Origin of the sequence: Streptomyces sp. NPDC089799 (assembly GCF_040684755.1) — a bacterium.
Lineage (GTDB): Bacteria > Actinomycetota > Actinomycetes > Streptomycetales > Streptomycetaceae > Streptomyces.
Map to the genome: position 1 here is coordinate 114800 of NZ_JBFBGR010000015.1, position 57671 is coordinate 172470.

General features: G+C 73.8%; 47 protein-coding genes (1 of these 47 cut by a window edge). 20 read left to right on the plus strand and 27 right to left on the minus strand.

The window, feature by feature from the left end:
* Positions 1–1125, minus strand: the 5' portion of a protein-coding gene (locus AB0O36_RS18760) for a penicillin-binding transpeptidase domain-containing protein (protein WP_365111290.1). The gene continues 447 nt to the left of window position 1, outside the view; 1125 of the gene's 1572 nt are visible here — the first part of the coding sequence; the start codon lies at positions 1123–1125; its stop codon lies beyond the left edge, outside the window.
* Positions 1122–2528, minus strand: coding sequence for an FtsW/RodA/SpoVE family cell cycle protein (locus AB0O36_RS18765; protein ID WP_365111292.1), 1407 nt, complete (start codon positions 2526–2528; stop codon positions 1122–1124). The genes AB0O36_RS18760 and AB0O36_RS18765 overlap by 4 nt, the downstream gene beginning before the upstream one ends.
* Before the next feature lie 99 nt (positions 2529–2627).
* Between AB0O36_RS18765 and AB0O36_RS18770 the strand changes: the two genes are divergently transcribed.
* Both AB0O36_RS18770 and AB0O36_RS18775 read left to right on the plus strand, forming a co-directional pair.
* Positions 2628–3026, plus strand: a complete 399-nt coding sequence (locus AB0O36_RS18770; protein WP_365111295.1) for a DUF6325 family protein — start codon at positions 2628–2630, stop codon at positions 3024–3026.
* 736 nt (positions 3027–3762) lie between these two features.
* Positions 3763–5079, plus strand: coding sequence for an NlpC/P60 family protein (locus tag AB0O36_RS18775; RefSeq protein ID WP_365111296.1), 1317 nt, complete (start codon positions 3763–3765; stop codon positions 5077–5079).
* Here AB0O36_RS18775 and AB0O36_RS18780 read toward each other — a convergent pair.
* From AB0O36_RS18780 to AB0O36_RS18800, 5 genes are read right to left on the minus strand one after another with little or no spacing between them, the layout of a single operon-like run.
* Positions 5031–6290 carry a styrene monooxygenase/indole monooxygenase family protein gene (locus AB0O36_RS18780; protein WP_365111299.1) on the minus strand — a complete coding sequence of 420 codons (1260 nt, stop codon included), beginning with the start codon at positions 6288–6290 and terminating at the stop codon, positions 5031–5033. The two genes, AB0O36_RS18775 and AB0O36_RS18780, sit on opposite strands and share 49 nt — an antisense overlap.
* A gap of 35 nt (positions 6291–6325) precedes the next feature.
* Entirely contained in the window at positions 6326–6964 is a 639-nt protein-coding gene (locus AB0O36_RS18785) for an ATP/GTP-binding protein (protein ID WP_365111302.1), read from the minus strand.
* Positions 6945–7349, minus strand: a complete 405-nt coding sequence (locus tag AB0O36_RS18790; protein WP_365111304.1) for a DUF742 domain-containing protein — start codon at positions 7347–7349, stop codon at positions 6945–6947. The genes AB0O36_RS18785 and AB0O36_RS18790 overlap by 20 nt, the downstream gene beginning before the upstream one ends.
* Entirely contained in the window at positions 7346–7855 is a 510-nt protein-coding gene (locus tag AB0O36_RS18795) for a roadblock/LC7 domain-containing protein (RefSeq protein WP_365111306.1), read from the minus strand. The genes AB0O36_RS18790 and AB0O36_RS18795 overlap by 4 nt, the downstream gene beginning before the upstream one ends.
* Positions 7852–11178 (minus strand): nitrate- and nitrite sensing domain-containing protein, encoded by a 3327-nt coding sequence (locus tag AB0O36_RS18800; RefSeq protein ID WP_365111309.1) that lies wholly within the window; start codon positions 11176–11178, stop codon positions 7852–7854. The genes AB0O36_RS18795 and AB0O36_RS18800 overlap by 4 nt, the downstream gene beginning before the upstream one ends.
* A gap of 433 nt (positions 11179–11611) precedes the next feature.
* Between AB0O36_RS18800 and AB0O36_RS18805 the strand changes: the two genes are divergently transcribed.
* The gene (locus AB0O36_RS18805; RefSeq protein ID WP_365111311.1) at positions 11612–12400 is read left to right on the plus strand and encodes a hypothetical protein; all 789 of its coding nucleotides are present in this window, start codon (positions 11612–11614) and stop codon (positions 12398–12400) included.
* Between the two features lie 179 nt (positions 12401–12579).
* On the opposite strand, the gene AB0O36_RS18810 is transcribed toward AB0O36_RS18805, so the two are convergent.
* Positions 12580–13206, minus strand: a complete 627-nt coding sequence (locus AB0O36_RS18810) for an ABATE domain-containing protein (RefSeq protein ID WP_365111314.1) — start codon at positions 13204–13206, stop codon at positions 12580–12582.
* A 109-nt stretch (positions 13207–13315) separates the two neighbouring features.
* On the opposite strand from AB0O36_RS18810, the gene AB0O36_RS18815 reads away from it, so the two are divergent.
* Both AB0O36_RS18815 and AB0O36_RS18820 read left to right on the plus strand, forming a co-directional pair.
* The gene (locus AB0O36_RS18815) at positions 13316–14068 is read left to right on the plus strand and encodes a phosphodiesterase (RefSeq protein WP_365111317.1); all 753 of its coding nucleotides are present in this window, start codon (positions 13316–13318) and stop codon (positions 14066–14068) included.
* A 38-nt stretch (positions 14069–14106) separates the two neighbouring features.
* Complete coding sequence (locus AB0O36_RS18820; RefSeq protein WP_365111320.1) at positions 14107–14742, plus strand: LysE family translocator; 636 nt, start codon at positions 14107–14109, stop codon at positions 14740–14742.
* A gap of 31 nt (positions 14743–14773) precedes the next feature.
* On the opposite strand, the gene AB0O36_RS18825 is transcribed toward AB0O36_RS18820, so the two are convergent.
* Both AB0O36_RS18825 and lon read right to left on the minus strand, forming a co-directional pair.
* The gene (locus tag AB0O36_RS18825) at positions 14774–15214 is read right to left on the minus strand and encodes a MarR family transcriptional regulator (protein ID WP_365111322.1); all 441 of its coding nucleotides are present in this window, start codon (positions 15212–15214) and stop codon (positions 14774–14776) included.
* Between the two features lie 176 nt (positions 15215–15390).
* Positions 15391–17787 (minus strand): endopeptidase La, encoded by a 2397-nt coding sequence (lon, locus tag AB0O36_RS18830; protein ID WP_365111325.1) that lies wholly within the window; start codon positions 17785–17787, stop codon positions 15391–15393.
* A 160-nt stretch (positions 17788–17947) separates the two neighbouring features.
* Here lon and AB0O36_RS18835 point away from each other — a divergent pair, with 160 nt between their 5' ends.
* Positions 17948–18874 carry an immunity 49 family protein gene (locus AB0O36_RS18835; RefSeq protein WP_365111327.1) on the plus strand — a complete coding sequence of 309 codons (927 nt, stop codon included), beginning with the start codon at positions 17948–17950 and terminating at the stop codon, positions 18872–18874.
* A gap of 22 nt (positions 18875–18896) precedes the next feature.
* On the opposite strand, the gene AB0O36_RS18840 is transcribed toward AB0O36_RS18835, so the two are convergent.
* The 4 genes from AB0O36_RS18840 to AB0O36_RS18855 all read right to left on the minus strand — a co-directional run bounded on the left by AB0O36_RS18840 (position 18897) and on the right by AB0O36_RS18855 (position 22686).
* Complete coding sequence (locus AB0O36_RS18840) at positions 18897–19439, minus strand: hypothetical protein (RefSeq protein WP_365111330.1); 543 nt, start codon at positions 19437–19439, stop codon at positions 18897–18899.
* Between the two features lie 73 nt (positions 19440–19512).
* Positions 19513–20388, minus strand: a complete 876-nt coding sequence (locus tag AB0O36_RS18845; protein WP_365111332.1) for a sulfurtransferase — start codon at positions 20386–20388, stop codon at positions 19513–19515.
* 107 nt (positions 20389–20495) lie between these two features.
* A complete protein-coding gene (locus AB0O36_RS18850) occupies positions 20496–21224 on the minus strand; it encodes a hypothetical protein (RefSeq protein WP_365111335.1) in 729 nt (242 codons plus the stop codon).
* A 73-nt stretch (positions 21225–21297) separates the two neighbouring features.
* A complete protein-coding gene (locus AB0O36_RS18855; protein ID WP_365111337.1) occupies positions 21298–22686 on the minus strand; it encodes a glycosyltransferase family 39 protein in 1389 nt (462 codons plus the stop codon).
* A gap of 315 nt (positions 22687–23001) precedes the next feature.
* On the opposite strand from AB0O36_RS18855, the gene AB0O36_RS18860 reads away from it, so the two are divergent.
* The 5 genes from AB0O36_RS18860 (at position 23002) to AB0O36_RS18880 (ending at position 30508) form a co-directional block, all read left to right on the plus strand.
* The gene (locus tag AB0O36_RS18860) at positions 23002–23484 is read left to right on the plus strand and encodes a hypothetical protein (protein ID WP_365111340.1); all 483 of its coding nucleotides are present in this window, start codon (positions 23002–23004) and stop codon (positions 23482–23484) included.
* Between the two features lie 88 nt (positions 23485–23572).
* Positions 23573–24373, plus strand: coding sequence for a spermidine synthase (locus AB0O36_RS18865; RefSeq protein ID WP_365111342.1), 801 nt, complete (start codon positions 23573–23575; stop codon positions 24371–24373).
* Positions 24374–24442: 69 nt separating this feature from the next.
* Positions 24443–25183, plus strand: coding sequence for a response regulator transcription factor (locus AB0O36_RS18870; RefSeq protein ID WP_365111344.1), 741 nt, complete (start codon positions 24443–24445; stop codon positions 25181–25183).
* A gap of 83 nt (positions 25184–25266) precedes the next feature.
* A complete protein-coding gene (locus AB0O36_RS18875) occupies positions 25267–26349 on the plus strand; it encodes a HAMP domain-containing sensor histidine kinase (RefSeq protein ID WP_365111346.1) in 1083 nt (360 codons plus the stop codon).
* 259 nt (positions 26350–26608) lie between these two features.
* Complete coding sequence (locus AB0O36_RS18880; protein WP_365111348.1) at positions 26609–30508, plus strand: multifunctional oxoglutarate decarboxylase/oxoglutarate dehydrogenase thiamine pyrophosphate-binding subunit/dihydrolipoyllysine-residue succinyltransferase subunit; 3900 nt, start codon at positions 26609–26611, stop codon at positions 30506–30508.
* 87 nt (positions 30509–30595) lie between these two features.
* Here AB0O36_RS18880 and AB0O36_RS18885 read toward each other — a convergent pair whose 3' ends face one another.
* The 8 genes from AB0O36_RS18885 to AB0O36_RS18920 form a co-directional block, all read right to left on the minus strand.
* Positions 30596–32224 (minus strand): alpha/beta hydrolase, encoded by a 1629-nt coding sequence (locus AB0O36_RS18885; RefSeq protein ID WP_365111351.1) that lies wholly within the window; start codon positions 32222–32224, stop codon positions 30596–30598.
* A 164-nt stretch (positions 32225–32388) separates the two neighbouring features.
* Positions 32389–35367, minus strand: coding sequence for an FxSxx-COOH system tetratricopeptide repeat protein (gene fxsT / locus AB0O36_RS18890; protein WP_365111354.1), 2979 nt, complete (start codon positions 35365–35367; stop codon positions 32389–32391).
* Positions 35368–35432: 65 nt separating this feature from the next.
* Positions 35433–36866, minus strand: a complete 1434-nt coding sequence (locus AB0O36_RS18895; protein WP_365111357.1) for an HEXXH motif domain-containing protein — start codon at positions 36864–36866, stop codon at positions 35433–35435.
* Positions 36863–38353, minus strand: coding sequence for an FxsB family cyclophane-forming radical SAM/SPASM peptide maturase (locus AB0O36_RS18900; protein ID WP_365111359.1), 1491 nt, complete (start codon positions 38351–38353; stop codon positions 36863–36865). The genes AB0O36_RS18895 and AB0O36_RS18900 overlap by 4 nt, the downstream gene beginning before the upstream one ends.
* A 314-nt stretch (positions 38354–38667) precedes the next feature.
* Entirely contained in the window at positions 38668–38868 is a 201-nt protein-coding gene (fxsA, locus tag AB0O36_RS18905; RefSeq protein ID WP_365111362.1) for an FxSxx-COOH cyclophane-containing RiPP peptide, read from the minus strand.
* A 95-nt stretch (positions 38869–38963) separates the two neighbouring features.
* Positions 38964–43010 carry an SAV_2336 N-terminal domain-related protein gene (locus tag AB0O36_RS18910; protein WP_365111365.1) on the minus strand — a complete coding sequence of 1349 codons (4047 nt, stop codon included), beginning with the start codon at positions 43008–43010 and terminating at the stop codon, positions 38964–38966.
* 6 nt (positions 43011–43016) lie between these two features.
* Complete coding sequence (locus tag AB0O36_RS18915) at positions 43017–44021, minus strand: MoxR family ATPase (protein WP_365111368.1); 1005 nt, start codon at positions 44019–44021, stop codon at positions 43017–43019.
* 114 nt (positions 44022–44135) lie between these two features.
* A complete protein-coding gene (locus tag AB0O36_RS18920) occupies positions 44136–46181 on the minus strand; it encodes a trypsin-like peptidase domain-containing protein (protein ID WP_365111371.1) in 2046 nt (681 codons plus the stop codon).
* 200 nt (positions 46182–46381) lie between these two features.
* Between AB0O36_RS18920 and AB0O36_RS18925 the strand changes: the two genes are divergently transcribed.
* Both AB0O36_RS18925 and AB0O36_RS18930 read left to right on the plus strand, forming a co-directional pair.
* Positions 46382–46567, plus strand: coding sequence for a DUF6104 family protein (locus tag AB0O36_RS18925; RefSeq protein ID WP_010061466.1), 186 nt, complete (start codon positions 46382–46384; stop codon positions 46565–46567).
* A gap of 567 nt (positions 46568–47134) precedes the next feature.
* Entirely contained in the window at positions 47135–47761 is a 627-nt protein-coding gene (locus AB0O36_RS18930) for a hypothetical protein (RefSeq protein ID WP_365111373.1), read from the plus strand.
* On the opposite strand, the gene AB0O36_RS18935 is transcribed toward AB0O36_RS18930, so the two are convergent.
* Positions 47662–48867: an NADP-dependent malic enzyme gene (locus AB0O36_RS18935; RefSeq protein WP_365111376.1), complete on the minus strand. Its 1206-nt coding sequence runs from the start codon at positions 48865–48867 to the stop codon at positions 47662–47664. The genes AB0O36_RS18930 and AB0O36_RS18935 overlap by 100 nt on opposite strands.
* Positions 48868–49392: 525 nt before the next feature.
* Here AB0O36_RS18935 and AB0O36_RS18940 point away from each other — a divergent pair.
* The 3 genes from AB0O36_RS18940 (at position 49393) to AB0O36_RS18950 (ending at position 52121) form a co-directional block, all read left to right on the plus strand.
* A complete protein-coding gene (locus tag AB0O36_RS18940; protein ID WP_365111379.1) occupies positions 49393–50355 on the plus strand; it encodes an ABC transporter substrate-binding protein in 963 nt (320 codons plus the stop codon).
* A gap of 132 nt (positions 50356–50487) precedes the next feature.
* Entirely contained in the window at positions 50488–51360 is an 873-nt protein-coding gene (locus AB0O36_RS18945; protein ID WP_365111438.1) for an amino acid ABC transporter permease, read from the plus strand.
* A complete protein-coding gene (locus AB0O36_RS18950) occupies positions 51360–52121 on the plus strand; it encodes an amino acid ABC transporter ATP-binding protein (RefSeq protein WP_365111382.1) in 762 nt (253 codons plus the stop codon). The genes AB0O36_RS18945 and AB0O36_RS18950 overlap by 1 nt, the downstream gene beginning before the upstream one ends.
* Positions 52122–52207: 86 nt before the next feature.
* Here the strand turns inward: AB0O36_RS18950 and AB0O36_RS18955 are convergent, their stop codons facing one another.
* Together AB0O36_RS18955 and AB0O36_RS18960 are read right to left on the minus strand one after the other, a co-directional pair.
* The gene (locus AB0O36_RS18955; protein ID WP_365111385.1) at positions 52208–52543 is read right to left on the minus strand and encodes a hypothetical protein; all 336 of its coding nucleotides are present in this window, start codon (positions 52541–52543) and stop codon (positions 52208–52210) included.
* 130 nt (positions 52544–52673) lie between these two features.
* On the minus strand, positions 52674–53426 hold the full coding sequence (locus AB0O36_RS18960) for a class I SAM-dependent methyltransferase (RefSeq protein ID WP_365111388.1): 753 nt from the start codon (positions 53424–53426) through the stop codon (positions 52674–52676).
* 206 nt (positions 53427–53632) lie between these two features.
* Here AB0O36_RS18960 and AB0O36_RS18965 point away from each other — a divergent pair, with 206 nt between their 5' ends.
* Positions 53633–54262, plus strand: a complete 630-nt coding sequence (locus tag AB0O36_RS18965) for a CGNR zinc finger domain-containing protein (protein WP_365111390.1) — start codon at positions 53633–53635, stop codon at positions 54260–54262.
* On the opposite strand, the gene sodX is transcribed toward AB0O36_RS18965, so the two are convergent.
* Positions 54166–54588: a nickel-type superoxide dismutase maturation protease gene (gene sodX / locus AB0O36_RS18970; RefSeq protein WP_365111393.1), complete on the minus strand. Its 423-nt coding sequence runs from the start codon at positions 54586–54588 to the stop codon at positions 54166–54168. The genes AB0O36_RS18965 and sodX overlap by 97 nt on opposite strands.
* 173 nt (positions 54589–54761) lie before the next feature.
* Here sodX and sodN point away from each other — a divergent pair, with 173 nt between their 5' ends.
* From sodN to AB0O36_RS18985, 3 genes are all read left to right on the plus strand, one after another.
* Positions 54762–55157, plus strand: a complete 396-nt coding sequence (sodN, locus tag AB0O36_RS18975) for a superoxide dismutase, Ni (protein WP_365111395.1) — start codon at positions 54762–54764, stop codon at positions 55155–55157.
* 191 nt (positions 55158–55348) lie between these two features.
* Positions 55349–56314: a zinc-binding dehydrogenase gene (locus tag AB0O36_RS18980; protein ID WP_365111398.1), complete on the plus strand. Its 966-nt coding sequence runs from the start codon at positions 55349–55351 to the stop codon at positions 56312–56314.
* Positions 56315–56369: 55 nt separating this feature from the next.
* Positions 56370–56579 carry a helix-turn-helix domain-containing protein gene (locus AB0O36_RS18985; protein WP_365111401.1) on the plus strand — a complete coding sequence of 70 codons (210 nt, stop codon included), beginning with the start codon at positions 56370–56372 and terminating at the stop codon, positions 56577–56579.
* Between the two features lie 400 nt (positions 56580–56979).
* Here AB0O36_RS18985 and AB0O36_RS18990 read toward each other — a convergent pair whose 3' ends face one another.
* Positions 56980–57534: a hypothetical protein gene (locus AB0O36_RS18990; protein WP_365111403.1), complete on the minus strand. Its 555-nt coding sequence runs from the start codon at positions 57532–57534 to the stop codon at positions 56980–56982.
* Positions 57535–57671: the final 137 nt, after the last annotated feature.

Consider the following 57671-nt stretch of genomic DNA (forward strand, 5'->3'; position numbering starts at 1 on the left):
GACGGTCCGCCGGACCTGGTCGCCGTCGGCCTGGGTGGCGGCCTCCAGCAGGTACGGGCTCTTGAGCTCCCCGCCGTTGGCCACGGCCGCCGCGACCATCGCCATCTGCAGCGGTGTCGCCTTGGTGTTGAACTGGCCGATGGCGGACAGCGCCAGCTGGTCCCGGCTCATGTCGGTGTCGAAGTCCGACCGCGAGACCCAGGCCGGGACCCGCAGCCCGCCGTCGTTGAAGCCGAAGCGCCGCGCCGCGTCCACCATCCCGCGCAGTCCGACCCGTACGCCGATCTTCGCCATGACCGTGTTGCAGGACCAGCGCACCGCCTCCGCCATGGACGCGTCCTCGCAGCCCTTCGAGGCGTTCGGCAGCAGGGTGTGCGTGCCCGGCAGCGGGTAGGGGTCCGGGGTGTCGGTCGGCGCGTCCACGTCCGTGACCACGCCCGCGTCCAGCGCCGCCGCGGCCGTCACGATCTTGAAGGTGGAGCCCGGCGGGTACGTCTCCCGCAGGGCGCGGTTGAGCATCGGCCGGGTCGGGTCCCCGTTCAGCCGGGCCCACGCCTCCTTGACCCGCGGGCCGGTGCCGGAGAGCACGCCCGGGTCGTACGAGGGGCTGCTGACCAGGGCCAGGATGCGCCCGGTGGCGGGTTCCAGCGCCACCACCGCGCCCCGCTTGCCCGCCAGGCCGGCGTACGCGGCCCGCTGCATCCGGGCCCTGACGGTGGTGACGGCGTGGCCGCCGTCCGGGCGGCTGCGGGTGAGGTCGTGCCAGAGCGGCAGGAAGGCGAGGCCCGGGTCGGTGCCGGCGAGGATCCGGTCCTCGGCCCGCTCCAGGAGGCTGGTGCCGTAGGTCTGCGAGGAGAAGCCGGTGACCGGCGCGTAGAGCGGGCCGTCGGTGTAGGTCCTTTCCCAGCGCAGCAGTTGGCCGCTGTCGCGGTTGCCGGTGACCGGCCGGCCGTCGACCAGGATGGCGCCGCGCGGCTGGGCGTAACGGGTGATGGCGTTCCGCTTGTTGGCGGGGTTCGCGGACAGGGCGCCGGCGTCGGCCAGCTGCACCCGGGCGGCGTTGACCAGCAGGGCGACGAGCAGCAGGGCACAGAAGTACGCGCACCAGCGGATGTAGCGGATCATGCGGCGGCTCCGTTCCCGCCGGGGCCGTCCCGGTCGCCGGCGGGGCGGGGTCTGCGGGCGCAGTCGCTGAGGCGGACCAGGAGCGCGACGATGATCCAGTTGGTGACCACCGAGGAGCCGCCCTGCGCGAGGAAGGGCATGGCCATGCCGGTGAGCGGGATCAGGCCGGTCACTCCCCCGGCGATCACGAAGACCTGGAGGGCGATGATCGAGGCCAGGCCGGTGGCGAGGAGCCGGCCGAAGGGGTCGCGGAGCGCCAGCCCGGCCTCGAAGCCGCGGGCGACGAGCAGCCCGTAGAGGAGGAGCAGGGCGACGAGACCGGTCAGGCCGAGCTCCTCGCCGACGGTGGCGAGGATGAAGTCGGACTTCGCCGCGAAGCCGATGAGGAAGGACTCGCCCCGGCCGAGTCCGGCGCCGAGGAGTCCGCCCGCACCGAACGCGAACAGGGACTGGGCGAGCTGGCCGGGGCCCTCGCCGCGCTCGATGGAGGCGAACGGGTCGCGCCAGTCCTCGACCCGGCCGTGGACGTGCGGCTCGAAGGTGCCCACGGCGTACGCCCCGAGCGCGGCCAGCGCCAGGCCCACGGCGATCCAGCCGAGCCGGCCGGTGGCCGTGAACAGCATGATCACGAAGAGACCGAAGAAGAGCAGCGAGGTGCCGAGGTCCCGTTCCAGGACCAGCAGGCCGACGCTGAGCAGCCAGATGGCGAGGATCGGGCCGAGGACGCGCATCGGGAGCAGGCGGAACAGCCAGATGCGGCGGCCCGTGAGGGCGAGGGCGGTGCGGTTCGCCGCGAGGTACGCGGCGAAGAAGACGGCGAGCAGGATCTTGGCGAACTCGCCGGGCTGGAAGGAGAGTCCGGCGAACCGGATCCAGATGTGGGCGCCGTTGACGGGCGGGAAGAAGACCGGGACCAGCATCAGCACCAGGGCGGTGGCGACGGCGAGGTAGGTGTAGCGCTGGAGCACCCGGTGGTCCCGGAGCAGGGCCAGGACGAGGACGAAGAGGCCCACCCCGAGCGCGGACCAGAGGAGCTGGTCGCCGGCGTCTCCGGGGCGGGTGGGGGTGGTGAGGTCCAGGCGCTGGATGAGGACGAGGCCGAGGCCGTTGAGCAGGACGGCGATCGGGAGCAGGACCGGGTCGGCGTAGGGGGCGGCGAAACGGACCGCGAGGTGGGCCAGGAGGGCGGCGAGGGCGAGGCCGGCGGCGTAGCGGGAGGCCTGGGGCGGGAGGTGGCCGAGGGTGGCCAAGCCGACGTGGAGGTGGCCGAGGACGGAGATGCCGACGGCACCGGCGAGCAGCGCCAGCTCGACGCCGCGGCGCTTGGCGGGGGGTCCCCCGGGGAGCGGTGGGGGGCCGTCCGGGTCGGCCGGGTCCGCCACCTTTGCCGTCAATGCGGTCATATGGGAAACGTAGCAAGCGGTCTGAGCTTATGTCCGGCTATGTCATAGTGTGCCGAAGAGTCACCGAAACCTTCTGCAACCTTCTGCGTGGTGGTGGTCATGGGGCCTGTTGAGTTCCTTGTGCTCGCGTTTCCCGAGGAGCAGCTCCGGGTGCCCGCGGTGGAGGCGGTGCTGGGGCTGCGCAAGACCGGGAACGTCCGGCTGATCGACGGACTGGTCGCGACGAGGACGGCGTCCGGGGAGGTGCTGGCGGCGGAGTTCGACGAGTTCGTCGAACTGCACGGGCTGCTGGCGGGGCGTGAGGTGGCCCGGCTGATCGGGCCGGAGGACGTACGGGAGGCGGCGGACCTGCTGCAGCGGGGCAGCTGTGCGCTGCTGCTGCTCGTGGAGCACGTGTGGGCCGCGGACGCGGCGGTCGCGGTGCGGGCGGCGGGCGGGCGGATCGCGGGCTCGGTCCGGGTGCCGGTGGAACGGCTGGCCGAGCTGGGGGTGTCCTGATGTTCATCCGGCCCGTGGGTGCGGTGGTGCATCCGGCGGAGCGGGAGCCCGGGCGGCCGTTGCTGCGGGGGCTGCTGGCCCGGGGGGCGTATGTGTGGGACGGCGGGGCGGTGGTGCCTTCGGCGGTCGGTGCGGGGGCTGGGGCGGGGCCTGCGGTGCCACCTCTGGCTTGGGCTGCTGCCGATGCAGAGGCCGAGGCCGAGGTTGAGGCCGCCCCCGCCCCCGCCCCCGCCTCACCGGAGCCTGCCGGAGCGGGCGCGGGCGCGGGCCCTGTGCCCGGTCAGCATGATCTGACCGACCAGCTTCACCGCTTGGCGGAGCTGGCGCGGGAAGGGCTTCTCACTCCGGAGGAGTTCGGCTTGGCGAAGTCGCGCTTGTTGAAGCCGTAGCGGACTCGGAGGTCCGCTGCGCGGCGCCGTTGCCCCTCCCCGCCCTCCCCCGGACTCCGTCCGGGGGACCCCCATCCCGAAACCGGGCTCCGCCCCGGATCCCCGTGCTTCACCTGCGGGCCGGTGGGGGCTGGTCGCGCAGTTCCCCGCGCCCCTGGCCGGACATGGCACGCGGCCGACACGGGTGGGTGGGACGTACCCGACAGGGCTTCGCCCCGGTCGTCGGTTCGTCGCGCGGTTGCCCGCGCCCCTGGTGGGGCGAATGGGTGAGGGGGGTGACCCGGCCGATGGTGGTGGGCGATTTGTCATACCGCGCGTGGCACGATCGGCGCCTCGGAGGTGATCCCATGTCACGTCGGTTGCTGCGTAGCGCATGTGTTGCCGCGGTGGCCGCGGCCTTCGGCGTCGGCCTGCCCGGCGGGGTGGTGCCGCCTCCGGTTGCGAGGGCCGTGGCCGCCCTGCCGGGGGCGCCCGGCGCGCCCGTACCCGACGGGGAGTCGACAGCCGATGAGCCGGGTGGGGCCGGGGCGGCGGGTGTCGTCGGGGCGGCCGGGCCCGCCGGGGTGGCGGTGGAGGGGGCGGGTGGGGTCGGGGCGCTGCTCGTGCGGTTGCAGGGGCTGTACCAGAGCGCCGAGGAGGCGTCCGAGGCGTACAACGCCACCGAGGCCGCGCTCAAGGGGCGGCAGGAGCAGGAGCAGCGGCTCAGTACGCAACTGGGCACGGCGCGCGGCGAGCTCGACAAGGAGCGGGCCGAGGCCGGCCGGCTGGCGCGGGCGCAGTACCAGGAGGCCAGCGGCGGCCTGTCGCCGTACGCCCGGATGATGCTGTCCGGGGACCCGCAGCGCGCCCTGGAGGAGCGGCTGATGGCCGGCCGCGAGGCGCGCGCCCAGGCCGCCCTGGTGAACCGGCTGACCGGCGCCGAGAAGCGCGCCTCCACCCTGGCCACCGCCGCCCGCAAGGCCCTGGACACCCAGCAGGCCCTCGCCGCCGAGCAGAAGAAGCGCCGGGACGAGGTCACCGGGCGGCTGAAGGAGGTCGAGCGGCTGCTCTCCTCGCTCACCCGGGAACAGCTGGCCGAGCTCGCCGACCGGGAGCGGGCCGGGACGGCACGGTCCCAGCGCGCCCTGATGGGCTCCGGACGGCTGCCCGCCCGGAACAACCAGCCGACCGCGGCCGGCGGGGCCGCGCTCGGCTACGCCACCGCGCAGCTGGGCAAACCGTACGTGTGGGGTGCCGAGGGCCCGGGCTCCTTCGACTGTTCGGGGCTGACCTCGCAGGCGTGGGCGCACGCGGGCCGGACCATCCCCCGGACCAGCCAGGAGCAGTGGGCGCAGCTGCCCCGGGTGCCCCTGGACCGGCTGCGGCCCGGGGACCTGGTGATCTACTTCCCCAAGGCCACCCACGTGGCGATCTACGCCGGGAACGGCAAGGTCATCCAGGCGCCCCGGCCGGGCACGAGCGTCAAGGTCTCGCCGATCGCGGCCAATCCGCTGCTCGGCGCGGTCCGCCCGGACCCGGCCGGCATCCCGCTCGCCGAGGGGGAGTACACCGCCCCCGCCGCGCTGGACGCCGTGCCGGACGGCGATTTCGCGGATTCCTCCGACGACGACAGCGGCTACTCCGCCGAGGAGGCGCCCACCGAGGCGGAGACCTCCGCCAGGTAGTCCGCCGCGTCCTCGGGGTCGTAGAAGTACGCGTTGAAGTCGGACGGGTTGTCGAAGCCGTTGGCGAACCGGTCCGCCACCGGCTGCAGCTGCCCGGCCGCGCCGATCAGGCCGAGCACGTGCTCCGGCGGCACGCCGAGCATGGCGTTGGACCAGTCGGTGACCGGCTTGCCGGTGGTGTACCAGTACTTGTCGAAGGTGGCCTTCATCCACGCCTCGTCGAACGGCTCGTCCCCGTGCATCAGGATCGACGACAGGTACGAGGCCGCGCACTTGGCCGCCGAGTTGGCGCCCTGCCCGGTGATCGGGTCGTTGGCGACGACCACGTCGGCGACGCCCAGCACCAGCCCGCCGCCGGGCAGCCGCCCGATCGGGTTGCGGACCACCGGCGCGTACCGGCCGGCCAGCGTGCCGCCGGCATCGGTCAGCTCGGCCTTCACGGCCCGCGCGTGCTCCCACGGCACGTACTTCTCCATGAGGGCGAGCGTCAGGTCCAGGTGCTCCTCGGGGTCGTTGACGCCGGTGAACACGTCGAGCGGGCCGCCCGGGAGGCCCTCCCAGAAGAGGATGTCCGCCCGGCCGGAGGTGGTCAGGGTCGGCATGACGAAGAGCTCGCCGACGCCCGGCACCAGGTTGCAGCGGACGGCCTCGGTCTCCGGGTGCTCGGGGCGCGGCCCGAGCCCGTGGACGTACGAGACGGCCAGCGCGCGCTGCGGGCGGTCGTACGGGGAGCGCGCCGCGTTCCGGCCGAACAGGGAGACCAGTTCGCCCTTGCCGGCCGCGACCAGCACCAGGTCGTACGTACGGGAGAAGTAGTCCAGGTCGGACACGGTCGCGCTGTGGATGACCAGCTGTCCGCCGCGCTGCACGAAGGTGTCCAGCCAGCCGGCCATCTTCACGCGCTGGTCGACGGACTGGGCGTGGCCCTTCAGCCGGCCCAGCCAGTCGACGGCGCGGCCGCCGCCGGGGGCGGCGACGGAGACGCCGAGGCCCTCGATGCGCGGGGCCTGCTGCTCCCAGAAGTCGATCCCGAGGTCGCGTTCGTGCCGCAGGGCCGTGTCGAAGAGGACCTGGGTGGACATGACCCGGCCGGTGCGGATCTCGTCCGGGGTCCGGTTCGACAGCAGGGTGACCTCGTACTCCCTGGCCTGGAGTCCGAGGGCGAGCTGGAGGCCGGACTGGCCGGCCCCCACGACGAGTATCTTGCGCATGGCGTCTTGGTGTCCCTGTCGTTCCGTTGGTGCGGCTATTCCGGGGTGCTGTCCAGGGCGTGGCGCACCAGGGTCAGCAGCGATGCGACGACGTCGTCGCGACGCCGCGCGTCCATGATCACGACGGGTACCCGTGACGGGATGGTCAGCGCCTCCCGTACGTCCTCCTCCTCGTAGGAGGTGGAGCCCTCGAAGTGGTTGACGGCGACGGCGTACGGCAGTCCGCAGCTCTCGAAGTAGTCGAGGGCCGGGAAGCAGTCGCGCAGCCGGCGGGTGTCCGCCAGGACGATGCCGCCGACGGCGCCGCGCACCAGGTCGTCCCACATGAACCAGAAACGTTCCTGGCCGGGGGTGCCGTAGACGTAGAGGACCAGGTCGTCGTCGAGGGTGACGCGGCCGAAGTCCATGGCGACGGTGGTGGTGTGCTTGTCCGGGGTGCCGGACAGGTCGTCGGTGGCCGCCGCGGCCTGGGTCATCACCGCTTCGGTGCGCAGCGGGGTGATCTCGGAGACGGCGGAGACGAAGGTGGTCTTGCCGACGCCGAAGCCGCCCGCGACCAGCACCTTGACGGCGACGGGGGCGCGGGAGCGGTCGTACTGCCAGGGCTGGACGGGCTCGTCCTCGACGAGGAGCGGTGTGGTGAGGACGGCTGGTTCAGAGACGGCTGAGCCCACTGAGCACCCTTTCGAGCAGTGCGCGTTCGGGCCGGCCGGTGCCGTGTCCGGTGCCGTAGACGCGGATCCTTCCCTGGTCGGCGAGGTCGCTGACGAGCACGCGGACGACGCCCATGGGCAGCTTGAGCAGCGCGGAGATCTCGGCGATGGTCCGCATGCGGCGGCACACCTCGACGATGGCGCGCATCTCGGGCATGCGGTCGCCGCTCCTGGGCGTGGTGTCCAGGGCGGCGACGAACGTCTCGACCTGCAGGACCTGGGTGAAGCGGGTACGGCCACCGGTCAGCGAGTACGGGCGGACGCGCGCGGGACGGCGGTCCGCCCCGCGTATCGGCAGGCGGGACGGGTGCGCCGGGGCTGGCGCGGAGGCCGGCGGGGCTGTCACGTGACGTTCTCCGGGTTTTCCATGGACTGGCGCAGCTCGCTGCGGACTTCGGGGGTGAGGACGTGACCGGCCCGGCCCACGAAGAGCGCCATGTGATAGGCGACGACGCCCATGTCGCAGTCGGGGGTGGCGTGCACGCCCAGCAGCGAACCGTCGCTGATGGCCATGACGAACACGGAACCGTGCTCCATGTGGACCATGGTCTGCTTGACCGACCCGCCGTCCATCAGCTCGGCGGCGCCCGTGGTGAGGCTGCCGAGCCCGGACACGATGGTGGCCAGGTCGGCGGCGGCGCCGCGCGGGCCCTTGGACCGCTGTTCCAGCTGCCGGTCGCGCTGCCCCCGCTGCTCGCCCGCGGTCTCCGGGTCGGAGGAGAGGAGCAGCAGGCCGTCGGAGGACACCACGGCCACCGAGACGATGCCGGGCACCTCCTCGACCAGGTCGGTCAGCAGCCACTGCAGATTGCGGGCCTGGGTGCTCAGTCCGTACGTACTGGGCGCGGTCATGTGCGTGCCTCCTGTGCGGTGTCCCCCTGATCGTCCCGCCCCTCGGCGAGTTCGGCCGCCACGACGCGGCGGCCGTCCAGGGCCCCCTGGTAGAAACCGCCGAGGCGCCGGCGCAGGTCCGCGGCGTCGACCTTCTTCGGTTCCGGCCTGGGCTCCGCGGTCCGGGGGGTGGTGACCACGCGCGGGGTCCGCTTGGGCAGGCCCTTGTCGGTGACGGGGCCCTCGGGGCCCTCGGGGCCCTCGGGGCCGGCGGGCTGGGCCGGCACGGGGGCGTGCGACGGCCCGGGCTGTCGGCCGTCCTGCGGGTCCGGCTGCGGACGGCGGCGCTGGGGCAGCGGTGCCTGCGGCTGCTGCTGGTGCTCGCGCTGCTGGGGTGCCGGGACCGTGAAGACCTGGCCCTGCGGAGGCAGCTGCTCGCCGGCCTCGGGCGCGGTCCCGGGGGCGGGCGCGGCCTCCGGCTCCGGGGCGGGCACCGTGAAGACCTGGCCCTGCGGGGGCAGGTCCATCTCGGGCGCGTCCACGTGGAACACCTGGCTCACGGGCGGCAGGACCGCACCGGGGTCCGCGACCGGCGGCTCGGGCAGTACGTAGTCCGGCGCGGGCGCGGCCTGCTCCGGCGCGGGCTCGGGGGCCAGGTCGGCGATCCCGGGCTCGGCGAGCTCCGACTCGGCGCGCTCCGACTCGGCGCGCTCCGACTCGGCGCGCTCCGGCTCCGCGGCGGCCTGCTCCCGGCGGATCTGCTCCTGGCGGGCCTGCTCCTGGAGGGTCGAGACCGTGAACACCTGCTCGACGGGCGGCAGTCCGCCCTCCGTACCGGCGTCTTCCGGGAAGTTCACCTCCGGCACGGCCGCAGCGGCGGCGGGAGTACCGGGATCGGCACCGGCATCGACGTCCGCGTCCGCATCCGCCGTACGCGCTCCGGCCGGAGCGAGGTGGAAGTCGTCCTCCGCCTCGTCCGCTACGGGCCCTGCGGGCTCCACGGGGGCCGCGGACTCCATGGGCTCGGCGGCCGCCGGGGCCAGGTGGAAGTCCTCGTCGGCCGACTCCGCCTCCGCGGCACCGCCGGTCACGCCCTCGGCCGGTACGGCACCCGCACGGACATCGGCATCGGCATCGGCGCCGACACCGCTGCCGGCATCGGCATCGTCTCCGGACCGCTGCGGCCGGAGCCGGGGCGGCAGGGTGTTCTCGTTCGCCTCCGCCACGACACCCGGCAGCTGCAGCAGCGGCGCCCCGGGGGCGCTCAGCGTGTGCACCGGCGCGGACGGCGAGCCCTTGGGCAGCAGCGAGGCCGGGATGACGACCAGCGCCTCCGTGCCCCCGTTCCGCGAGGCCCGCAGCTCCGCCTCGACGCCGTGCGCCGCCGCCAGCCGGCCGGCCACGTACAGGCCGAGGCCCAGGCCGTGCTCCGACTCCGACTCCGCCTCGTACGCGTCGGGGGTGGACAGGCGCTGGTTGAGCAGCTCCAGCCGGTCCCCGGTGATCCCGATGCCCTCGTCGACCACGGACAGCAGCACGGCGCCGGAGTCCAGCAGCCGGCCCGAGACCTTCACCTTGGCGTCCGGCGGGGAGAACGTGGTGGCGTTCTCCAGCAGTTCGGCGAGCACGTGCGAGATGTCGTCGGCCGCGTGCCCGGCCACCTGCGTGTAGGAGGGCAGGGACTGCAGGTCGACGCGCTCGTAGCGCTCGATCTCGGAGACCGCGGCACGCATGACGTCCACCAGCGGCACCGGACCGGCCTGGCCGTGGCCGTGCTCCTGGCCGGCCAGCACCAGCAGGTTCTCGTTGTGGCGGCGCATCACCGTCGCCAGGTGGTCCAGCTTGAACAGGGTGGCCAGCCGGTCCGGGTCCTGCTCCTTGGACTCCAGCTCCTCGATGACCGTGAGCTGCCGCTCGACCAGGCCCAGGGTGCGCAGGGACAGCGACACCGAGGTGGTGATCATGATGCGGCGGTGTTCCTCGAGACCGGCCCGGAGCTCGGTGAGCTGCTCCTCCAGTTCCGTGCGTCCCGCGGTGAGGGCCTCGTTGCGGCCGATCAGGCGGCGCCGGTCGGCGTCCATCCCGGCGATCTTGGTGTGCAGGGTGACGGTCATCTCGCGGACCGAGTTCAGCGACCGTACGACCTCGGCGAACTCGTCGTTGCGGCCGGTGAAGCGGACCGGCTCGATGGAGCCCTCCGCCGTGGCCAGCCGGGCGGCGCCGCGCCGGAGCACCGACAGGGGCCGGGTCAGCGAGCGGGCGACGGCCGTGGAGACGCCGACGGCGATCAGGAACAGCACGCCGAGCAGTGCGACCAGCACTTCCAGTGCGGTCACGTCGTCGTCGCGCAGGCCGGCCAGCGCGGTGACCCGTTCGGTGGCGAGGGTGGACTCCACCGAACGGATCCGGTCGAGGCGGGCCGACAGGGCGGTGCCCACGGCCTCGGCGTTCACCTTGCGGTCGGCGGGGGCCAGGGTGGGCCGGTCGGTGAGCTTGTTCAGGTAGTCCTCGGCCGCCTTCACCTCCGGTCCGGTGACGGTCGCGGCGAGGGTCTCGCGTACGTCGGGCCGCGCGGCCCGGTCGAAATCGTCGAGGGCGCCCTGCTCGCGCACCCGGGCGCGCTGGGCGGCCGAGGCGAGCTCGTCCTCCACGGGCGAGGCGGCCGCGGCGGAGCCGGACACCGAGGACGAGGGCTGCTCGCCGCGGGGGACGGCCAGTGCGGCGAGCAGCAGTCCACGGGTGGCCGAGGCCTGGTCGGAGGCCAGGCCGAGCGGTGCCATGGGGCGCGTGGTGGCGAGGGCGGCGGTGGCCCGGGGCGGGGTGTCCTCGGCGAGTTCCGCGGCCGGGACGAGGAGTTCGGCGACGACCGCGGAGTAGGCCTGGTTGGCGGCGAGGGCGCTGCCCTTGCCGGTCAGCGCGGCCGCGCGGACGGTCTCGATGCGGCCCAGGGCGACGGCGAGTTCCTCGTCGGCGTCCGTCTGGGCCTCGGCCGTCTCCCGGTCGACGCGTTCGGCGCGCTCCTTCAGGGCGGCCTTGCCCGCCGCGGGGCGTCCCCTGGCGATGAACTCGGTGACCGCGTCCCGCTCGTCGGCGAGGGCGTGCGCGAGGGTGAGGGTGTGGCGGACCTGTTCGGCTCGGGTCACCAGTTGCTGGGACTCGTTCAGGTCGGCCGAGGCGGAAATGACGGCGGGGGCGCCGGCGCCGAGGACGGCGAGGCCCGCCACGGCGACGCCGATGACCAGCCTCCGGCGAACGCGTACGCGGCGTCCCGTGGGGAGGTCGACGATGGCGGGGCCGTCGGCGGTGGTGGCGGTGCCGTTCTTCCGAGACCGCTTGTTCTGCACCGGTGCTCGCAATCCTGTACGTGTGCTCGTGCTCGTCTACTCGTGTGGCCGAGGTAACGGCCGGTCAACAAGTAAACGCCCCCTGCTCCCTCGTACCGCCTCAGACCTTCGCAGTGTGTTGGGGACAGAGCCGCACAACGCTCACCCGGCCACACGAACGAGTGAACATCACGGAGGAGTTGGCGAACAACTCGGACACCGCCCCGTGCGGGCCGCTCCGTGGACGGGCGGTTGAAAGATCGCAGGGGGCTTTGGCAGGATGCCTGCCCACATCCCGGGGGGTGGACGCCGCCCTTCCGTCAGGGCGTCCGAATCGGTGTACGGCCGGGCATTCGGTACGGACCGCGGCCTCGCCGGGCGGGGGCGGGGCGCGGCCGGTGGGTGCAGGCGGAAGCGACCGCGCGGTTCCGGACATCCCGGGCACACTGTTCCCATGCGCATCAGTCTCGCCTCGGTTCCCGGAGACCCGGAACACCCCAATGAGGACTGGGTATCCGCCGTGACGCCCACCCCGGGCGGGGGCGGGGTGCTGATCGCGCTGGACGGGGTGACACCGCCCCGGGGGCCGGACGGCTGCGTGCACGGGGTGCCGTGGTTCACCGCCCGGCTGGGCGGTCGGCTGACCGAACTGTCCGCTTCGCGGCGGGACATGCCGCTGGCGGTGGCGCTGGCCGGGGCGATCGCGGACACGGCGGCCGGACACCGCGACTCCTGTGACCTTTCTCACACGCGGACCCCGCAGGCGACGGTGGTCGCGGTCCGCTGGGACGCGTCGTACGTCGAGCACCTCGTGCTGTCCGATTCGGTGCTGCTGCTGGAGTCGCCGGAGGGCGGGGTGACGGCGGTCCGGGACGACCGGCTCGACCACGTCCCGGCGGAGGTGCTGCGCTCGCACGCGGCGACGGACGCGCTGCGCAACGCGTACGGCAGGGAGGGCGCCTTCTTCACGGCGGCGGCGGATCCGGCGGCGGCCGGGCGGGCGGTGACCGGGCGGACCCCGCGGGAGCGGGTGCGGGCGGTGGCCGCGCTGACGGACGGCGCGAGCCGCTGGACGGACACGTTCCGGGAGGGGAACTGGGCAGCCTGCATGGCCGTGCTGGGCAAGGAGGGCCCGGCGGGCCTGATCGACCGCGTCCGCACCCTCGAAACGGACCCGGCGCGGGCGGGCCGCCCCCGCTGGAAGCGGCACGACGACGCATCGGCGGTCTACGCCGAGCTCTAGCCCTCCCCGGGGAGAGCCGCCCACTCGCCCGGGCCGGCGGGGGCTTGGCGGCCGTGCCCGGCCGTCGTGCGAGTGCCGGCCGTTGCCTCGGCCGGGCGGGGCCGACGCCGTTCACGCGGCCGTGTGGGCAGGGCAAGGCAGGCGGAAGGCCTGCCCGCACCTCGGCCGAGGCGCCGCGCCTACGGCTGGGGGGAGCGGTGGCGTTCGGCGTGGCGGGCTACGCGGGCGCGGTTGCCGCAGGACGGTTTGCACCAGGCCTGGCGCCCGTGGCTGCGCAGGAAGTAGCGGACGCAGCGCGGCGCCGTGCAGGCGCGCAGCTGTTCCCGGTCCGGGCCGCCGAGGAAGTCGACCGCCGCCCTCGCCAGCGCGGCGATCAGGACCGCCCCCGGCCCCGCGTCGCCGTCGCCCGCCGGGACCAGGCCGGCCGTGGGCCGGTCGCCGGCCGGCCAGGTGAGCCGCGGGACCACCGGTTCCAGCGCCGCCGCCGCGTTGAGCGCGGCCAGCGCCTCCTCGACCGGCATCAGCCGGTTCGCGTCCGCGCGGCTGGGCGGCGCAGGGCTGACCGCGCGCGCGAACAGTGCCCGTACCGCCCGGCGCAGGGCGGTGACCTCCTCGCGCAGCCGCTCGTCCGCCTCCGGCAGCGCCCCCGGCGGGAGCAGTCCCTCCTGCTCCCGCAGCCATGCGGCCAGGCCCTCGACGGTCGCCAGGTCGTCGGCCACCCCGCCCGCGCCGTCGTGGCGGATGGTGCTCGCCAGTTCCAGGGCCGGCCGGCGGCGTTCCGCGGGCGGTGCCGTCTTCGTCTCCACCTGCTTCCCTCCGGATCCGATTCCGTCGGCGGGTGCTCTTGCCCCGCTCGCGTCCCCCACTCTAGGGTCGGATGCGCTAACGGTAAATCGATTGCCAAGCATTAGGGGGATGCTCGTGAGTGCTCTGCTGCTCGCGCAGATCAGCGACCTGCACCTGGACGGCAGCGACCGCTCCACCGAGCGCGTCACACGCGTGATGGACCACCTGCGGGGCCTCCCCCGCCCGGTCGACGCCCTGCTCGTCACCGGCGACATCGCCGACCACGGCACCGAGGCCCAGTACGAGGAGGCGGCCCGGCTGCTCGACGCGCCCTTCCCGGTGCTGACCTGCCCGGGCAACCACGACGTCCGGCCCGCCTTCCGGAAGGCCCTGCTCGGCGAGGAGCCCTCACAGGCGCCGGTCAACCGGGTCCACCACGTGGCCGGCACCGCCGTCCTGATGTGCGACACCACCGTGCCGGGGCACGACCACGGCGTCCTGGACGACATCACCGCCGACTGGATCGACCGCACCCTGTCCGGACTGCCCGAGGACACCCCGGCGCTGCTCGCCTTCCACCAGCCGCCGGTGGACCTGCACCACCCGCTCCCCGACTCCTCCCGGCTGGAGCGGCCCGAGCGGCTGGCCGCCCTGCTCGACGCCCACCCGCGGGTGGCCGCCGTCCTCACCGGGCACGCCCACACCGCGGCCGCCTCCCTGTTCGCCGGGCGCCCGCTGGTCGTCGGGCCGGCCGTCACCTGGACCCTGCGGCTGCCCTGGGAGGGCGACCGGCCGGCCGACCGCGACCAGCCGCCCGGCCTGGCCTTCCACGTACTGGACGGGGACGGGCGGCTGACCACCCACTTCCGCGTGGTGCCGTAGGCGCGGGCGGCCGGTCCGTGTACGCGCATCCGTATGCCGTGGCCGGGTTCCTCCTGGCCGTCCTGCCGCTCGCCGCCACCCCCGGCGCCAGCCTGACGCTGCTGGTGCAGCGGGTCACCGAGGGCGGCCGCCGCGAGACGCTGCCCGTGGTCCTCGGCACCGTCACCGGCCTCTACGTACACGCCGCCCTGGCGGTGGCCGGGCTGTCGGCGCTGGTCATGCACTCGGCGGGGGTCTTCACCGCCGTACGGATGGCCGGGGCCTGCTACCTCGTCGGGCTGGGCGCCTGGACGTGGTACGCAGCCGCCCGCCGGCCGAAGGGGCCGGAGGGGCCTGCCGGTCGGGCCGGACGGGCCCGGTGGGTCCGGTGGCTCCGGGCCCGTGGCGGTACCTACTCCCAGGCCCTGCTCGCCAACGTGCTCAACCCCAAGGCCGCGTCCGTCTACCTGACCCTGGTGCCGCAGTTCATCGCGCCCGCCCACCCGTTCGCCGGGCAGATGGCGGTGCTGGCCACGGCACACGCCCTGCTGATCGCCCTCTGGCTGCTCGGCTGGGGCCTGCTGGTCGGGCGGGCGGCGCGGGCCCTGCGGAGGCCGGGCTTCCGGGCCCTGGTCGCCCGGGTCAGCGCGGTGGTGCTGGTCGGGATGGGCCTGCGTACGGCCGCGGCGGGATGACCCGCGGGGACGGCCCGCCCGTGCGGGCGGGTTACTCGGCGCTCTCGTTGAGCTGGTTCAGGAGGCGGGCCAGTTCCGCGACCTCGCCGCGGTCCCAGTCGGCCAGCTTCCGCATGTAGCGGACCCGGCGGGCGTCGCGGACCTTCAGGAACCTCTCCCGGCCTTCCGGGGTGAGGCCGACCAGGAAGGCGCGGCCGTCCGCCGGGTCCGGTTCGCGCGCGACCAGACCGAGGTCCTCCAGCGCCCGCAGCTGACGGCTCATCGTCGCCTTGCCGACCCCGAAGTACGCGGCGAGGTCGGTGGCCCGCTGCCGTCCCGCGTCCTCCAGCCGTACGAGCAGCCCGTACGCGGCCGGCTCCAGCTCGGGGTGCAGCTCGCGGGCCATTTCGCCGGAGGATGCGCGGGCCCGCCGAAGGAAGACGGACAGCTCCCGCTCCAGTGCGAGGAACTCCTGGTCTTCACTCCCGTGCACGTACCGCTCCCATCCGTGGCGTCCCGGGTCCCGTGTCCCGGATCCCGTGTCCCACGTCCCGTGTTCCGTGGTGTGTGGGGGCACCAGTATTTCCCAGCGCGACGGCCCGGACCCGCAGCGGGCGGGTCCGGGCCGTCGCGTGCCCCCCGTTCAGGGGGAATCGGGCCGGGCGCCGGTCACGCGGCCGCGTCCAGGGCGAGCTCCGCCCGCTCCAGCGCGAGCTCCAGCACCTGCCGTACGTCGGTCACCGGGTGCACCTCCAGCCGCTCCAGCACCTCGGCCGGGACGTCGTCCAGGTCGGCCTCGTTCCGCTTGGGGATGATCACCGTGGTGATCCCGGCCCGGTGCGCGGCGAGCAGCTTCTGCTTGACGCCGCCGATCGGCAGCACCCGCCCGGTGAGGGAGACCTCGCCGGTCATCGCCACGTCCGTGCGGACCTGCCGGCCGGAGAGCAGCGAGGCCAGTGCGGTCGTCATGGTGATGCCGGCGCTGGGGCCGTCCTTGGGCACCGCGCCCGCCGGGAAGTGGATGTGCACCCCGCGGTCCTTCAGTCCGGTGACCGGCAGTTCCAGTTCGGCGCCGTGCGAGCGCAGGAAGCTCAGTGCGATCTGTGCGGACTCCTTCATCACGTCACCCAGCTGGCCGGTCAGGGTCAGCCCGGCCGCGCCGGTCTCCGGGTCCGCGAGGGACGCCTCCACGAACAGCACGTCGCCGCCGGCGCCGGTGACGGCGAGGCCGGTGGCCACGCCGGGCACGGCGGTCCGCCGCTCGGCCGGGTCCTGCGCGGACTCCGGGACGTGGTGCGGGCGTCCGAGCAGCGCGCGCAGGTGCTGCTCACCGATGGCGAAGGGCAGTTCGCGCTCCCCCAGCTCGTGCTGGGAGGCCACCTTGCGCAGCAGCCGCGCGACGGCCCGCTCCAGGTTCCGGACGCCGGCCTCCCGGGTGTACTCGCCGGCGAGCTTGCGCAGCGCGTCTTCCTCCAGGGTGACCTCGTCGGTGCCGAGGCCGGCCCGCTCCAGCTGCCTGGGCAGGAGGTGGTCCCGGGCGATGACGACCTTCTCGTCCTCGGTGTAGCCGTCCAGCCGGACCAGGTCCATGCGGTCGGCCAGGGCCTCGGGGATGGCCTCCAGCACGTTGGCGGTGGCCAGGAAGACCACGTCGCTGAGGTCGAGTTCCACTTCCAGGTAGTGGTCCCGGAAGGTGTGGTTCTGGGCCGGGTCGAGGACTTCCAGGAGGGCGGCGGCGGGGTCGCCCCGGAAGTCCGAGCCGACCTTGTCGATCTCGTCGAGCAGCACGACCGGGTTCATGGACCCGGCCTCCTTGATCGCCCGGACGATCCGGCCGGGCAGCGCGCCGACGTAGGTGCGGCGGTGGCCGCGGATCTCCGCCTCGTCGCGGACGCCGCCGAGCGCGACGCGGACGAACTTCCTTCCCATGGCGTGCGCGACGCTCTCGCCGAGGCTGGTCTTGCCGACGCCGGGCGGGCCGACGAGGGCGAGGACGGCACCGCCGCGGCGGCCCCCCACGACGCCGAGGCCGCGGTCGCCGCGCCGCTTGCGGACGGCGAGGTACTCGGTGATGCGGTCCTTGACGTCGTCCAGCCCGTAGTGCTCGGCGTCGAGTACGGCGCGTGCCCCGCGGATGTCGTACGCGTCCTCGGTGCGCTCGTTCCAGGGCAGTTCCAGCACGGTGTCCAGCCAGGTGCGGATCCAGGAGCCCTCGGGGCTCTGGTCGCTGGACCGCTCCAGCTTGTCGACCTCCTTGAGGGCGGCCTCGCGGACCTTCTCGGGAAGGTCGGCGGCCTCGACGCGGCCGCGGTAGTCGTCGGCCCCCTCGCCCTCCTTCTCCCCGCCCAGCTCGCGCAGCTCCTTGCGCACGGCCTCCAGCTGGCGGCGCAGCAGGAACTCGCGCTGCTGCTTGTCGACGCCCTCCTGGACGTCCTTGGCGATGGATTCGGCGACGTCCTGCTCGGCGAGGTGGTCGCCGAGCCACTTGACGGCCAGCCTGAGGCGGGCGACCGGGTCGGCGGTCTCCAGCAGTTCCACCTTCTGCGCGACGGTCAGGAACGGGGAGTACCCGGAGTTGTCGGCGAGGGCGCCCACGCCCTCGATGCCCTGCACCCGGTCCACGACCTGCCAGGCGCCGCGCTTCTTCAGCCAGCTGGTGGCGAGCGCCTTGTACTCCTTGACGAGTTCGGTCACCGCGCCGGGCAGCGGGTCGGGCACCCGCTCCTCCACGGTCTCGCCCTCGACCCACAGCGCGGCGCCGGGGCCGGTGGTGCCGGCGCCGATCCGCACCCGGCCGAGGCCGCGGATCAGCGCCCCGGGATCGCCGTCGGAGAGCCTGCCGACCTGCTCGACGGTGCCCAGCACACCGGTGCCGGCGTACTTCCCGTCGACCCGCGGGACGAGCAGGACCCGGGGCTTCCCGCTCCCGACGGCGGCCTGCGCGGCCTCCACGGCCCCGCGCACCTCGGCGTCGGTCAGGTCCAGCGGAACCACCATCCCGGGCAGCACGACCTCGTCGTCGAGCGGCAGTACGGGCAGGGTGAGCGTTACGGACGTCGAAGCCATGATCTTCCCTCCGGCAGTGAAGTTGAGCTACACCGACTCAATGCATCTACGCCGAGGAGTGTTCCCCAACCTCCGTTCGCCGGGGGCGAACAGGCCTCGCTGTCCGAGGCCGCTGGTAGCGTCCCCACCCACAGCGAACGATCTTGAGGGGGCGGCAGCGGTGCACGAGGTGAAGGGTCACGAGGTCGACGGGCAGCGGATGGCGGACGCGCTCGCCGGCATCACCATGCGGGCTTCCGACCGGTGGTACGACGTGCGGTACGGCGGCGCGTACCCGGAGGGCATCCACCTGATGCGGGACGAGCTCCTCGACCACGTCGCCGCCCGCGCCGCGACGGAGCCCGGGCTCGACGGGACCGCGCGGGCGGCACTGGTGACCGCGGCGGAGTGCTCCCTGGGGCTGCTCGGTGTCGGTTGCTTCCCCGACGGGGACCAGGAGCTCTTCTTCCCGGTCGTCGACGAGACCATCACCACGATGGACATGTCCTTCGGCGACCTCGTGCGGGACGCGCCCACCGCCGCGACCTGGCTGGACGCGTTCCGGCTGTGCCTGGTCAGCGGCCTGGTGTGGGAATGGATGCGGGTCATCGGCCTGCTGCTGCGGGAGGACTACGCGCCCGCGGTCCGCGACGGGGTGCCGTACTCCCGCTTCGACTCGGTGTCGGATCCGGCCGACCTCGCCGCGATGGACGCCCTGTGCGGGTACCTGACCCCGGCGAGCGGGCACCTGCCCGGCAGCTGGCCCACCGTCACCCTGCGCAAGCCGGACTCCGGCGAGCGCGCCGAGTCGGCCCGGAAACTGGACGCGGCCGGCCCGCTGACACCGGACCACCGCCTGCTCCGCGTCCTCCTCGACGACGACCGGGCAGCGTTCGAGGACGCCCTCGCGGCCCGGCTCGCCGAGCACCGGGAGGCCCTGGGAGCCGAACCCGCCCCCAGGACCCTGCTGCCGCTGGGCGCCCTCGCCGCCGCCGCCCTCGCGGTCCAGGTCCACGGCTGGGAACCGGCCGTCCGGTCCGACTACCTGCCCGCGGCCCTGCTGGGTTCCCCGGATGCACTGCGGCGGGGAACGCCGACGGCGGAGTGAACGGCCGCGGTCGGGCGCGGCGTCAGCTGCTCGGCGGGATGTAGTTCGTCAGGAAGCAGCCTTCGACGAGGCCCGGCTTGTTCTCGAAACCGCTCGGGATCTCGAAGTCCTTCTCGCAGGACAGGATCTTCAGGCCGGCCCGCAGCAGCTGCTCACCCGCGTCGTCGCCGACCGGCACGACCGCGAAGTCGTGCCCGACCAGGAACTTCTCCTTGTGCTCGCGGGCGGCGGTCTGGAACTTCTTCATGTCCGGGACCGACAGCAGGGCGATCGGGTGGTTCGAGGCGTCCTGGCAGACCGCGCGCTCCTTGATGGCCCAGGACGGATCCGGGGCCTCTTCCTCTCCCCAGGCGGTCCCGTCGCCACTGCCGCTGTCGGACTTGTCGTACGCCGGGCCGTCGGTCAGGTCCCGGCACTCACCGTGCTCCTTGATGAACGCCTGGATGGACGCGACGTTCTTGGCCTTGGGCAGACCGCTGTCGTCGCCGTCGCCGCCGCCGCACGCTGCCGTGGAGCCGAGCGCGATCACGGCCGCGCCGATGGCCAGGGTCTTGCGCATGTTCATGTTCCGTCCCCCGTAAGGATGTTCCAAAAGCTCGATCATCCTCACACGGGCCTGACGCCCCACCGCCGTCCGCTCAGTCGGTGGTGGTGACGGGGAGGCCGGACCCGTCACGGCCCCAGTCGCTCCAGGAGCCGTCGTACACCGTGAACTCGCGGCGGCCGGCCAGGTCGGCCGCGAGGGCCAGGACGCAGGCGGTGACGCCCGAGCCACAGCTGAAGAACAGCCGGCCGGAGGCGGGGGCCACGCCGGAGAGGGCGTCGCGGAGCTCCGGGACCGGGAGCATCCGGCCGTCCGGGCCCTGGAGCTCGGTGAAGGGGAGGTTGCGGGCGCCCGGCATGTGGCCGCCCCGGAGCCCCGGGCGGGGTTCCGGGGCGGTGCCGTCGAAGCGGCCGCGGCTGCGGGCGTCGAGGACCGTGGCCGCGGGGTCGGCGAGCGCGGCGAGGACCTCGGCACTGCCGGCGAGCAGGCCGGGGCGCGGCCGGGCGGTGAAGGTGCCGGGCGGGCCGTCGTACGAGGCGGGCCGCGGCTCGACCGGCAGGCCGGCGGCCTCCCAGGCGGGCAGGCCGCCGTCGAGGACGGCCGCGCGGTCGAAGCCCATCGCGCGCAGCATCCACCAGGCGCGGGCGCTGGAGTAGACGCCGGCGGCGTCGTAGGCGACCACCGTGCTGCCGTCGTCCACGCCGAGGGCGCGCAGGGCCCCGGTGAAGGCGGCCGGGTCCGGCATGGTGTGCGGGACGGGCGAGGAGTGGTCGGAGAGCGCGCCGTCGAGGTCGAAGGGCCGGGCGCCGGGTATCCGGCGCCCGGTGCCCCGGTGCGCGCCGACGGAGGCGTCGAGGACGACGAGGCCCGGATCGCCCAGCAGGGCGGCGAGCCGGTCGGCGGAGACGAGCGGTCCTTCGGGGAACGCGGGCGCGTCGCCGAGCGGGCCGGGGGCGGGGTGGGGGGTCATCGACGGCTCCGGTGCTGGTGGGGGCGGGCTGATCGGGGCGGGCTGATCGGTTCGGCGGTGCCGCCCCATCCTCCACGGCCCCGGGCCGTCGGCCAACGCGCGGGGCTTCAGCCGCACTTCGCCACGGGACAGAGTTCGACCCCCGTCACACCGGGCACCCCGTCGAGGTGCTCCGCGAGCTCGTCGACCTGCGCCTGCGGCATGTCCTGGGGAAAGCCGACTTCGAGGTAGGCCCGGCCGTCGATGACCAGGCCGGTCACCGAGGTCGCGCCGTGCGGCGCGAGCGCGTCCTGTGCGGGCCGGGGATCGCCGGCCAGGGCACGCCCGCCGGCGTCCAGCCCGGCCCGGAAGGTGTGCGGGCCGGAGGGCTCCGGAGTCGCCCGCCAGTCCCCGATCCAGGCACCGGTCTGCACCACCCAGCCCGCCACGATCAGGGCTCCGAGGCCGGCCAGCGCGGCCGAGGTGCGGCGGCGCTCACGCGGGTCGGCGTAGGCGGCGAGCAGCAGGAGGACACCCGCCGGGGCGGCCAGCGCGGCCACGATCGCAGCGGCCATGCCCCCGCCGAGGAAGAGGAGGAGGAAGGGCACCACCAGGAGCAGGCCCGCCATCCCCAGGCAGGCCGCCCTGAAGCCGGCGCGGTGACGCACGAGGCAGAGCGGTAGGGCGACGGGCGGGAGGAGCAGCGCCGCGAGGCCGGGCTGGGAGCAGACCGGGGGGACCGTCACCGCCACCGCTCCGAGGACGAGCAGCCACTGCCTGCGGTGGCCGCCCGTTCTGCCGCCGGTTCTGCCGCCCGCGGCGGAAGCGTCCGCCACCGTCTCCATCGGCATCTCCATCGCCGTCCCCCTCCCCCTCGCTTGAACGCGTTCATTTAAACATGTTCAAAATGAATCTCGCGGGTCGGGTGTCTCAACCGCACTGCCCCGGGCGGGCGTAGAGGGCCACGCGGGCGCCGCGGACCTCGCGGATCGAGCACAGGTCGAAGTACGCGACCAGCATCTGGCGTTTCACCGCCTCCCGCGGGTAGGGGTCTCGGGGTTCGTCCGCCGGGTCCAGCAGGGCCACGACCCGGGGCGTCCCGGCCAGCCGGCTGCGGATCTCCGCCGAGGGCAGTTCCGTGCCCCACAGGCTCCGCGTGGCCGTGGGGGTCCCGGCCAGGGCGAGGTCGTCCAGCCCGGCGTAGACGTCCGGGGAGGACAGCAGCCATTCCCGGCGACGGGACGGCATGAAGAGGACGGCGTCACCGGGGCGGGCCGTGGCCCGGACCGCCGCGGCGACGGCGAGGGCGTCGTCCTTGCGGCTGTCGGGCGTGCGCAGCCACAGGCTCCACGGGAGGAAGGCGGCGGCGAGGGTCGCCGTGATCGGGACCCAGGCGCGCGGCCGCAGCCGCGTCAGGGCGGTGCCCGCGAGGAGGGCGAGCCCGGCGAGGGAGTAGAGGACGTACCGGTCGACGTACCAGGGGTCGACGAGGGAGACGGCCATCAGGAGCCCGGCGGGCAGCAGGGCGAGCGGGAGCGCCACCCGCACCAGCGCCCTCCCGTCGGCCGGGGGTGCGGACGGGAGGTCCGCGCCACCCGTCGGGGTGTCCCGCGCGAGCAGGAACCGTGCGGACAGCAGTGCCGCCGCCGCGACCACCGCGTACGCCGCCCAGTCCGCGACGCCCGGCCGGCCCAGCCAGCCGAGTTGCCGCCCGGCCTGGCCGGCGCTCAGCACCGCCAGCGGCAGCAGCAGGCCGCAGACCGCGCCGGCGCTCCACCGCCAGCCGCGCGCACGCCACCCGGCGGGGGCGTGCGCGAGCAGGGCGAGGACCGCGAACTCGTGCAGCCAGCAGGCGAGTACGAGCAGCACCGTGTACGCGGTCCAGCGGGCGCGCAGCAGCGCGTACGTCGACCAGACCACGGCCGCGGCCACGAGCGCGTACGAGCGACCCTCCTGCGCGTAGGTCTGGACCGGCGGCAGCACCGCGTAGAGCAGTCCGGCGGACAGGGCCGCGCGGTCGCCGGCCAGGCGGCGGCCGACGGCGGCGACGCCGGCCGCGGCGAGGGCGGTGGCGAGGACGGAGGGGAGGCGGAGCGTCCACAGGCCGCCGTCCCAGAGGGAGAAGAGGCCGTGCAGGAGGAGGTAGTAGAGGCCGTGCACGGCGTCGACCCGGTCGAGCAGTCCCCACAGGTCGGCGAGCGGACGGTGGGCCACCTGCCAGGTGACCGATTCGTCGCGCCACATGCTGCGGCCCCGCTCCAGGCCCCACAGGCCGAGGGCCAGGGCGGCGGCCGCGGGCAGGAGGAGGAGCAGGGGCACGGGCAAGGACAGAGCCCGGTCCGGGGGCGGGGCCTGCGCCGAGGCCGGGGCCTGGGCCTGGGCCGGAGCCTGAGCCGAGGCCTGGGCCTGGGCCGGTCGCTGGGTCCGGACGCGCAACCGTGGTTCGCGGCTGATGGTCGGCCTCCGGGTGTGGTCCGTGGATTCCTGCGTGCCGTGCGCTTCCTCGCAGGGCCGGCGGATCCCATACTCGTCCCGTCGGCGCCGGTCCCGCCGACTGTGACCTTACGGGGGTGCGGCGTGGGCGGATTCCTCCGGTCGGCCCGTTCCGGCGCTCGCGCCGGAACGGCGGCCCGTGTGCTCGCGCCGGCGCTGGTGCTGGTCGCGGTGCTGGTCGCGGTGCTGGGCGGGTGCACGACGCCCGCATCGGACACCACTCCCCCGGCGGCCACCCCGACCGCGACCGCGAGCACCGCCGGCACCACCCCCGCCACCCCCGCCGCCCCCGCCACCGAGCGTCTGGTCAACATCACGCGCACCGGCGGCCTCGCCGGAGTGAACGAGAGCGTGCTGGTCAAGGCCGACGGCTCATACGTACAGCTGAAGTCGGGCGCGACGGCGGGCACGGGCCGGATGGCCCCGGACCGGCTGGCCGAACTGCGGGCCGCGGTGGCGGCCGCCGGCTTCCCCGGACTGGAGCGGATCCAGCCGGGCGGGAAGGACCCCGGGCCGGACGGGTTCCGCTACACCCTCGTCGCCGGGGGGCGCGAGGTGGTCACGGGCGGGCCGGACGTGCCCCCGGCCCTGATGCGCGTGATCGAGCTGGCGCCCCTGCCCTGACCCCGCTCTTCCCCACCCTTCCCCCCACTCTTCGGTGATCCTGCGTGATCGCTGGAACACGGTGCGGCACAGGCTCGTTGGAGATCACATGACCGAGATCGAGACAGAGTTCAGGGCGCGGTTAGGGACAGGATCCGGAACGGAGTTCGGGGCAGGGTCCGGGACGGGATCCGGGACGGAGTTCGAGGCGGAGTTCGAGGCGGGGTCCGGGACCGTCACGCTCGACCGCCGCACCGGCCCGTACGGCGAGGTCGCGCTCCGCCGCACGGGGGCGACGTACGAGATCATCGCCAACGGCTGCTTCCTGATGGACACCTCCGACGGCCGCTCCGAGCGGCTGCTCGTCGACGCCGCGTACGCGGCCCTCGGCCTGCCGACCTCGCCCCTCCCGCCACCCGCCGCCCCTTCCGTGCTGATCGGCGGACTGGGCGTGGGATTTTCGCTCGCGCACGCCGCCGCGCAGGAGCGGTGGGGACGGATCGCCGTCGCAGAGCGTGAGCAGGCAGTGATCGACTGGCACCGGACGGGGCCGCTCTCCGGCATCTCCGGAGCGGCACTCGCCGACCCCCGGGTAACGATCCTGCACACGGACCTGACGGAGCACCTGACATCGTCCTCCGACCGTTACGACGCCCTCTGCCTGGACATCGACAACGGCCCCGACTGGACCGTCACCGAGGACAACCGGAGCCTGTATTCCGCTTCAGGACTCGCCTCCTGCCGGGCCCGGCTGAACCCCGGCGGTGTCCTCGCCGTATGGTCCGCACAACCCTCCGCCGCCTTCGAGGAAGCATTGCGGAATGCCGGATTCAGCTCGGTACGGACCGAAGAGGTCCCGGTTGCCCGAGGTGTCCCGGACGTGATCCATCTCGGCCGGAATCCGGCCTAGACCCCACATAGCCGCAGGCTGGAGGCTCCTCTACGCTGCACCCCATTACCTGACTACCGGGGCGGGACGATGGATCAGACACACACCACCCACAACGGCGGCGCGGCGACCCCCGGCGCCCAGCGGCGGGTCCTCGTCGTCGAGGACGACCAGACGATCGCCGAGGCCATCGCGGCCCGGCTGCGCGCCGAGGGCTTCCAGGTGCAGACGGCCGGCGACGGCCCGGCCGCCGTCGCGGCCGCCGAGAGCTGGCAGCCCGAGCTGCTGGTGCTCGACGTGATGCTGCCGGGATTCGACGGGCTGGAGGTCTGCCGCAGGGTGCAGGCCCAGCGGCCCGTCCCGGTGCTCATGCTCACCGCCCGCGACGACGAGACCGACATGCTGGTCGGTCTGGGGGTCGGCGCGGACGACTACATGACCAAGCCGTTTTCCATGCGCGAACTGGCCGCACGGGTGCACGTGCTGCTGCGCCGGGTGGAACGGGCCGCGCAGGCGGCCACCACCCCGCGCGGCTCCACCCTCCGCCTGGGCGACCTGGAGATCGACCACGCGCAGCGCCGGGTCCGGGTGCAGGCCGAGGACGTGCACCTGACCCCGACCGAGTTCGACCTGCTGGTCTGCCTCGCCGGAACCCCGAGAGCGGTGCTCTCCCGCGAGCAGCTGCTGGCCGAGGTGTGGGACTGGGCCGACGCGTCCGGCACCCGTACGGTCGACAGCCACATCAAGGCGCTGCGCCGGAAGATCGGTGCCGAGCGGATCCGTACCGTGCACGGTGTGGGGTACGCGCTGGAGACCCCGGCGGGGCCGTGACCTCCCGGGACCGCGCCGCCTCACCCGCGGCCTCGCGAGCCGCGTCGCGCGCCGCCTCCCGGGCGAGGGCCCGGGCCGCCCGGATGGCCCGTCCCGGGCCGGGGCTGCGGCCGTTCTCGCCGTTCTCGATCAAGACCAAGCTCGGCATGCTGGTCGTCGTCTCCGTGTTCATCACCACCGGCCTGCTGATGGTGGCGCTGCGCACCAAGACCGAGGTCAGGTTCATCACGGTCTTCTCGGTGATCGCCTCGATGCTGATCACCCAGTTCGTGGCGCACGGCCTGACCGCGCCGCTGGACAACATGACCACCGTCGCCCGAGCGATATCCCAGGGCGATTTCACCCGGCGGGTCCGCGGCGCCGACCGCCGCGACGAGCTGGGCGACCTGGCCGCCACCATCAACGTGATGGCGGACGACCTGGAGGCGGTGGACCGGCACCGCAAGGAACTGGTCGCCAACGTGTCCCACGAGCTCCGCACCCCGATCGCCGCGCTGCGCGCGGTGCTGGAGAACGTGGTCGACGGGGTCTCGGCCGCCGACCCCGAGACCATGCGGACCGCGCTGAAGCAGACCGAGCGGCTGGGCCGGCTGGTGGAGACCCTGCTGGACCTGTCCCGGGTGGACAACGGTGTGGTGCCGCTCAAGGCCCGCCGCTTCGAGGTGTGGCCGTACCTGTCGGGAGTGCTCAAGGAGGCCGGGCTGGCCGCCGGGCAGCGGGCCATGCTGGCCTCCGGCTCCGGCCGGCACACCCGCAAGGACGTCCACCTGCACCTGGACGTGTACCCGCCGGACCTGACCGCCGTCGCGGACGCGGAACGGCTCCACCAGGTGGTGGCCAATCTGATCGACAACGCGGTCAAGCACAGCCCGCAGCACGGCCGGGTCACCGTCCGCGCCCGCGGCGGCGACGCCTCCGGCAGCCTCACCCTGGAAGTGATCGACGAGGGTCCGGGCATCCCGGAGGGGCAGCGGCACCGGGTCTTCGAGCGGTTCAACCGGGGCAGCGCCGGCCTGCCCGGCAGCGGCGACGGAGGCACCGGGCTCGGCCTGGCGATCGCCCGGTGGGCGGTGGAGCTGCACGGCGGTCACATCGGGGTGGCCGAATCCTCGCGGGGCTGCCGGTTCCTGGTCACGCTTCCGGGGAGTCCGAAACCCTCCGGTTGACGTAGGGTTCGAGGTGGGACAGAGATGATCTCGGCCACATGTGCCGGGGATGCGTCAGGGGTGCGAAGCCAGGGGGTCGCAACCTGGCTGTCGCCTACCCGAACCACGCTTGTTTCCCGCCATTCCGGCCCTCGAAACCCGCCGTTCGATGTGACCTGCGCGACGTAAGTCTCGCCCGGCCTGCATCTGACCGCCCGGGAGGCGTAGCCTTTATTCCCGCTGTCCATACCTTGTGAAGCGGAAGAGGGCGGTTGCCGCCGTGTCGCCACAGTCCCCCAGTAACCCGACCACCACGACCGAAGCAGCAGAAGGCGGGAAGACCCCTGCCTCGGGCTTCGGAGCCAACGAGTGGCTCGTCGACGAGATCTATCAGCAGTACCTCCAGGACCCGAACTCGGTCGACCGGGCCTGGTGGGACTTCTTCGCCGACTACAAGCCGGGTGGCGCTGCCTCTCCGGTGAAGGCGGAGCGTTCCACGACGACGGACGGCGCCTCCGCACAGGCCGCCACCACCGTCACCGCGACCGCACCCGCGACCCCGGCCGTTCCGGCCGCCGCCGCTCCCGCCCCGGCCGCACGGGCCGCCGACGCAGCCGCCACGGGGGCGGCCGGCGCCGCGCAGCCCGCCGCACCCGTGTCAGCTCCTGCCCCTGCTCCTGCCACCCCCTCTGGTGCCCCTGCTGTGACTGTCACCTCCCAGACCCCGGCCGCCGCACCGGCCCCGGTCGCTCAGGTCCCCGCCCCTGCTGCCGCCGCTCCCAAGGCCGCGCCCGCCACCGAGGCCCCTTCGGGCCCCGAGCTGGTGACGCTCCGCGGCCCGGCCGCCGCCGTGGCGAAGAACATGAACGCCTCCCTCGACGTGCCGACGGCCACCTCGGTCCGCGCCGTCCCGGTGAAGCTGCTGTTCGACAACCGAATCGTCATCAACAACCACCTCAAGCGAGCCCGGGGCGGGAAGATCTCCTTCACCCACCTCATCGGCTACGCGATGGTGCAGGCCATCAAGGCCATGCCGTCGATGAATTACTCCTTCGCGGAGAAGGACGGCAAGCCCACCCTGGTCAAGCCCGACCACGTCAACTTCGGTCTGGCCATCGACCTGGTGAAGCCGAACGGCGACCGCCAGCTCGTCGTCGCCGGCATCAAGAAGGCCGAGACCCTCAACTTCTTCGAGTTCTGGCAGGCGTACGAGGACATCGTCCGCCGCGCCCGCGTCGGCAAGCTGACGATGGACGACTTCACCGGCGTCACCGTCTCGCTGACCAACCCCGGCGGCCTGGGCACCGTCCACTCCGTGCCCCGCCTGATGCCCGGTCAGTCCGTCATCATGGGCGTCGGCTCCATGGACTACCCGGCCGAGTTCCAGGGCACCTCCCAGGACACCCTGAACAAGCTGGGCATCTCCAAGGTCATGACCCTGACCTCGACCTACGACCACCGGGTCATCCAGGGCGCGGCCTCCGGCGAGTTCCTGCGCATCGTCGCCAACCTCCTGCTCGGCGAGAACGGCTTCTACGACGACGTCTTCGAGGCGCTGCGGATCCCGTACGAGCCGGTCCGCTGGAACCGCGACATCGACGCCTCGCACGACGACGACGTCACCAAGGCCGCCCGCGTCTTCGAGCTGATCCACTCCTACCGGGTCCGCGGCCACGTCATGGCCGACACCGACCCGCTGGAGTACAAGCAGCGCAAGCACCCCGACCTGGACATCACCGAGCACGGCCTCACCCTGTGGGACCTGGAGCGCGAGTTCGCGGTCGGCGGCTTCGCCGGCAAGTCGATGATGAAGCTCCGCGACATCCTCGGCGTGCTGCGCGACTCGTACTGCCGCACCACCGGCGTCGAGTTCATGCACATCCAGGACCCCAAGCAGCGCCGCTGGATCCAGGACCGCATCGAGCGCGCGCACTCCAAGCCGGAGCGCGAGGAGCAGCTGCGCATCCTGCGCCGCCTGAACGCGGCCGAGGCCTTCGAGACCTTCCTGCAGACGAAGTACGTCGGCCAGAAGCGCTTCTCCCTGGAGGGCGGCGAGTCGGTCATCCCGCTGCTCGACGCGGTCATCGACTCCGCGGCCGAGGCCCGCCTCGAAGAGGTCGTCATCGGCATGGCCCACCGCGGCCGCCTGAACGTCCTGGCGAACATCGTCGGCAAGTCCTACGCGCAGATCTTCCGCGAGTTCGAGGGCAACCTCGACCCGAAGTCGATGCACGGCTCCGGCGACGTGAAGTACCACCTGGGCGCCGAGGGCACCTTCACCGGCCTGGACGGCGAGCAGATCAAGGTCTCGCTGGTCGCCAACCCCTCCCACCTGGAAGCGGTCGACCCGGTCCTGGAGGGTGTCGCCCGCGCCAAGCAGGACGTCATCAACAAGGGCGGCACGGACTTCACCGTCCTCCCCCTCGCCCTCCACGGCGACGCGGCCTTCGCCGGCCAGGGCGTCGTCGCCGAGACGCTGAACATGTCGCAGCTGCGCGGCTACCGCACCGGCGGCACCGTGCACGTGGTCATCAACAACCAGGTCGGCTTCACCGCCGCCCCGGAGTCCTCGCGTTCCTCGATGTACGCGACCGACGTGGCCCGCATGATCGAGGCGCCGATCTTCCACGTGAACGGTGACGACCCGGAGGCCGTGGTCCGCGTCGCGCGGCTCGCCTTCGAGTTCCGCCAGGCGTTCAACAAGGACGTGGTCATCGACCTCATCTGCTACCGCCGCCGCGGTCACAACGAGTCGGACAACCCGGCGTTCACCCAGCCGCTGATGTACGACCTGATCGACAAGAAGCGCTCGGTGCGCAAGCTGTACACCGAGTCCCTCATCGGTCGCGGCGACATCACCCTGGAAGAGGCCGAGCAGGCCCTGCAGGACTTCCAGGGCCAGCTGGAGAAGGTCTTCGCGGAGGTCCGCGAGGCCGCCTCGCAGCCGATCGCGGGCGCCCCGGTGCCGGTCGCGCAGGCCGAGTTCCCGACCGCGGTTCCCACGGCCGTCTCCTTCGAGGTGGTCAAGCGGATCGCCGAGTCCCAGGTCAGCGTCCCCGAGGGCGTCACCGTCCACCCGCGCCTGCTGCCGCAGCTGCAGCGCCGCGCGGCGATGATCGACGACGGCACCATCGACTGGGGCATGGGCGAGACCCTGGCTTTTGGATCGCTGCTGATGGAGGGGACCCCGGTCCGGCTGTCCGGCCAGGACTCCCGCCGCGGCACCTTCGGCCAGCGGCACGCGGTGCTCATCGACCGGGAGACCGGCGAGGACTACACCCCGCTGCTGTACCTGTCCGAGGACCAGGCCCGGTTCAACGTCTACGACTCGCTGCTCTCCGAGTACGCGGCCATGGGCTTCGAGTACGGCTACTCGCTGGCCCGCCCGGACGCGCTGGTGCTCTGGGAGGCCCAGTTCGGTGACTTCGTCAACGGCGCGCAGACCGTCGTCGACGAGTTCATCTCCTCGGCCGAGCAGAAGTGGGGCCAGACCTCCGGCGTCACCCTGCTGCTGCCGCACGGCTACGAGGGCCAGGGCCCGGACCACAGCTCCGCCCGCCCCGAGCGGTTCCTGCAGCTGTGCGCGCAGAACAACATGACGGTGGCCATGCCGACCCTGCCGTCGAACTACTTCCACCTGCTGCGCTGGCAGGTCCACAACCCGCACCACAAGCCGCTGATCGTCTTCACCCCGAAGTCGATGCTGCGTCTGAAGGCGGCGGCGTCGAAGGCGGAGGAGTTCACCACCGGCTCGTTCCGTCCGGTGATCGGCGACAGCACGGTCGACCCGAACGCGGTCCGCAAGGTCGTCTTCTGCGCCGGCAAGGTCTACTACGACCTGGAGGCCGAGCGGCAGAAGCGCGGCATCACGGACACCGCGATCATCCGCATCGAGCGCCTGTACCCGCTGCCGGGTGCCGAGCTCCAGGCCGAGATCGCGAAGTTCCCGAACGCGGCGAAGTACATCTGGGCGCAGGAGGAGCCGGCGAACCAGGGTGCGTGGCCGTTCATCGCGCTGAACCTGATCGACCACCTGGACCTGGCGGTCGGCGCGGACGTCCCGGCGGGCGAGCGCCTGCGCCGGATCTCCCGCCCGCACGGCTCGTCCCCGGCGGTCGGTTCGGCCAAGCGCCACCAGGCCGAGCAGGCGCAGCTGGTCAACGAGGTCTTCGAGGCGTAACCGCCCCGGAAGCCACGGCGTACCGGAAGGCCCGGCCCCGCAGAGCGGGGGCCGGGCCTTCCGGCTGTGCGGACCCGGGCGGTCGGGTCAGAAGCGCGGGGTGCCGTTCGGGAACGGCACCGCCGGGGATCCGGACCCCGACGGGCTGGGGGCCACCCGGCGCGAGGCGTCGGCGGGCGGGTTCTTGCAGGTCAGGTCCTTGGCCGGGAGCCGGCCCGTGGACAGGTAGTCGTTCACCGGGGCGTTGACGCAGGAGCGCGGGTCGAAGAGGTACACGGCGTGTCCCTCGCCGCCGGCCGCGAGGACCATCCGGGAGCCCTTCAGGGCGCGGTGCATGCCCTGGCCGCTGACCAGCGGGGTCTGCGAGTCCCATTCGTTCTGCACGGTCAGCACGTTCGCCTGCTTGTTCATCGGGGTGGCCGCCTCGGCGGGCCGGTCCCAGAAGGCGCACGGTTTGATGTTGGAGGCCATGTCCCCGTACAGCGGGTACTTCTTCTTGTCCGCCGCCGCGTCCCGGGCGTACTGCTCGGTGTAGCGGGGCCAGGCGGCGGTGTCCCCGCAGACCACGGCCCAGAAGACCGCGCTGCCGTTGTCCGCCGGCGCCCCGGGCTCCGCGCCGCGGGCCGGGCCGGCGTACGCGTCGGCGAGGAGCGTGCCGGGCAGCAGCTTCCTCAGGTCGTCGGCCGTGGCCCGGTTCTTCGGCAGCGGCTTGCCCTCGGCCGCGGCCTTGAGCTGCTTGACGATGTCCGAGGCCTGCTGCGGGTAGAAGAAGATCGCCCGGCCGGCCCGGATGTCGTCGCCCTTGAGCTTGGTGCCGAAGAAGTCGATCGGCTTCTTGTCGGCCTGGGCCACCAGGCCCCAGAAGGTCTTCGACACCGCGTCCGGGGTGGTGCCGAGCCCGTACGCGCCGTTGCGCTCCGCCGCCCATCCCGTCCAGCGCTTGAAGGCGGGTTCGGCCTCGGTGGCCCACACCTGGATCATGCCGCGCCAGGCGCGCTGCGGGTCGACCGCGCTGTCCAGCACGAAGCGGTCGGTGCGCTGCGGGAACATCTGCGAGTAGACCGCGCCGAGGTAGGTGCCGTAGGAGTAGCCGACGAATGAGGTCTTCTTCTCGCCCAGGACGGCGCGGACGGTGTCCATGTCGCGGGCGGTGTTGCGGGTGGTGATGTGGCGGAGGACGTCGCCGGACTTCTCCCGGCACTTGTCGGCGACGGTGCGCGCCCAGGCGATGTCGGCGGCGTAGGTCCCGGGCCGGTAGGCGCGGTCGAAGTTCTCTTCGGCTGCGGTGAGACCGCAGGTGATGGGGTTACTCCTGCCGACGCCGCGCGGGTCGAAGCCGATGAGGTCGTACCGCTCGCGCACGTCCTTGGGCATGAGCTGGTTCATCATCAGCGGCATGTCGAGGCCGGAGCCGCCCGGGCCGCCCGGGTTGGACAGCAGGATGCCGTGCCGCTTGCCGGGGTCGGTGCTCTTGATCCGGGATATCGCGAGGTCGATCTTCCGGCCCTCGGGGCGCCGGTAGTCGAGCGGCACCTTCAGGGTCGCGCACTCGTACGCGGCCGGCTGGTCGGCCGCGCAGCGCTGCCAGTTCGGCTTCTGCTTCAGGTACGCGGCGTCCGCGCCCGCGGCAGTGGCCTGGGTCGCGGTGAGCAGGGGCACGGTGGTGGCCATGAGACCGGCGGCGGCGAGCAGCGGTGCGAGGGATTTCCTGCGCAACAGGACCGTCCTTGGGTTGGGCGAAGTCGCTTACCCGTTCACCCTGTTGCACGCGCGGGCGTGGCGAATCATCCCGAAGGCCGGGCCTTTGTGCGCCTTGCGTATGAGCCAGGTTCCGGACAAGTGGCCGAAACGCCGCGCATCCGCTCCCCCTCCGGTGCGGTCTACGGCTGGGGTTCGAAGTCCCAGTACGGGCGCACGCGCTGGCGGGCCGACACGGTGTGGACGTGCTGCGGGCCCAGGGTCCGGGCGAGGGACTTGAGGCCGGCGTCCTCGTGCTTGGCGGCCTCCTCCATCCGGCCCGTGGAGCGGAGGTCGGCGGCGAGGGCGATCTGCGCGGTGAGGGTCATGGGGTGGTCGGTGCCGAGGACGCGTTCCGCGGTCCGCAGGGTGTCCCGGCTGAGGTCCAGCGCGTCGGCGAAGCGGTCGGTGATGTTGCGGCAGCCGGCCGCGTTGACGGCGCAGCCCAGGGTCCAGGGGTGCCGGTCGCCGAGGGCGCCGCGCATGCCGACGAGGGCCTGTTCGCAGAGGCTGAGGGCGGCCTCGCGTTCGCCCTGGGCGCGCAGCACGAGGCCGAGGTTGCCGACGGTGCCGATGCTGTACGGGTGGGCGAGGCCGAGCTGGGTCTGGTAGCCGCGGACCACTTCCTCGGAGATCCGGCGGGCCTCCTCGATGTCGCCGTACTCGCGCAGGTAGGTGGCGTAGTCGGAGGCGACCATCAGGGTCCAGGGGAACTCCGCCCCGTGCACCCGGGTGGAGCGCTCCCAGACGCTGCGCAGCCGGGCGCCGGCGCCCGGGATGTCGCCGGAGCGGCGCAGGCACTGGCCGAGGTTGTGTTCGGCGCGGAGGGTCTGCGGGTGGTTGGTGCCCAGGACGGCGGCGTTGAGCTTGAGGCCCTGTTCCTGGCGGGCCAGGGCCTCCCGGTAGCGGCCCATCAGGCGCAGGCCCATCGCGCAGCCGATGCCGCTGGAGAGGGTCGCGATGTGCCGGACGCGGAGCACCCGCTCGCGGCGGCGCAGGGTGTCGAGGTCGGCCTCGTAGGACTCCTGGTAGCGGCCGAGCAGCCGGAGCACCACGGCGACGTTGTTCTCGGCGTTGAGGGTCATGGAGTCGTCCTCGCCGAGCAGTTCCCGGTAGGCGACGAAGCAGTGCTCCAGGAGTTCCCTGGCCTGTTCGAACTTGGCGGTGTTCAGCAGGACGGCGGCGTACGTGCTGATGGCGCGCAGGGTTTCCAGGTCGCGGTCGCCGCGCTCGGCGCGGAGCCGGTCGGCGATGGCCTTGCTGAGCACCTCGGCCCGGCGGAAGTGGCCGAGCATGCGCAGCGCGCCGCCGTAGTGGTAGCTGAGTTCCCTCACCTGGTCGTGCCGTTCGCCGAGCATGGCCCGCCAGGCGGTGTCGGTCTGCTCGGCCAGCCGCAGGCAGGTCCGGTACTCGCCGGCCAGGATCAGGTAGCGCAGGCAGCGCAGCAGGAAGTTCTGGATCCGCGGGTTGGAGCTGGTGAGGACCCCCGACGGCTCCAGGTGCGGGATGAGTTCGGCGTAGCGGGGCCAGAGCCGGGAGTCGGTGGGCCGGCCGGGGTCGGCGGCGGCCAGCACCTGGCGGACGGCGCGGGAGAGCGCGTCCGCCTCCTCCTCGCCGAGGTTCTCCCGGACGATGCCGTGCACCATCCGGTGCAGCTGGACGGTCTCGGTGCCGCCGCCGCCCTCCTCGACGGCCAGGTCGGAGTACTCCAGCCGGACCACGGAGAACTGCACCAGCTTGTTGAGGGCGGCGTTCCACCGGACCTGGTCGTTGATCAGCCCGGCCAGCTGTTCGGGGACGTCGTCGAGGGGGAACTCGCGGAGCAGCCGCAGCGGCACCCGGCCGGGGGCGAAGAACACGAACAGCCGGAGCAGGGCGAGGGCGTCGGGGAAGTTCTCCCGGACGTTGTTGAGGAGTATCGCCAGCGCGGTGGGGAAGGGCAGCGGGTAGTCCTCGGAGACGGTGACCGCCTCCCGGGAGTCCAGGCGGCGCTGGAGCAGGTTCAGGTAGTCGCTGACGGTGAGCGGGGAGTCGGCGAGCCAGCCCGCGGTCTGGTCGAGGGCGAGGGGGTAGTCCTCCAGGGCCTCGGCGAGCTGGTCGGCCTCGCCGGCGGTGAGCCGCAGGGCGCGGCGGCGGATGAAGGTGATCGACTCGGGCCGGGCGTAGAGCGGCACTTGCACGAGGTGGGTGCGGCGGGAGGCCCACTCGTGGTTCCGGGAGGTGATGATCACGTCTCCGGCGCCGGCGGGCAGCAGGTCGGCCAGGTCGTCGGGGTTGTCGCAGCCGTCGAAGACCATCAGCCAGCGGCTGTAGGGGTTGCCGCGGCGCAGCGCTTCGAGCACGGCCCGGATCTGCTCGCCGTAGCTTCCGGCACCGCGCGGCAGGCCGAGCTCGGGGGCCAGGTCGGCGAGCCGCTCGCGGAGGGTGGGCCGGTCCTCGGCGGGCACCCACCACACCACGTCGTACTCGGAGGCGAACCGGTACGCGTACTCGGTGGCGATCTGCGTCTTGCCCACGCCGGACAGGCCGAGCAGGGTCACCACGGAGGCGCCGGGCGGGGCTTCGGCGAGGGCTTCCCGCAGGGCGCCGATGACGTCGTTGCGGCCGGTGAAGCGGGGGTTGCGGCGCGGCACCCGGCCCCACACCTCGGGCGGGTCGTTGGGGAAGCGGGGGCCCCGGCGGCCGCTCTCGGCGCCGACCCGGTCGGTGGGCAGCTCCAGCCGGCGCAGCACCCGGTACTCCGCCTCGTACGCGTCCAGGCCCCACAGGTCGGTCTTCTCCAGCGCGGCCACGGCGGTGGGCAGCGTGGCGTCGGTCAGGCAGACCGCGGCGAACCGGTCGGGGTGGGCCTCGGTCACCGCGCGGAGGGCGGCGTTCCACTCGTCCTCGGTGTGGGTGCCGGCGGAGAAGTAGCGCTCGCTGAGCACGAGGACGATCTTTCCGGCGGCCCGGGTGAGGTCGTCGAGGGCCTCGGCGATCCCGGGGTCGCGCTGCGGGTCCCAGCGCTGGAGGGTGACGCGGTGGCCGTGTTCCTCCAGCCGGTGGGCGATCCACACGGCCCAGGGGCGGTTGAACCCGGCGAAGCTGATGACGAAGCGCTGGGCCTGCACGGCGAGGGTCATTGGGGCCGCCTCCCTCGGGTCCGGGGTGTGGACGGGAACAGCAATGTAGCGCAGGTCACAGTCGCTCAACCTCGTGCGGAGGCGGCGAGTTCGGGGTGGGCCGCGCACCAGGCGCGGCGTTCCTGTTCGAGGGCGCGGCGGGCGGTGGCGTGCTGGTCGGCGGGCGGCGGAAGCTCGTCCATGGCCCGTTCGGCCTCGGCCATGCCCGCCACGAACTCCACCCCGGCCCGGGTGAGTTGGGTCTCGCGCCGGAGGACGGGGAGGACCGCGGCCACCTGGGCCCGGCAGCGGGCGTGGCAGGCCCAGGCGGCGCGGGCGCCGTAGAGGGCGGCGCGCTGCCAGTAGCAGGCCAGGGCCAGATGGGCGTACGCGCCGTGCAGGAGCCCTTCCAGCGGGCGCGGGTCGGTGCGCCAGGGGGCCCAGTGGCGGGCGGTCGCGTCGGCGGTGTGCAGCGGCAGGACGTCGGTGAGGGCACCGAGCTTGCCGTGCTGGGTCTCGTGCACCAGGGTCGCGGCGAGGGCCGGCGGGGCCTGGCCGCGGGCGAGGACGGAGCCGGCGGCGGCCGGGAGGGTGGCGCCGGCCGAGCGGGTGCCGCCGGCCAGCGGCACGACGGAGCGCAGCAGGGCGGCGATCTCGCGGGCCCGGGCGGTGTCGTAGCGCTCCAGCAGGGTGAGGGCGCCGGTCCACTGGGTGTCCCACCGCTTGTGCCCCTTGGGGGTGAGGCGGCGGGCGGGGCGTACGGGGCCGGGCCGGCCGGGGGCGGCCCGGTACGGGTCGAGGTCGTCGAGGGCGGTACGGCCGCCGGGCAGGGTGTGCAGCGGCAGTACGGCGGGGTGGTCGGGGTCCCAGGTGTCCTCGGAGAGGGGGACCGGGCCGAGCCGGTGCGGGCGCAGCAGGCCGAGGGTGGGCAGGGCGATGCGGCCCTGGACGGGGCGCAGGGTGAGCTCGAAGGGGATGCGGGCCCGCAGGGCGGCCGCGGCGGCGAGGGACCCGAGGTGGGCGAGGTCGGCGGGCGGGCCGGCGGGGGCGTGCAGCCGGCGCAGGGCCTCCTCCGCCCAGACCCCGGTGGAGGGGTAGAGCAGCACGTCTCGGACGGCTCCGGGGTCCTGCCGTTCGGCGGCTTCCAGCAGCTCCCAGTGCGCCCCGGCCTCCCCGCCCGGTGCGGCGTCGAGCACGGCCCGGAGCAGCACCAGCCGCTTGGACCAGCGCACGTCCCGGACCAGTGCGGTGCCCTCCGGGGAGGGCTCGGTGGAGGCGAGGGCCCGCAGGGTGCGGGCGGACACCCGGAACCCGCCCGGCACGGCCCGCCCCGCGGGGCCTCCGGGGGCGGCGGCCCCGTCGGCGCCGGGGGCGGTGCCGGCGCCCGGAGCGCTGCCGACACCGCGGGCCGGGCCGGCTCCGGGTGCAGGGCCGGGCGGGCCCGGCACTCCGGGCGCCCGCTGCCCGGGCAGGGCAGGCCCGGACCGGATCCGGCCCCGCATGGTCTCGTCGGCCGTCATGAGGTCGCCTCCCGGTCGTGCCCGGCGGTGTTCCGCAGCTCCGCATCCGGCCGCGGTGCGAATGCCGATGCGCACCGGCCCGGCCCGGCAGTGGCCGCGGGATCCGGGACCGGCCCCGAAGCCCTGGCGCCGGGCCCGGCGGGGTGCGGGGCCGCGGGGTCGGGGACACGGACGCGGACGCCCGGGGGCGGGGCGGCCGGTCCGGGCGGAGCGCTCCGGCCGTGCGGGGCCGGCCCGGTGGGACGTCCGGCGGGGCCGGCCGTGGCAGCGCTGTGGAGGGCGCCGGCGATGTGGCGGATCAGGCGCTGGAGGTCCGCGCAGTAGACCGACGGCTGGCGGAAGCCGTGGCCCTCGCGGTAGCGGTGGGGGTAGTGGCCGCCGCCGCAGACCGCCACGAGTTCGCAGGAGCGGCAGCCGGCCGGGAGCGCGGCCCGGCCGAGCTGGCGGGCGGCCATCCCGGGGTGGTCGAGGAGGTCGTCGAAGCTGTCCCGGGCCAGGTGGAGTCCGGTCGCGGCGGCGTCCTCGTAGGCGGATTTGAGGGAGTCGGCCTGTTCCAGTGCGCCGTCCGTCTCGATCACGGCGGTGGCCGCCGGGGTCAGGCCCAGGGATTCGGTGGCGGCGGGCAGGCCCAGCAGCAGGGCGATGACCTCCTCGAACAGCCGGATGCCGGTGCGCCGGACCCCGTCGTGCCACCAGCGTTCGAAGACGGCGATCAGCCAGTCCGCGTACGGGGTGGTGCCGGGGGCGGAACCGGGCGGCGGGGTGCTCCAGTTGGCCAGCGGCAGCAGCAGCCCGATCGCGGGCGGGGCGAAGGCGAGCAGGGATTCGTACGTCTCCACCGGGTCCTGCTCGGGGTCGACCACGCAGAGCAGGCCGGCGTAGCTCTCGGGGCGGCGGGCCAGCAGCCGCAGGCCGCGGGCGGCGGCGGCGAATCCGGGCCGTCCGGCGTGGTCCACGCGGCGGGCGTTGTGCGCGGGCAGGCCGCCGTCGAGGCTGACGCCGACCCGGATGCCGGCGGCGGCCAGCGCGTCGAGGCGGCTCGGGGTCAGCAGGGTGGCGTTGGTCTGGACGCCGGCCGTCACCCGGGTCCGGGGCGAACGCCGGGCCAGTTCGGCGCGTATCTCTTCCACCGGCGCGGTGAGTTCCGGGACGGGGGCGAGGAGGGGTTCCCCACCGTGCAGGACCAGGTCCACCCGGGGCAGTTCGTGGGCGGTGGCGTGCTCGGCGATGCGGCGGGCGGCGAGCCGCACGGTGGCCGGGGCCATGGCGGGCGGGCGGTCCCGCCAGCTCTGGTCGGCCATCTCGTAGACGTAGCAGTACGTACAGGCGAGGTTGCAGCGGCTCCGGGTCTTGAGCACGAACTGCCGCACCGGGTGCGGGCGGTGCCCGGCGGCCCGCAGGGCCGGGACGTCCAGCCGCCGGTACGGCCAGGGTGCGTGGCGGCGGTGTGCGGGCAGCACGGAGGGCCGCGCGGTCGTGTGCCTCATCGGCTGCTCCTCTCTCGCCCGGCTGCCGCCGGGCCGTGCCCCCGCCCCCGGCTGCCTCCCCCTGCGCCGGCCCCGGCGGATTGCCCATCCCTGCCCTTCCCGCGCGCGCGGCTAACGGCGGAAAGTGGTCAACCGGTGGCCGCCGGACGACGGCGGGCGGGGCAAGGTCCGGTGGTCGGCCCGGCGCTCCGCCCGGTGCCCGCCCGGTCCGGTGGTCCCGCCCGGTCCGGTGGTCCCGCCCGGTCCGGTGGTCCCGGCCGGTCCGCTGGTCCCGGCCGGTCCGCTGGTCCCGGCCGGTCCGCCGGTCGGTCCGGTCATACGACTCCGGAGTCGAAGGCGTTGAGGATCTCCGCGGGGTGGGTGACGCGCTCCACCATGCTCTCGATCACCTCGGCGAGGACGGGGTGGTCGATGCCGCGGAGCGCGGCCAGGTCGAAGCCGGACAGGTCCGGCAGTTCGCCGGGGCACCGGCGGGCTGCCACGCCGTCTGCGGTGTACTGACTGTCGGTCACCATCCTGATCGGATCCCCCATGTGTGTCGTTCTGCAGTGCGGTCCAGTGCGCGGTCCAGTGCCCTTTCCCGCGGCCCGGGGCGGGGAAACGGGGGGTCTCACCGGCTCTCCAGTGCCCGGATCCGGGCGCGGACCGCCTCCCGGCGTGCCGCGTCACCCCCGTCCGTCTCGTCCGCCTCGTTCGTCTCGTCCGTCCCACCCGTACTGCGCGTCCCAGCCATCCTGTGCGTTCCGTCCGCCCTGTCGGTCCCACCCATCCCACCCATCCCGCGCGTCCCGTGCGTCCCGTCGGCGCTGTCCGAATCGGCGGTCCCGTTCGGCCCGTCCGACCCGTCCGCCCGGTCGCCCCGGCCGTCCCCGTCGGCGCGGTCCGCCCCGATCCGCTGCCACAGCTCCAGCGCCGCCCGGTACGCGTCCAGCGCGGCCCGGGGCCGGCCCAGCAGCTCCAGCACCTCCCCGCGCAACTCCTGCACCCGCGCCGCGAGCCGGGCCGCGGTGTCCCCGCGGTCGGCCCGGTCGGCCTCCAGGGCGGCCCTCCAGGCACGCCGGTAGGAGTCGGCGGCCAGGTCCAGCCGGTCCGCCGCCCGGGTGTGGGCGTGCAGCTCCCGCTGGACGTCCCCGTGCTCCCGCCAGGCCCGCGCCCGGTCCAGCGGCTCCGGACTGTTCCGCACGGCGAGTTCGAGCAGGTACTCCGCCTCGCGCAGGTCCACCGGATCGCCCTCGTAGCCGTGCCGCAGGCGCAGCCCGGTGGCCAGCCGCAGCAGTCTGCGCCCGACCCGGGGGTCGGACTGCGGCACCGCGGAACGGCTCTCCCTGAGCACCCGGACCGCCGCCGACACGAAGCGCCGCCCGTCGGCCGCCCGGGCCCGTTCCAGCAGCACGTCGCCCCACTCCGGCAGCAGGTCGCCGTACGCCTCCGCGTCGCGCGGGATCAGCCGCCGGGCCCGCCCGTACGCCTCGCCCGCCGCCTCCAGCGCCGCCGGATCGCCGTCCCGCGCGGACCGGGCCCGGTGCACCCGGGCCAGGCACACCAGCGCGGCGAGCCGCGCCTCGGGGTCCCCGGCCGCCTCGTCCAGCGCCGTCGCCAGCTGCCCGGCGGCCTCCTCCAGCCGGGCCGGCAGGTGACGCAGGGCTCCGGCGAGCGCCACGCGGGCCGCGGCGCGTTCCGGCCGCAGACCGGGACCCGTTCCCGGGCCGGCCTCCCGGCCTCCGCCCGGCGGCCCGTCCGCCGGACCGCCGGAGGGACCGCCCGCGGCACCGCCGCCGGGGCCCACGCCGTGTCCGCTGCCGGGTCCGCCTCCGGGTACGTCGCCGGGTCGGTCCTCCGGTCCGGTCGCGGGGTCCGCCGCCCGGCCCGGCCCGCCGCCCAGCCCGGCCAGGCCCGCGGCCAGCCAGGTCGCGGCCCGCCCGGCCCAGACCGTGCGCGGACCGGCCTCGGGCTCCCGGTCGGCCAGGGCCAGCAGCACCCGGCCCAGCGCCAGCGCCGGCCCGGGGCGGGCCGCGTCCGGGTCGGCGCCCGCGTGGAAGGCCAGCACCGCGTACGCCGTGTGCAGGTACGCCGGGTCCTCGCGCAGCCCGTGGAGGCGGACCAGGACCTCCGCCCTGCGCACCGCCGCGTCCGTCCGGAGCTCCCCGGCCGGGAGCAGCCGTTCCACCGCCTCGAACTCCGCGTCCGCGGCGGTCAGCAGCTCCGCCGCCTCCGGACCGGCCGCCACCCCGGCCCGCTCGCAGAGCACCCGGCCCAGGAGCACCCTGGCCCGGTCCCGCACCGGCGGCTCCGTCGCCGCCGCCGTACCCGTACCCGTCGTCGCCGCCATCCCCGCCGTCGCCGTCCCCGTCGCCGGGCCCGGTGTCTCCCGGCCACGGGTCTCCCGGCCGGGCGTCTCCGGGACGGGGAGTCCGGCCAGCCGCCGGGCCAGCCGCTCTGCCTCGGCCAGCAGTTCGGGGTCCCGCTGCACCGCCCACATCCGCAGCAGCGCGCCCGCGAGCTCGTACTCCGCCTCCTCCGCCGCACGCTCCGCGGCCGGTTCGGCCACCCGCCCGGCCCTCCGGTCGGCGGCCCGGTCCGTCCCGTGCCGCCGGGCGTCCTGCCCGGCCTCCTCCCCGGATCCGCCGCCCCGCCCCTCCGCGCGGTTCGCCGCCACCGCCCGGCGCAGCAGCGCCACCGCCTCGTGCAGGGCCCGCTGGCCGCCGTCCCGGTCGTGGGCGGCCAGCCGCGCCCGCGCGGCCCGTACGGCGGCCTCCCGGTCGGGTCCGGTCACCTCGGGCCGGGCCGGGGCCTCGGGCGGCGGCACCGGCAGGTAGCGGCGCACCACCTTGGCGGAGACCCGGGCGAACGCCTGCGGCAGCCGCGCCGGGGGCACCCGGCCGGCCGGGTCCGCCGCGGCCTCCGGGCCGTCGTCCTCCCGCTCCGCCTCCGCCACCCCGGTCAGCTGCGCCACCGCCAGCGCCGGGAAGTTCCGCACCCCGCGCCCGAAGTGCTGGATCACGTACTCGGAGCAGTGCTTGAGCACCAGCGCGGCCTCATCCCGCCCCAGTGGCCCCAGCAGCACCTCCTGCACCCCCGGCACGAACTCGTACCACTGGTCGGAGGTTCGTCGCAGCAGCCCGCCGAGCAGCACCTCCGCCAGGTCCGAGGGCTCCGAGTCCGGCAGCATCGTCCGCTGCACCAGCCGCATCACCGGCAGGGTCAGCGGGGTCGCCGACAGGTACACCGCCAGCTGAACGGCCCGCGGCGAGGCGGTGGAGCGGAACCGGCGCACCACCTCACGCGGCGGCCGGGCCGCCCGCGGCGGCGGCGCCGGCGCGCCGGGGTGTGCGGCCAGCACCCGGCCCACCTCGGCCGGCACCGGCCCGGATCCGAGCCCGGCGACCAGCCGCGCCCAGGCCCCCAGCGCCCGCGCGTTGGGCGGCAGCACGGGCACGGTCAGGCCTCCCCCGCGCTCCCGACCCCGCTCGGGCACGGGGGACCCCCATGCCGGGCGGCCGGGCGGCGCCGGACGGTCCGACCGGAAGCGCAGCCCGCCCGGAGCGCCCTCCTCCCGGGCCAGCGTGCCCCGTTCGGTGGGCAGCCAGGTGCGCCCCCACAGCCGCTGCGGCAACGGCTGCACGACCACCGCGGGGGTGCACTCGGCCCACCGGTGCAGCAGCCGCTGCGCCCGGCCGTCCCGCCACAGCGGCCCGGTGCAGTCGGAGACCACCATGGTGATGCCGCGCCCGGTGGGGTCGCGGAGCTGTTCGGCGGACCGCACCCCGGTGTCGGGGGACGGGCCGCGGCCCACCGCCGGGGTGCCGTCGGGCAGCCGGTGCAGGTAGTGGGTCTGCACGTCCCGGAAGGCGCCCAGCCGCTCGCACACCGCCCGCAGCTCGTCGAACATGTCCTGCCACACGGCCATCGACGGCGAGGCGTCCATCACCAGCCGGACGGTGGTCTCGCGCCGCGCCTCCGGCCGCAGCACCGGAATGACCTGGCCGAGCGCCCGCGCACTGGCGTCGGCGGTGGCCGGCTCGTCCAGCACCAGCCGGGCGGGCGGGGCGGGCGGCCGGTGCCGCTGGAGGGCGCGCAGGGCCCGCTGGATGTCCAGGATCCGGGGCAGCGCCGCCGCCGCGGGCACCCGTACCGGCACGGCCGCGGTGCCCGGAGGCAGCCCCGCCGGGCCGTCCGGCGGCTGCCCGGCGCGGCCGCCCGGCCCGCCGCCGGCGCCCGGGCGGCCGGGGGCGTAGAGGCTCAGCGGGTCGTCCTCCGGCGGCGCGGAGGGGCGTACGGGACCGGCCGGCGCGGCGTCCGGGTGGCGGTCCCGTGCCTCGGGGGTGCCCGGGGGCGGGGCCGGGCGGTCCTCCGTCGCGTCGGGCGAGGGGCCGGTGCCGGCCGCTCCTCCGGTGCGGGCGGCCAGCCACAGGGCGTCGGCGAGCTCCTCGGCGGTGGGGTCGAGCCCGCCGGACCGCAGTACGCCGACCAGCGCGCGCAGTTCGGGCCCCGGCGCGGGGGCTCCGCCCGGGGCGGGACCGGGACCCGGGCCGGGGCCGGCGCCGGGGAAGGCGCCGGGGCCGGGCTCAGGGGCACGGTCGGGGTCGGGGGTGGGGACGGGATCGGCGGCGGGGACGGAGCCGGGCTCGGGCCCGGGGTCGCGGTCGGGGGCGGTCACGGCCCGTCACCTCGGGCGGTCGAGGCGCTGGATGAGCAGGTCGGCCAGGTCCTCCCGGGTGGGCGGCGCCGCGTAGTGGGTGAGGTAGATGGCGTTGAGCAGCTGGTCGGCGGCGAGGAGCTCGGTGCGGGACCGGCTGAGGAACTCGTTGATGAGTTCCGCTCCGAGCCGGGCCGCCTCGTCCCCGAGGTGCGCGCGGACCATGGTGGCCAGCCGCTTCTCTCCGGGCTGGCCCAGTTTCAGCTGGATGCAGCGGCGCAGCAGGGCCGCGGGGAACTCCCGTTCCCCGTTGCTGGTGAGGATGATGAAGGGGAAGGCGCGGCAGCGCACCCGCCCGTCCCGCACGGTCACCCGGTCCCCGTCGTCGGTCAGCACCTCGACCTCGGGTTCCCGGTCGGCGACCCGTTCCAGCTCGGGGAGCGCGAACTCGCCCTCCTCCAGCACGTTCAGCAGGTCGTTGGGCAGGTCGATGTCGCTCTTGTCGAGCTCGTCGATGAGCAGCACGCGGGGCCGGGCGGCGGGCAGCAGTGCGGTGCCGAGCGGTCCGAGCCGGATGTACTTGCCGATGCCGGGGGCGGTCCCGCCGGAGCCTCCGGCGATCTGTACGTCCTGCAGCCGCGCGATGGCGTCGTAGCGGTAGAGGCCCTCCTGGAGCACGGTCCGGGAGACCACCGGCCAGCGGAGCACCCGGCCGAGCTTCAGCTCGTGGGCCACGGCGTGGGCGAGGGTGGACTTGCCGGTGCCGGGGTAGCCGGTGACCAGCAGCGGGCGGCGCAGGTAGAGCGCGGCGTTGATGGCCTCCAGTTCCTCCGGCTCGGGCCGGTGGAGTTCGGCGGCGTGCCGGTGGGCGCCGAGCCGGCGGGCGGCGGTGCTGTCGGGTTCGGCCGCGGCGGGCGGCGGGTCGGTGACCGGGCCGCCGTCGAAGTCCCGCCAGGGCGGCGGGTCGGGCAGGGCGCCGATGCCGTCGTGGGGCTCACCGACACCCCGGTAGATGAGCCACTCCTCGTTCACGATCGCTCCTTTTCCGGTGCCGGCACCGGTGGCACGGCGATGGGCTCGGATTCGTTCACGGCGGTCATGCGGTCACTGCGTTCATGCGGTCATGCGGTCATGCGGTCACGGCGGTCACAGGTCCCCCTGGAGGGGCTCCTCGGAGGGCAGCGGACGGTCCGGGTCCTCCCAGACCAGGGCCGTCCCGGCGGCCCAGTACGCGTCGGGGTCCCGGCCGTACGCCCGGCCGCGCAGCGACTGCAACCGCAGCGGCAGCGGGCCGGCCCCGCCGGCCTCGGCGAGCTCCTCGCGCACCCCCCGGTGGAAGGGGGCGCAGCCGGCGGCCGGGCCGGGTGGCGGCCGCCGGGTGACGGACACCCCGTACCCGGCGTCGCGCACCTCGTGCACGGCGCCGAGCCGGCAGTGCACCGGCACCACCTGGTCGGGGAGCGCGGCGAGGGCCTCGTACGGGAGCATCCGCGCGCGGCCCCCGGAGCAGTCGGCGCGCTCGTCCTGGAGCGGGCCGCCCAGGGCCCTGGACCAGCGGTCGGCGCGGCGGTGGAGCTGCTCCCCGGCGGGCTGCGGGGCGCCGGCCGGGTAGCGGAAGACCACGGGCCGCTGCACGCCCAGCGGCACCCCGCCGGTCACCGTCCATTCGTCGGCGGGGAGCCCGAAGAGGTCGGGCTCGACGGCGATTTCGAGCAGTGCGGGGCCCTCGTGGGTGTCGCAGCGGCGGAAGGCCTCGGCGAGGGGGGTCCGTAACGCGGCGGGCAGCCGGTCGGGGCGGACGTCCACGCCCGAGTCGACGGCGGCGAGGTGTTCGGGGCCCAGCAGCACCGACACCCGCCAGTCGTGGAGCGGGTCCCAGGTGTGCGCCCAGATCTCCAGCAGGACGGACGGGCCGGCCGGGAGCAGTCCGGCCTCGCGGCCGGCCGGGCCGCGGACGGAGCGGGCGGCGGCGGCCCTGCGGCGCTGTTCGCGGTCGGCGAGGCCCTGTTCGTGGCGTTCGGCGAGCTCGCGGCGGAGCGGCCGCCACAGCCGTTCGGCGGTGCCGCGCACCCAGTCCCAGAGTTCGTCGTCGGCGCCGGGCGGGGGCGGCTCGCGGTGGTCGGCGGTGCTGACGTCGGTGGCGTAGCGGAGCATGGCGGCGGCCTCGCTGACCACGCCGGGCGGGTCGTAGAGCAGGCCGAGGCCGTCCCGCCAGGTCAGCGGGGCCCTCAGGCCGGGGTCGCGGTCCTCGCCGCGGGCGGCCTCCACCAGCCGCTGGACGGTTTCGGAGGAGCCGGGCGGCGGCAGTTCGGCGAGCAGCCCGCACAGGGTGGTGCGTTCGGCCGCGGTGAGCCGCTGCCGGCCGCCGAAGGACTCGCGGCCCTCGGGCAGCTCCTCGTGGACGTCGGTCCAGGTGCGGCGGGTGTTGAGGTCGCTGACGTGCTGGTCGTAGTGGTGCAGGTCGTGGCTCTGCATGACCCGCCGGTAGAGCCCGGCGCGGCCGCGGGGGGCCTGCGGGAGCTCGCGCAGCTGGGTGACGGCCACGGCCAGTCCGCCTCCGCCGCCCTGGCGGCGGGCCTTGACGACGCCGACCACCTCGCCCCGGACCAGGTCCACGACCGGGCCGCCGGACATGCCGGGCTCGACCTCGTCCTCGGCACCGAGGCGGAGCGCGCCCTGGCGGCCCAGGACGCCGCGGAGGGTGGTGGTGCGGCCGGTGATCTCCGGGTAGCCCATTTCGTCGGTGCAGCCGAAGTAGGCGACCTCCTCGAAGCGGGGGCGCGGCCGGTCGGAGAGCCAGACGCAGGCGTGCGAGACCGGGGCCAGGACCCGGACCAGGGCGAGGTCGGGCAGCGGCCACAGGCCGGCGGGGCGGGGGCGGCCGTCCGGTTCGGGGAGCACGCATTCGACCCGGCCGGCGACGGTCCCGGTGGTGCCGTCGTCGCCCGAGGGGAAGGTGATGCCGATCTCCCGGCCCGTGAGCCGCACCGGCGCACCACCCCCTTCGCCCACCACGTGCGCGCACGTCAGGACCCAGCCGGGGGCGATGAAGAAGCCGCTCCCCCAGGTGGCGAGGGTCCCGGGGTCTGCATACCCGTCCGGAGCGGCGTGGATGCGCACGGTGGCCGCCAGGACGAGGGGCTCCAGGAGCTCGAAGGCGCGCGCGGCGTCGCCCGTGCGCTCTTCGCCCATGCCCTGCCCTCCCCCCGGCCCCGCCCGGACCGTCCGGGGCCTCCCCCGGATGCCGCGGGATTCCCACCGGATCCCCAACCGGCCCGCACGTCACGCGTGTTGGAGCAGTTCAGGCTAGCGCCGCCCCGGCCCGCAGGGGAGGGCCGGGCGGAAGCCCGCTTATCCTGGCCTGGAATCACCCATGACCCATGGAGCCTGTCTTGTACTTCACCGATCGCGGCATCGAGGAGCTGGAAAAGCGGCGCGGCGAGGAGGAGGTCACCTTCGAGTGGCTCGCCGAGCAGCTCCGCACCTTCGTCGACCTGAACCCCGACTTCGAGGTCCCGGTCGAGCGGCTGGCCACCTGGCTGGCCCGTCTCGACGACGAGGACGACGAGGACGAGTAGCAGGAGGGGACCTGCCGGCGGACGCGTGGCCGGACCCTCCGGCACCCGCCGTCCCAGGGGGTGGGACGGCCGCAACCTTCGGGCCGTCCGGCCGGTCCGGGCGTCGAGTGATCTTCGCTCGCCGCCCTGACCGGTCTACCTCTGGACTGCCGTTGAGACACACGCTCACCGAGTTCCTGCGCGCCCCCTCGCTCTGCTGTGCCGTCGTTTGCGTCGCCCTCTACGCGGCCTACGACCCGCCCGACGGAGCCCGCTGGGACGTCCTGGCGTCGCTGACCGCGGCCACGGTGTGCGTCGCCGCCTGGGCCCTGCTGACCCGGTCGGCCCCGCCGCCCGGCCCGCCGGACCCCTCGCCCGCCCCCCTGGAGGCGCCGCCTTCCCTGCTTCCGCGCAACCCGGTCGACTGGGGCCTGGTGGCAGGCATGCTGCTGACCGGCGCCTTCCCCTGGGTCGTCTTCCTCCGGACCCTCCACCGCGATACCGATGACCTCGCCATCGTGCTCGTGGTGCCGGCGATGATTCCGCTGGGCCTCTGGACCCTGGCGGCGGTGGCAGCTCGTCCGGGCGGTGGGTGGGCGGTCCGGCTCCATGGGCTACCCGGTGGCCGTGATCGCCGATACCGGCGACATGTTCTGGGGCCACTCGGACTTCGAGACCACCGAGCGCTACCTGCGCGACCGCGCCAACCTGCGCACCACCGCTCCCGGGCTGCGCGCCCGGCCGGTGCCGTCCCGGCCGTACTTCCGGGCGGCCGTGCACGGCCGGATGCTGCTCCGGTTGGCCGTCGCGGCGGCCGCGCTGGTCCCGGTGCTCCTGGAGTCCGTGAACGGGACCGGCAGCGCCCTGCTCGGCCTGCTGGCCGTCGTCGCGGTCATCGACGCACCGCGCGCCGCGATGTGGGGCCTCACCACCGTGCCGGACCCGTCCCGCTGGGAGGGTCCCCCCGGTGGAGGACTGGCGCACCCCCGCAGCCCCGTAGCAGGCCCCCGGACAGCACACAGGCCCGGCGCCGGAATGCTCCGGGCCGGGCCTGTGCCGTGTCGCGTACGGCGTACGGCGGTGCCAGACGTACGCCGGCAGGCGGCGCAGGGGTGTTACGGGCGGCGCGCGACGCCGTCCTCGCGGGCGGCGGCGGCGACGGCCTCGGTGACGGCCGCGGCCACGCGCTCGTCGAACGGCGACGGGATCACGTAGTCCGCCTTGAGCTCGTCGTCCGCGACGACGCCGGCGATGGCGTCGGCGGCGGCGATCTTCATGTTCTCGGTGATCCGGGACGCCTGGACCTTGAAGGCGCCGGCGAAGATGCCCGGGAACGCGAGGACGTTGTTGATCTGGTTCGGGAAGTCCGACCGGCCGGTGGCCACGACCGCCGCGTACTTGTGCGCGACGTCCGGGTGGACCTCCGGGTTCGGGTTGGCCATGGCGAAGACGAAGGAGTTCGCCGCCATGGTGGCCACGGCCTCCTCGGCCACGGTGCCGCCGGAGACGCCGATGAACACGTCGGCGCCGGCGAGGGCCTGCTCCAGCGTGCCGGTCAGCGCCGACTTGTTGGTCAGGCCCGCGATCTCCGCCTTGACGTCCGTCAGGTCGGTGCGGTCGGCGGACACGACGCCCTTGCGGTCGGTGACGCACACGTCGCCGATGCCCGCGTCCACGAGGATCTTGGCGATGGCGATGCCCGCCGCGCCGGCGCCCGCGATCACGGCGCGCAGGTCGCCGAGGGTGCGGCCGGTGAGCTTGGCGGCGTTGCGCAGGGCGGCCAGCGTCACGATGGCGGTGCCGTGCTGGTCGTCGTGGAAGATCGGGATGTCCAGGGCGTCCTGGAGCCGGCGCTCGATCTCGAAGCAGCGGGGGGCGGAGATGTCCTCCAGGTTCACCCCGCCGAAGGACGGCGCGAGGCGGATGACCGTCTCGACGATCTCGTCGGTGTCCTTGGTGGCGAGCGCGATCGGGACCGCGTCCACGCCGCCGAACTGCTTGAACAGGATGGCCTTGCCCTCCATCACGGGGAGGGATGCCTCGGGACCGATGTCACCGAGTCCGAGCACGGCCGTGCCGTCGGTGACGACGGCGACCACGTTGGACTTCCAGGTGTACTCGTTCACCAGCTCGGGCTGCTCGGCGATGGCGGTGCACACCTTCGCCACGCCCGGCGTGTACGCCAGGGACAGGTCGTCCTTGTCGTTCACGGGCACGGTGGCCTGGATGGCCATCTTGCCGCCCCGGTGCAGCGCGAACACCGCGTCGGGGTTGTTGTCCGTCTCCTCGTCGGAGCGAGGATTGACGATCTCCGCTGCCACTGTGTGTGACCCCTTAAGTCTTGAAAATGTCGAGGGTGGCCACTCCTGGTTAAGGGGTGGGCGGGCACCGCGTCCGTGCTCCGCATCGACGGTTGGCCCGTCTCCGCGAAGGGGAGGTTCGTACGCGCGGGCGCGCCGCACACGCGCCCTGAGCCCCGGATGAGGGGTGTAAATATCTGTTCTACCCGAAGAACACTCGCCCAGACGAGTCGATTCCTGTATGAATCGAAACCTGTTGTCCCGATTTCGGTGAAAAGTCCAAGAGGGTGCACCTCTCGACCGGGGCGAGCCGTAGAAACATCCGTGGAACAGGCCACTCGCCGCACATGTTGCGGCCGTCACACCGGAAGATCGCGCTCCTGTCCGGTGATCCCCTCCGCCCGTTATCCGATTTTGACCTGACGGGCAGCCTGAATATGTCAGTCCGAATGGCAAGATGCCGTAATCACACGAGGTCGCGACACTCGATGGTGCGTGCGTGGCCTTACTCATCGGATGCTTTCCACCTGCCGGAGGAACCAGCTCATGACCGCTAGCACCACCCGTCGTACGACCGCCGCCCGGTCCCGGATCGCCGCGGTCGGCGCGATCGCGGTCGCCGGCGCCCTGATCCTCACCGGTTGTGGTGACCAGACCGACAAGGGCTCCTCGACCCCGTCCGGCCAGAGCAACAACAGCAGCGCCCCGCTCTTCTCCAAGCTCCCCGAGAAGATCCAGAAGGCCGGTGTCATCAAGGTCGGCACGGACGCGACGTACGCGCCGATGGAGTTCAAGGAGGGCAGCAAGATCGTCGGTGTCGACCCCGACATCGCGGCGGCCCTGAGCAAGCAGCTGGGCGTGACCTTCCGGTTCGAGTCCGGCACCTTCGACACCCTGATCGGCAGCATGCAGACCGGTCGCACCGACCTGGTCATGTCCTCGCTGACGGACACCAAGGCCCGCCAGGAGGGCCTGGACGACAAGGGCAACAAGACCGGTAACGGTGTCGACTTCGTCGACTACTTCACCGCCTCCACCGGCATCCTGGTGAAGAAGGGCAACCCGCAGGGCATCAAGACCCTCGACGACCTGTGCGGCAAGACGGTGGCGGTCCAGCGTGGCACCACCTACGAGCAGTCCGCCAAGGACCAGGCCGAGAAGTGCAAGAAGGACGGCAAGGGCGAGCTCAAGGTCGAGTCCTTCCCGACCGACGCCGAGGCCCAGACCCGTGTGAAGGCCGGCGGCGCCGTCGCCGACCTGAACGACTCCCCGGTCGCCGCGTACATCGCCAAGACCGCGGGCGGCGGCAACGACTTCGAGGCCATCGCCAACCCGACCGACGCCGGCCTCTTCGGCATCGCCGTGGACAAGAAGAACACCCAGCTGCGCGACGCGCTGAAGGAAGCCCTGGACGCCACCGTCAAGGACGGCACCTACAAGGCCGCCCTGGACAAGTGGAACGCGGGCTCCGGCGCCGTGACCGAGGCGAAGATCAACGCCGGCCAGTGACATCCCCGGCGGAGTGCTCCCCTCGCACTCCGCCCCCTCTTGCAGCACTGAAGGGCAGTCACTGTGACTGACAAGCTCGACAAGACTTCCGGCCCGGCGGACACCCCGCCGGCCGGGAGCACTCCTCCCGAGATGATCCGTGCCATCCCCGTCCGCCACTACGGCCGGTGGATCAGCGGCGTCGTCGTCCTGGCCCTGGTCGTCGCACTCGTCTACGCCTTCGCGCAGGGCAACGTGCGCTGGGCGACCGTGCCGGAGAAGCTCTTCGACCCCTCGATCCTCTCGGGTCTGGGCAACACCGTCCTGATCAGCATCGCCTCGATGGCGCTGGGCCTGGTGCTCGGCGTGGTCTTCGCCGTGATGCGGCTCTCGAAGAACCCGGTCACCAGCACCATCGCCTGGTTCTACATCTGGCTCTTCCGGGGCACCCCGGTCTACGTCCAGCTGCTCATCTGGTTCAACCTCGCCCTGATCTTCCCGATCCTGAACCTCGGGTTCTACAAGGACGAGATGACCCAGGTCATGACGCCGTTCCTGGCGGCACTGCTGGGCCTGGGCCTCAACGAGGGCGCCTACATGGCGGAGATCGTCCGCGCCGGCATCCAGTCGGTCGACGAGGGCCAGACCGAGGCGGCCCACGCCCTGGGCATGAAGCAGACCCAGACCATGCGGCGGATCGTGCTGCCGCAGGCCATGCGGGTGATCGTGCCGCCGTCCGGCAACGAGTTCATCAACATGCTGAAGACCTCCTCGCTGGTGGTCGCCGTCCAGTACCCCGACCTGCTGCGCGCCTCGCAGGACATCGCCTCCACCTCCTTCGCGGTGATGGAGATGTTCTTCGTCGCGTCCATCTGGTACCTGGTCCTGACCAGCATCTTCTCGGTCGGCCAGTTCTACCTGGAGCGGCACTACGCACGCGGTGCGCTGCGCACCCTGCCGCCCACGCCGTGGCAGAAGGTCAAGGCGAACCTCACCCGCTTCTCGAACCGCAAGGCGGTGGCCTGATGACTGCCATGGTGAAGGCCGAGGGCGTCCACAAGTCCTACGGGGCCGCGCACATCCTCAAGGGCATCGACCTGGAGGTCGCGCCGCGTGAGGTGTTCTGCCTCATCGGCCCGTCCGGTTCCGGCAAGTCGACCTTCCTCCGGTGCATCAACCACCTGGAGAAGATCAACGGCGGCCGGCTGTACGTCGACGGCGAGCTCGTCGGCTACCGCCAGAAGGGCGACAAGCTCTACGAGCTGAAGGACACCGAGGTGGCGGCCCAGCGCCGGGACATCGGCATGGTCTTCCAGCGCTTCAACCTCTTCCCGCACATGACGGCCATAGAGAACGTCATGGAAGCCCCGGTGATGGTGAAGGGCGAGAGCAAGTCGGTGGCTCGGGCCCGCGCGGTCAAGCTGCTCGACCGGGTGGGTCTGGGCGACAAGGGCGGGAACTACCCGTCCCAGCTCTCCGGCGGCCAGCAGCAGCGTGTGGCGATCGCCCGCGCGCTGGCCATGGAGCCGAAGCTGATGCTCTTCGACGAGCCCACCTCGGCGCTGGACCCGGAGCTGGTCGGTGACGTCCTCGACGTCATGCGGGACCTGGCCGAGTCGGGCATGACCATGATCGTGGTGACCCACGAGATGGGCTTCGCCCGTGAGGTCGGCGACAACCTGGTCTTCATGGACGGCGGCGTGGTGGTGGAATCCGGCCACCCGCGCGAGGTCCTGACCAACCCGCAGCACGACCGGACGAAGGCGTTCCTGTCCAAGGTGCTGTAACGGGGCGCCACGGGCGAGTGCACGGCCGGAGGGGCGGTACGGAGGATTCCGTACCGCCCCTCCGCGTTGCCGGCGGCACGGGCCCGCTAGCGCAGGCCCCGCTTGAGGACCGGGGTGGCGGTCTGGTCGACCAGGTCGCCGCGCAGCAGGTTGCGGACGGTGTTGCGGAGCGCCTCGGGCGAGTTCTCCACGAAGGTGCCGGCCGCGGTGACGACCTTGCCGCCGGCGTCGGTCACGGCCCGGCCGGAGGTGCCGAGCAGGACGCCCACCTGCTGCAGAAGCGTCACTTCAGGAGTGGTGGTCTGGGCGGCGGCCCTGGGAGCCTTGGGGGTCGAGGCGTCGGCGGCCTGGGCCGGGGACGCGAGGGTGACCAGGGCGCCGGCGAGGGCGAGGGCGGCGAGTGCACGCGTGGTGTGGTTCATGCCCACCCCAACGAAGCATGGCCGAAACCGGTTAGTCCACGGCCACGGGAAGCACCCGGATGGCCCATGACCGATGGGCTACACGCCATGACCACGGCCGATGGCACGGGCGACGGCCGGGGCCGATGGCTCACTTGAGGGCCAGGACCAGTGCGTCCGAGGGCGACCGCCAGACGCTGCGGACCTCGCCGAAGCCGGCCTCGCACAGGGTCCGTACGTGCCACGCCTCGTCCGGGGTGTCCCCGTCGGCGTGCTCGCCGTAGATCTCGTAGCGGCGCTTGGTCGGCTCGGCGAGCACCGGGTCCCGGCCCGCCAGCGCCCACCATTCGGCCCAGCTCAGTGCGCCGCCGGCCTGCGCCCGGTCCCCGGCGGCGTGCCGGTGGGCGCGGTCGGCCTCGTTGATCCGCGGGGTGGCCGGATCGGGCATGTGGTCGGCGTTCATGAACACCCCGCCGTCCCGGACCAGCGGGGCGAGCTGCCCGTAGAGCACGGCCAGCTCGGGGCTGTGCAGCCAGTGCAGGGCGGTGGCGGTGAGCACCGCGTCGTAGGAGTCGTGCGGGAGGGCCCCGACCCAGTCCGGGTCCTTGAGGTCGGCCGTGACGAAGGCGACCCGGTCGTCGCCGGCGAAGGTGCCTCGGGCGATGGCCAGCAGGGCCGGGTCGAGGTCCACACCGGTGCTGGTGGCGCCGGGGAACCGGTCGAGCAGCCGGCTCGTGATGCTGCCGGTGCCGCAGGCCAGGTCGAGCACCCGGGGGGCGGGGCCGACCAGCGCCCCGACCATGTCGAGCATCACCCGGAACCGCTCCTCGCGGTCCGGCAGGTACATCTCCTGCTGCCGGTCCCAGCTGCTCTGCCATGCCTGCCAGTCGGTCTCGACGGTCATCCCGATCCCCTCCACACGTAATGGGCTCACTTGCCAGTCAGCTGTTACACAGCCTAGGACGCACCCGTAAGACCTGCAAGGGGTCCACGGTCATTACCCAGCACCCGGAACGCCCGCCCTCACCCCCGGGCGGGCGCCACGAACGACGACGCACGTAATAGCCTGGTAGCCAAGCCAGCCGTTACAGACGTCCGTAAGGAATACTCGTGGAATTGGCCTCTTACTCGGACTTCGCCGTGCGCCTGGTCAACACCGAGGAGCCGGCCCGCAACAAGGACCGCCTCACCTCGGTGGACGCGGTCAAGGCCCTCTTCGGCGCCAGCACCCAGATGGCCCGCCGGGTCACCGACGCGGACGTGACGCGCTTCCGCAACGTCCGGGGCCGGCTGCGGGCGGTCTTCGAGGCCGCCGACTCGGGCGACCACGTGCTCGCGGTCGACCTGCTGAACTCCCTGCTGATGGAGTTCCCGGTGAGCCCGCAGATCTCCGGTCACGACTACCTCGACGACACCGGCCGCCCCGACTGGCACATGCACCTCGCCGACCACCCGTCGAACGCCTCGGCCGGCTACGCCGCCATCGCCTCCATGGGCCTGGCCTTCCACCTGACGGCGCACGGCCCGGAGCGGCTCGGCCTGTGCCAGGCGGCGCCCTGCCGCAACGCCTACCTGGACACCTCCACCAACCGGTCGCGCCGCTACTGCAGCGACCGTTGCGCCACCCGGGCGAACGTGGCCGCCTACCGGGCCCGCAAGCGCCTGGAGGCCGAGACGTCGGCCGGCAGCGGGCGGACCGCGGTCGCCGCCCACGACAACCGCGCGCCCAGCGAGGTCTGACGCTCGCCGCGGGGCCGGAACCGGAACAGGGCCCGGCCCAGCACCAGGTCCTCCGGCACCGGCCCGTAGTCGGTGCTGTCGCCCGGCGGCACGGCGTACGGGTTGTCCCCGAGCACCCACCAGCCGCCGGGCCGGCGCTCCACCGCCCGCTTCACCACCAGCAGGTTCTGCTGGAACGGGTGACGCAACACGACCACGTCACCCGGCCGGACGCGCGCCCCGTAACGGATCAGCAATTGGTCCCCGTCCTCCAGCGTCGGCGCCATCGACGGACCGTTCACCTCCGCGACACCCATCCGCCCGCGTGAGCGCTCTGCGTCCGGCATCCCTGCCTCCTCCTCACCGATCCTGACCGCCCGCGGCCCGTACGTACGTTCCGTCGCCGCCCCCATCCTCACCCTGGACTTTTGTCCTAAGCCCTTGGGGGCGCCCGCGAAATCCACTTCTCCACGGAGTAATCTCCCCTCTTGAGAAGACGATCACGAGGAGGACAGCGCCCATGCTTTCCCGCTTCTTCGCCACCAAGGTGAAGGTCAGTGCCCACTGCGACCTGCCCTGCGGCGTCTACGACCCGGCCCAGGCCCGGATCGAGATCGAGTCGGTGGTTGGCTGCCAGGAGAAGTACCAGGCCAACACGGACGCCGACTTCCGCACCCGCGCGCTCATCATCAAGGAGCAGCGTGCCGAGGTCGCCAAGCACCACGTCTCGGTGCTGTGGAGCGACTACTTCAAGGCCCCGCACTTCGAGAAGTACCCCCAGCTGCACCAGCTGATCAACGACACCCTGAAGGCCATCTCGGCCGCCAAGGCGTCGAACGACCCGGCGACGGGCAAGAAGGCGCTGGAGCTCATCGCGGAGATCGACAAGATCTTCTGGGAGACCAAGCAGGGCTGAGCCCCGCACCCCCTCCCGCCCGCCCCTCCGGGGACCGGGCACCCGGAAGGCGACCGGCCGCCCATGCGGCGACCGGTCGCCTTCCGCTTTTCCGGCGCGGCCTTGAGCCGGCCGGGTGCGACGAAGAACTCACCCGCCGGGCGGCCGACGGGGCTGGCCCCGGGGCATACCGGCCGGTAGCGTCCGGGGGCATGTTTGCTGCCTATGCCGCCCGCATTGACCGTGACCAGCCGCTGAGCGGCCTCGAGCTGGGCGAGCGCCCGGCGCCCGAGGCGCGTCCGGGCTGGGTGACCGTGAACGTCCGCGCCGCCTCGCTCAACCACCACGACCTGTGGTCCCTGCGCGGAGTGGGCCTGAGCGCCGACAAGCTCCCGATGATCCTCGGCTGCGACGCGGCCGGGGTGGACCAGGACGGCAACGAGGTGGTCCTGCACTCCGTGATCGGTGCGACCGGCCACGGGGTCGGCCCCGACGAGCCCCGTTCCATCCTGACCGAGCGCTACCAGGGCACGTTCGCCGAGCAGGTGACCGTCCCCGCCTGGAACGTGCTGCGCAAGCCCGCCGAGCTGTCCTTCGAGGAGGCCGCCTGCCTGCCCACCGCCTGGCTGACGGCGTACCGGATGCTCTTCACCAACGCGGGCGTCCGCCCCGGCGACTCCGTGCTCGTCCAGGGCGCGGGCGGCGGGGTGGCCACGGCCGCCATCGTGCTCGGCAAGGCCGCCGGCCTCCGCGTCTACGCGACCAGCCGCGACGAGGCCAAGCGGAAGCGGGCCGTGGAACTCGGCGCCGTGGACGCCTTCGAGCCGGGAGCCCGCCTCCCGCACCGCGTGGACGCGGTGATCGAGACGGTGGGCGCCGCGACCTGGTCCCACTCCGTCAAGTCCCTGCGGCCCGGCGGCACCCTGGTCATCTCCGGCGCGACCAGCGGCGACCGTCCCGCGCACGCCGAGCTGACCCGCATCTTCTTCCTCGAACTCAAGGTCGTCGGGTCCACGATGGGCTCGAAGGACGAGCTGGAGGACCTCCTCGCCTTCTGCGCGGCCACCGGTGTCCGCCCGGTGATCGACGAGGTCCTCCCCCTGGACCGGGCCCGCGAGGGCTTCGGGAAGCTGGCGGCGGGCGACCTCTTCGGCAAGATCGTCCTGACCACCGCCTGAATACGGCCGTCAATGTAGGTCGACACTCCTGAGGCGTCAACCTACATTGACACGCATGACGGAAGCGACGGATCTCGCCGCGCGTGCCGGAGACCCCGATCCCCGCGTGGGCCTGCGCTCCGTGGCCGCCCTACGGCGTCTGCTGGAGCGGCTGGAGGCCGTACAGGTGCGCAGCGCCCGCGCGCAGGGGTGGTCCTGGCAGGACATCGCCACCGAACTCGGCGTGAGCCGGCAGGCCGTGCACAAGAAGTACGGGAGGTCGTGATGTTCGACCGTTCACCCCCGAGGCCCGCGCCGCGGTGATCGGCGCCCGGGCCGAGGCCGAACGCGCCGGAGCCGCCTCGGTCACCGAGGCGCACCTGCTCCTCTCGCTCCTGGAACAGGGCACCCTGGACCCCCTCGGCGTGGACCGCGACGCCGTCCGCACCGAACCGGCCCGGGCCCGCCGGCGCGGCGGCCTCTCCAAAGCCGACGGGGAGGCGCCGGCCGGCCTGGGCATCGACCTGGACGGGATCATCGCCCGCATCGAGGAGACGCACGGCGAGGACGCCATCGCCGTGCCGGAACCTCCCCGCACGGGCCTCACGGCGCTCTTCGGCCGCCGGACCGCGCCACACCCTCGCCTGAGCCCGGAGGACCGGTATGCGTGGCCGGGGCGCGATGGATCACTCATGGCCGCCCATCGCCCCTATCCCGCCCCCTCCGACCGTCCCGCCGCCGGGGGGCGTACTCCCACCGGTGAACAGCCCGGGACCGCCACTGCCGCCGGCTCCCGGGGACGTGCCCATCGGCACGTCCGGCCCGCCGCCGGGATGGCCGCCACCACCCATCTGCGACAGGAGATGATCGGGGGAAGCCGCGCGGCCCTCGGATCCCGTGGCACCGGGCGCCAGCCAGGCACCGAGGCCGACCTGCGGGTCCGTGTCGTCACCACGCCAGCTGCTGAGGCCGCCGAGACCCCGGTGTTTCGTCCCTCCCATGGCGTGCGGGTAACCGGGGTCCATCAGGTCACCACCCATGACGCCGGAAACATCGAGGTCACCGTCCAGCAGCCCGGTCAGGCCGAAAACGTCGTCGTCGTCGTCCTGAGGGGTCACGGTGAGCACGTGCTGGGGAGCCGGTGCGGCCATCGCCGCCGCCGGCAGCGCAATGCCGCCACCGACCAGCGCCACCGAAGCGGCGGCGAACACGACACGTCGACTGCAGGAAACCTTGAACATCGGAATACTCCGGGAGCCATTGCGGGAAACGGGACACGATCTCGGTGCCCTTCCGGGAATTCCCCGGCGAACACCTGCTCCCAATGAACCCCACCGCACTCCCGCCGTCATGCCACCGGAACACGTGGCTTGACGCG

Excerpts from the sequence above, each read along its gene's own strand:
- AB0O36_RS18945 (WP_365111438.1), top strand. The coding sequence starts at position 50,488 with ATGATCCGTGCCATCCCCGTCCGCCACTACGGCCGGTGGATCAGCGGC.
- AB0O36_RS18940 (WP_365111379.1), top strand. The coding sequence starts at position 49,393 with ATGACCGCTAGCACCACCCGTCGTACGACCGCCGCCCGGTCCCGGATC.
- AB0O36_RS18865 (WP_365111342.1), top strand. The coding sequence starts at position 23,573 with ATGACCGAGATCGAGACAGAGTTCAGGGCGCGGTTAGGGACAGGATCC.
- AB0O36_RS18980 (WP_365111398.1), top strand. The coding sequence starts at position 55,349 with ATGTTTGCTGCCTATGCCGCCCGCATTGACCGTGACCAGCCGCTGAGC.
- fxsT (WP_365111354.1), bottom strand. The coding sequence starts at position 35,367 with ATGACCCTCGCCGTGCAGGCCCAGCGCTTCGTCATCAGCTTCGCCGGG.
- AB0O36_RS18780 (WP_365111299.1), bottom strand. The coding sequence starts at position 6,290 with ATGCGCAAGATACTCGTCGTGGGGGCCGGCCAGTCCGGCCTCCAGCTC.
- AB0O36_RS18950 (WP_365111382.1), top strand. The coding sequence starts at position 51,360 with ATGACTGCCATGGTGAAGGCCGAGGGCGTCCACAAGTCCTACGGGGCC.
- AB0O36_RS18815 (WP_365111317.1), top strand. The coding sequence starts at position 13,316 with ATGCTCGTGAGTGCTCTGCTGCTCGCGCAGATCAGCGACCTGCACCTG.
- AB0O36_RS18920 (WP_365111371.1), bottom strand. The coding sequence starts at position 46,181 with ATGGGCGAAGAGCGCACGGGCGACGCCGCGCGCGCCTTCGAGCTCCTG.
- AB0O36_RS18960 (WP_365111388.1), bottom strand. The coding sequence starts at position 53,426 with ATGACCGTCGAGACCGACTGGCAGGCATGGCAGAGCAGCTGGGACCGG.
- AB0O36_RS18870 (WP_365111344.1), top strand. The coding sequence starts at position 24,443 with ATGGATCAGACACACACCACCCACAACGGCGGCGCGGCGACCCCCGGC.
- AB0O36_RS18845 (WP_365111332.1), bottom strand. The coding sequence starts at position 20,388 with ATGACCCCCCACCCCGCCCCCGGCCCGCTCGGCGACGCGCCCGCGTTC.
- AB0O36_RS18990 (WP_365111403.1), bottom strand. The coding sequence starts at position 57,534 with ATGTTCAAGGTTTCCTGCAGTCGACGTGTCGTGTTCGCCGCCGCTTCG.
- sodX (WP_365111393.1), bottom strand. The coding sequence starts at position 54,588 with ATGCCGGACGCAGAGCGCTCACGCGGGCGGATGGGTGTCGCGGAGGTG.
- AB0O36_RS18875 (WP_365111346.1), top strand. The coding sequence starts at position 25,267 with ATGGCCCGTCCCGGGCCGGGGCTGCGGCCGTTCTCGCCGTTCTCGATC.
- AB0O36_RS18795 (WP_365111306.1), bottom strand. The coding sequence starts at position 7,855 with ATGACCGCGCCCAGTACGTACGGACTGAGCACCCAGGCCCGCAATCTG.
- AB0O36_RS18775 (WP_365111296.1), top strand. The coding sequence starts at position 3,763 with ATGTCACGTCGGTTGCTGCGTAGCGCATGTGTTGCCGCGGTGGCCGCG.
- AB0O36_RS18840 (WP_365111330.1), bottom strand. The coding sequence starts at position 19,439 with ATGAACATGCGCAAGACCCTGGCCATCGGCGCGGCCGTGATCGCGCTC.
- AB0O36_RS18900 (WP_365111359.1), bottom strand. The coding sequence starts at position 38,353 with ATGAGGCACACGACCGCGCGGCCCTCCGTGCTGCCCGCACACCGCCGC.
- fxsA (WP_365111362.1), bottom strand. The coding sequence starts at position 38,868 with ATGGTGACCGACAGTCAGTACACCGCAGACGGCGTGGCAGCCCGCCGG.
- AB0O36_RS18955 (WP_365111385.1), bottom strand. The coding sequence starts at position 52,543 with ATGAACCACACCACGCGTGCACTCGCCGCCCTCGCCCTCGCCGGCGCC.
- AB0O36_RS18850 (WP_365111335.1), bottom strand. The coding sequence starts at position 21,224 with ATGGAGATGCCGATGGAGACGGTGGCGGACGCTTCCGCCGCGGGCGGC.
- AB0O36_RS18895 (WP_365111357.1), bottom strand. The coding sequence starts at position 36,866 with ATGACGGCCGACGAGACCATGCGGGGCCGGATCCGGTCCGGGCCTGCC.
- AB0O36_RS18770 (WP_365111295.1), top strand. The coding sequence starts at position 2,628 with ATGGGGCCTGTTGAGTTCCTTGTGCTCGCGTTTCCCGAGGAGCAGCTC.
- AB0O36_RS18805 (WP_365111311.1), top strand. The coding sequence starts at position 11,612 with ATGCGCATCAGTCTCGCCTCGGTTCCCGGAGACCCGGAACACCCCAAT.
- lon (WP_365111325.1), bottom strand. The coding sequence starts at position 17,787 with ATGGCTTCGACGTCCGTAACGCTCACCCTGCCCGTACTGCCGCTCGAC.
- AB0O36_RS18765 (WP_365111292.1), bottom strand. The coding sequence starts at position 2,528 with ATGACCGCATTGACGGCAAAGGTGGCGGACCCGGCCGACCCGGACGGC.
- sodN (WP_365111395.1), top strand. The coding sequence starts at position 54,762 with ATGCTTTCCCGCTTCTTCGCCACCAAGGTGAAGGTCAGTGCCCACTGC.
- AB0O36_RS18985 (WP_365111401.1), top strand. The coding sequence starts at position 56,370 with ATGACGGAAGCGACGGATCTCGCCGCGCGTGCCGGAGACCCCGATCCC.